Raw genomic sequence first — 57671 nt, 5'->3', positions numbered from 1 at the left:
TGGTGAAACGGGGCGAATATCTGGTGACCGCAGGCGATTGCGCCGCCTGTCACACCAAGCCCGGCGGCAAGTTCCTGGCCGGCAATTACACCCTCAACACGCCCATCGGTGCGATCAAGACGCCCAACTTGACCCCCGACGAGGAGACCGGCCTCGGCAAGTGGACCTACGAGACCTTCGAGCGGGCCTTCCGTCACGGCATCGGTGACGAGGGCGAGTATCTCTACCCGGCTTTCCCCTTCGGCTGGTACACCAAGGTCTCCGACGAGGACACCAAGGCGATCTTCGCCTTCCTCAAATCGGTGCCGGCGGTGAAGGAGAAGCGGGAAGAGAGCAACATCCCGTTCCCGTTCAACATCCGCACCGCCCTCATCACGTGGCGCACCGCCTTCTTCACCGAGGGCCGCTTCAAGCCCGATCCCAATGCCAGCGAGGAGGTGAATCGCGGCGGCTATCTGGTCGAGGGGCTCGGGCATTGCGGCATGTGCCACAACGAGCGCAAGCTCGTCGGTAATACGAGCCTCGCCGGCCGCTTCGGCGGCGGCGTGATCGACGGCTGGTACGCGCCCAACATCACCCCGGACGGTCACCAGGGCATCGGCGCCTGGAGCGACGAGGAGGTTGTGACCTACCTCAAGACCGGGACGGCACCGGGCAACCGGCCGGGCGTGGCCGCCGGGCCGATGCGCCAGACCATCGAGGAATCGCTGTCCAAGATGACCGATTCCGACCTGAAGGCGATGGTCGCCTATCTGCGCACGATTCCGGCGAAGCAGACCTACAAGGAGAAGGATCTCCAGGCCTTCAACCAGCCCGGCGCGCCGGGGGCCGACACCTATCTCACCTACTGCTCGTCCTGCCACCGGCCGGACGGGAAGGGCGCCGAGGGCGCGATCCCGGCTTTGGCCGGCAACACCTCGGTCCAATCCGCAGGGCCGGAGACCGTCATCAACGTCATCGTTGGCGGGCTGGCCGCCCAGAACGGCTACGCACCGATGCCGGCCATCGGCCAGGAGATGACCGACCAGCAGATCAAGGACGTCACGGATTACATCCGCAATTCCTGGGGCAACACGGCGCCGGTCGTCTCCGAGACCGGAGTGGTCGCGACTGCGCGGGATAAGATCAAGACGATGCTGGCGGGCAACGCGCCGTGCTCGACCACCGACGACGAGACCCTCAAGAAGAGCGTCGCCGAGGCGACCGGCGGCGATGTGCTCAAGGGGCTCAAGCCGACGGATTTCGTGCCGGTCCTCTCCCGCGTCGCGCCGCAGGTGAAGGCGGCCGCGCCGCAGGCGGGTGATGCCGCCGTCGTCAACGGGCTGCTCGCCGCCTTCTGCCAAGCCAATCGCGGGCAGGAGGAGACGGCTCCGCTCGGCTGGTCCGCCACCATCGGCTCGTTCGGCAACGTCGCCTACAGCCAGGTCAAGAATCCCGAAAAGCAGGCGGATGCCGGCTCGGATCAGCCGCCGGCCTCGGTCACGACGCCGCCCAAGCCTTGATTCCCGCGTTTGCAGCCTACCCTAGGCGAAGACGAGGGTGGTGACGGAGCGTTGCCGGGCGAGCCGCGAAGGGTCGCGCGGAGACCGTGATCACCCGCCGATGGGAGTTCGAGCGGATGCAACTCGGCATGATCGGCCTCGGCCGAATGGGCGGCAACATCGTGCGCCGCCTCCTGCGGGATGGCCACACCGCCGTGGTCTACGACCGGGATCCGAAGGCGATCGAGGCGCTGACGGCCGAGGGAGCGACGGCGGCGGAGAGCCTGGAGGATCTCGTCGCCAAGCTGGAGGCGCCGCGGACCGCCTGGGTGATGCTGCCCGCCGGCCAGATCACCGAGGAGACGGTGACGGCTCTGGGCGGGCTGATGGCGGCCGACGATTGCATCATCGACGGCGGCAATTCCTTCTACCAGGACGATGTGCGCCGGGCCCAGGATCTCGACCGGCGCGGCATCCACTACGTCGATGTCGGCACCTCGGGCGGCGTCTGGGGGCTGGAGCGCGGCTATTGCATGATGATCGGCGGTCATAAGGAGGCGGTCGACCGTCTCGACCCGATCTTCCGTACCCTGGCGCCGGGCCTCGGCGACATCCCGCGCACCCCCGGCCGAGAGGCGCGCGATCCCCGCGCCGAGCAGGGTTACATCCATGCCGGGCCGAGCGGCGCTGGCCACTTCGTGAAGATGGTCCATAACGGCATCGAGTACGGGCTGATGCAGGCCTATGCCGAGGGCTTCGACATCCTGCGTCACGCCAACGCCCCCGAGATCCCGGAGGCACGCCGGTTCGACCTCAATCTCGGCGACATCGCCGAGGTCTGGCGCCGGGGCAGCGTCGTCTCCTCCTGGCTCCTCGACCTCACCGCCGCGGCCCTGGCGGGCGACGAGCGGCTCGAAGGCTATTCCGGCTTCGTCGAGGATTCCGGCGAGGGTCGCTGGACCATCAATGCGGCGATCGAGGAGGCCGTGCCGGCGACCGTTCTCTCCAGCGCGCTCTACCGCCGCTTCCGCTCCCGTGAGGACGAGAGCTACGCCGACAAGCTGCTCTCCGCTATGCGCAAGGGCTTCGGCGGCCATCTGGAACCGCCGCGCCGGGGGCCCACGCCATGATCCCGCTTCCCCCCGGCACGGACGTGATGGCGGATGCGGAGGCGACGGCCCGCGCCGCCGCCGAGCATCTGATCGAGATGGCGGAGAGCGCGGAGGGCGACCGGGTCGCGATCTGCCTGTCCGGTGGCTCGACCCCCAAGCGGCTCTACGCGCTTCTCGCCTCGCCCGGCTTCGTCGAGCGGGTGCCGTGGTCGCGCATCCACTGGTTCTTCGGCGATGATCGGGTCGTGCCCTGGGACGATGCCCTGAGCAACGTGCGCATGGTCCGCGAGGCCTTCGGCCACGCCGCCCCCGTCCCGTCGACCCATCTCTCCTTCATCCCCTCCGATGCGGGGGCGGAGGCCGGGGCGCGGCGGTATGAGCGGATGCTGCGCGATTTCTACGGCGCCGAACGGCTCGATCCGAACCGGCCGCTCTTCGATCTCGTCCTGCTGGGGCTCGGCAGCGACGGGCATACCGCCTCGCTGTTTCCGGGCAAGCCGGCGGTGGCCGAACGGGACTCCTGGGTTGCGCCGGTGCCGGAGGCCGGGATGGAACCGTTCGTGCCGCGCATCACCCTGACCGTTCCGGCCCTGTCCTCCTCCCGCTCCACGCTGTTTCTCGTCAACGGCGCGGGCAAGCGGGAGCCGCTGCAACGGCTGGCGGACGGTGAGGATCTGCCGGTGCGGCATATCCGCAGCAACGGGCGGGTGAGGTGGTTCATCGACCGCGAGGCGGCCGGTCTCTGAGCATCGGCACGCATTTCGACGCCGGAGGGCTGAGCGATCCGGCGGTGTACCCGGAAACGGCATCGCCGCAATTTCGCTTCCAGCCTTACCGGTGTGTTAAGGATGGTCATGAACCGATCAGGAAACATACGTGGGCCGGTAGCTCACTACGGCGCCCTGCGGGACCTGTGGCCTCTCTCGCGCCGGCCCCGTTTCCGCTTGCGCCGCACCCGCATCCTGCCCGGCCCGCTGCAGCCGCTGCAGCGGCGGGCGCAGATTCCGGTTCGACGCATCGGGCTCGGCTTGGTCCTCCTGTCGGCTGCCGCATCCCTGATCCTCGCGCCGCAGATCCGGGCGAACGTGCCCCTCGAAGCGTCGTCGCTCCGACATGCGGAGCTGCGCCGGGACCCAGCTCAACCAGTCCAGTCCGCCGCGATTCCAACGGATCCTCTCCCGGCCGGGTCCGACGACGGGTCGGAGGCCGAGCGGTCGTTACGGTCGGCGCCCGCCGAGGCCATGGAAGCGTCTGAAACCGCGCATCCCGCAGCGGTCCGACCGGACGCTGCCCAAGAGACGCAGCGGCACGAGGGGCAGCGGGAGGAGGCGCGATCCGATGAAGATCGGCGATCGACCTCTCCGGCCCTGTTCGAACCGCTGCCGACCCTGGATGTCGACGAGGCCGCGTTCGATGCGGTGCCGGCGCTGACGGTCGAGCATCCGCCGCGACCGGGCCTGAGGCTCCGACCGCGACCCTGAAATCCGAAGTCTCGAGACGATTGCGGCCGGGCCGGAGATCCGACCCGGCCGCGACCGGATTGCTCTGGCTCGCCGGCTCACGCCGCCATCGGCATGTCCTCTTCTTCCTGCGCGGCCATGAACTGGGCCCGGGCGAGCGCCGCGAAGCGCTGGTTGAGGGCGACCAATTCGTCGAAGCTGCCGGCCTCGACGATCCGTCCGTCCTCGAACACGAGGATGCGGTCGGCGTTGCGGATCGTGGCGAGGCGGTGGGCGATCACGAAGGTGGTGCGCCCCTCCATCACCGTCTCCAGCGCCATCTGAAGCTTGCGCTCGGTGGCGGCATCGAGGGCGCTCGTCGCCTCGTCGAGGATCAGCACCGGCGGGTTCTTCAGGAGTGCCCGGGCGATGGACAGGCGCTGGCGCTCGCCGCCGGAGAGCGAGCGGCCGCGCTCGCCGATCAGCGTATCGAGGCCGTCGGATTGACGGGCCATGAACTCGCCGGCCTGGGCCCGTTCGAGGGCATCGAGCATCTCGGCATCGGTCGCGTCGGGGCGGCCGACCTGAAGGTTCTCCCGGATCGAGCGGTTGAACAGCATCGGCTCCTGGAACACGACGCCGATGTTGTGGCGCAGGGACGAGAGGCCGATATCGCGGATATCGGTGCCATCGATGCGGATCGTGCCGCTCTCGGGATCGAAGGTTCGGTGCAGCAGGCCGAGGGTGGTCGACTTGCCCGAGCCGGTGGTGCCGACGAGCGCCACCGTCTCGCCGGGAAGGGCGGTGAACGACACTCCGTCCAGCGCCTGACGGCGGCCGTCATAGGAGAAGGTGACGTCCTCGAACGCGACCGCGCCTTCGAAGCGGGCGACCTGCTTGGCCTGCGGCCGGTCGCGCACGGTCGGCACGGTGTCGAGCACCTCGAAGAACTCGCGCATCTTCGGCGCCTGCATGAACACGCCGTTGACGAAGGTGACCACGTGGTCGAGCCGGGTCACCAGCATGGTGGCGAGGCTCATGAAGGCGACGATCTCACCGACCGAGGCCGAGCCGTTCTGGTGCAGGAAGATGCCGGTGATGAAGATCGCGGTCATGGTCAGCGTGCCCGAGGCGCGGGTCGCGACATTGGCCATCGCCCACCACGACAGCACCGGAATCTGAACCCGGAGCAGGTCGCTGATGATGCTGCGCATCGCCTCCTTCTCGGCCCGGGCGCGGGTGAAGGACTGGATCACCGCGACATTGCCCAGGGCGTCGGAGGCATGGGCGGCCAGGCCGGACTGGAAGTGCTCGACCTCGCCCTGCAGCGTCTCGGTCCGGCGCAGCACGTAGCTCGCCAGCCCGGTGAAGACGAGGACCAGCACGCAGAGGATCGCCCCGAGACGCCAGTTCACGAACAGCGTCAGCGGCAGCAGGACGCCGACGGAGAGGAGCGCGGCGAAGTGTTCGCGGAAGAAGTTGAGCCAGACCCAGGCCATGCCGTTGGTGCCCTCCAGCATCGCCTTCAGCACGCGGCCCGAATGGTTGGAGGAATGGAAGGCGATCGGCAGCTCGAGCACGTGCTCGAAGAAATTCGCCATGGTGGCGAGCCGGTTGCGATGGGCCAGCCGGTCGGAATGCAGGGCGATGGCGACGCCCGCACCGATGGTGAACAGGCCGAAGACGACCCAGGCGACGATCCAGGGCATGAGCGCCGTGGCCGGCGAATCCTTCGAGAGATGGGTCAGGCCGTCGATGATGCGGCCCATGATCAGCGGTTCGGCGAAGGCCGCCACCGACAGCGCCACGTTGGCCACGATCAGGCCGATGGCCAGCCGCTTCTCCGCTCCGAGCAGGCCGAGCACCCGCGCATAGATGCGAATCATCGACATCGTGCTTTCGCTCCCCTCCCCTTCGGCCGCAGGCCGCGGGTACCCGTTGGTGAGCCGGTTCGATCCGGCACCGCTCGACGGGCTCCACGAAGGGGCGCTCGATCAATCGGTACGGGAACTTATGCCGCCCCTCCCCTGAACGGCACATGACGGCGCGGCGCGCCCGGCGCCAAGCCCTTTACCGTTCCTTCAGCCTGTTTTTTTAGATCTGGGGCAAGGCCCGAGGGATGGGCCGGGCTCGGGCGTCGCATCATGGATCTCGCAACCGGTGTGGGGCTGCTCGGCGGCATCGGCGTGGTGTTCACGCTGATCATGATCGATGGCGGCAATTTCGCCGCCTATTTCGACAAGCACGCCGTGATCGTCATCTTCGGCGGCTCCGTGATGGCGACGATCATCCGCTTCCCCTTCTCGACCATCGCCCACGGCGTGCCGATGGGCCTGCGCTACGCGTTCACCATGCGGGCGGTGAAGCCGCACGACTTGATCGAGGAAATCACCAAGATCGCCGACGTGGTGCGCAAGTCCGGTCCGATCGCCCTGGAAAACATGGAGATTTCGGACCCGTTCCTGGCTCAGGGCGCGCGCTACATCGCCGACGGCTACGACCGCGACTTCATCCGCGACACGATGGAGCGGGATCGCGACAACTTCCTGATGCATCTCGACGAGGGCTCGAAGATCTACCGCGCCTTCGGCGACTGCGCCCCGGCCTGGGGCATGATCGGCACCATCCTCGGCATGGTGACGATGTTCGCCAACATGTCCGATCCCTCCAAGCTCGGCCCCGCCATGGCGACCGCGCTGCTGGCGACCCTCTACGGGGCGCTGATCGCCAACCTCGTGACCCTGCCCATCGCCGACAAGCTGCATGTGAAGGTCGAGGAGGAGGACGTGTCCCGCTCCCTCATCATCGACGGCATCCTGCTGATCCGCGACCAGAAGAGCCCGTCGCTGGTGCGCGAGATGCTGATCGCCTACCTGCCGGCGAACCACCGCGAGGATCTCGCCGCGGAACCGGCGTGACGGGGGAGTGAGCGGTGGCCAAGAAGAAGCGCGGCGGCGCCCACGGCGGACACGGCTGGTTCGTGACCTTCGCCGACCTGATGGCGCTCCTGATGAGCTTCTTCGTCATGATCGCCGCCTACTCGACCCAGGATCAGAAAAAGCTCCAGGTGGTCGCCGGCTCGATGCGTGACGCCTTCGGTGTGAACAAGGAATCCCGCTTCGCCGGCATCCTCGAAAGCGAGGGGATTCCGACCGCCGACAAGCTCAAGCACCTGCGCGACGTGCCGCCGGAGCGCGCCACCGACCGCACGACCCCGCCGCAGATCGACAGCGGCCTCGACGACGGCATCCCCGATCGCGGCTATCCCGACGCCTTCGGGCAGGCCGCCGCCTCCCTCAGGCAGGCGATGCAGGACATGCCCGAGGTCGCGGAATTGTCGAAGAACATCGTCATCGCCCCGAGCCGCAAGGGCCTCGACATCTCCATCGTCGATCAGGACGGCCGGTCGATGTTCGCGGAAGGGTCGAGCCGCCCCAACGACCGGACCCGGCGCCTGTTGGAGCGCTTGGCCCCCACGCTCGTACGATTGCCGAACCGCATCGCCGTGACCGGCTTCACCGCGACCGCCCGCCCCGGCACCCGTGACACGGCTCCGCCCTGGGAACTCTCGGCCAACCGCGCGCTGAGCGTGCGCGACATCCTCGCCAATGCCGGGCTGCCGGACGACCGCTTCGCGTCCGTCGCCGGCAAGGCCGATACCGAGCCGATGTTTCCCGACAACCCCTATCTCGCGGCCAATCGCCGGGTGACGGTGACGCTCTTGTCGGAGGCGCCGCCGACGCCGAACGGCAAGCCTGTGCCTTGAGCTTGGAGTGCCTCACAAAACTGCAGATTCCGCACCGTGTCCTCTCTGGCCGCGACGGCGCAGCGGGAGTTTGTGAGAGACACTGAGGCCGTTCCTACTTCGCGACGAGCAGCGCCCAGTACACCTTGTACTTCGAGCCCGGCGCGTAGGCTGTGGCGATACCCATCCGGGTCGCCTCCGGCGACAGCATCACGGCGCGGTGCGGGGGACTGTCCCGCCAGCCGGAAAACGCTTCCGCCAGGGTGTGATAGCCCGCCGAGAGGTTGGCATCCGCGCCGGCATAGCCGAGCCGGGTCACGGCCGCGCGCACGGTCTGGCTCTTGCTCGGCCGGTCGGAGGCGGCCATGGCTGCGGCCTCGGTCTCTGCCAGCCTCTGCAACTCGGGATCGACGGCGAGCGGCGCGACGCCGTTGTTGCGGCGATAGGCCGAGATCATGTCCCGGGCAGCGACGGTATCGACGGAAGCGCTGCCGGTGGTGAGGGGCAGGTACATGCTCGGCAGCCCGGTCGCCTCGGGCGTCACCTGCCCGGCGCATCCCTGGAGCAGGGCGACGAGGGCGAGGGCCGCCGGGGCGGCGAGGAAGGTCTGACGTCCGAGCACGAAGGCGGGTTTCCCGTGGGCAGACGGCTCAGGTGGGGCCTGCCCGCGGTGAACTCAAGTGTACCGCCGGCATCGGCCCCGCTATCCTCAGGGTCGATGCCGGCTGTGGACGGAGTCATCCGTGACGGCGACGGGCGGCGTCCTGCGGCTGCTGGCTCGCCCGGCGGGCCGCGTCGCGCGGGGCCGGATCGGCATCCTCATCCTGCGAATCGGTGGCGGCCGGAGACGCGATCACCTGCGTCGCCGAGTTGCCGACCGCGCTGGCGATCTGGCCGAGGGCGTCGCGGACGGGCTCCAGGCCCTGGACGGTGATGAAGCTCGAGGCCGGCCCCATCGGCGGGATGAACTGTGCGTCGGCGAGGGTCTTGAAGACCGAGAAGTTCAGATCGCTCTGCACCTTCTGGCCGAGATTCACGTCGATCACCAGGGCGATCAGCTCGAACTCCAGGAAGGGATCGCCGATCTTCTTGAAGACCACCCGCGGCGGCGGCTCCTTGAGCACGTCGGGATGGGCCTTGGCGCACTCGACCATCATCTCGGCCGCCTTCACCGGATCCTGGTTGCGCAGGACGTTGACGGAGATGATGACCCGGCCTGTGCGGTCGCCGCGGACGCGGTTCTTGACGATGCCGGAGATCAGATTCGAGTTCGGCACGATCACCGCCGAGCGGTCGAAGGTCTGGATCTCGGTGGAACGCACGGAGATGCGCCTGACGATGCCCTCGCTGTCGCCGATCAACACCTGATCGCCGACGCGGATCGGACGCTCCCACAGCAGCAGCAGGCCGGAGACGAAGTTGTTGACGATCGATTGCAGGCCGAAACCGATACCGACCGAGAGCGCACCGGCGACGATGGTGAGCTTCTCCAGGCTCAAGCCCAGATAGGAGAACGACAGGGCCAGCGCGAGCAGGAAGCCGACATAGCCCGCGACCGTCGAGATCGAGTTGCGCAGGCCGGCATCGAGGTCGGTGGCCGGCAGGTAGGTGTTCTCCAGCCAGCGCTGCACGGCGCGGGTGATGAGCACACCGAGCACGAGAATGCCGACGCCGAACGCGATGGCCGAGAGCGAGATCGTGACGTCGCCGACCTTGAAGCCGAAGAAGGCGGTGCGGACCGAGGAAAAGACATCGGTCGAATCGAGGCCCCAGGGCGCCAGCGCCAGCAAAGCGGCGATGGCGATCAGCACCACGCGGGCAAAGCCGGTGGCGAGTACGGCGATCTGGTTGAGCGAGCGCTTGCGCAGGCCGGTATTGGCCTGGAGCGTCGTGGCGATGCGGGTCTCCTCGCACAGCGAGCCGCCGATCAGCACGTCGGCGCTGACGATCAGCAGCCAGAGCAGGACGAGGATGGCCGCCGTCCAGATCAGCTGATCGACGAGGAAGGCCGAGAGCGCGACGTAGCCGACGAGGGGGGCGACGGCGATCACCGCCACCGCCACCCAGCCCAGCAGCCGCAACGGGCCGCCGATGCCGGGTGAAGTCTCGGTGGCGACGTAGGGGCCGAAGCACTCCTCCTCCTTCTCCGCCGTATCGGCGAAGCGGTGGAGGCCGATGGCGAGCAGCAGCGCGGCGGCGACGGCGCCGATGCCGCGGGTGGCGATGGAGATCGGCAGCGCGGCGTAGATCGAGGAGTTGAGCGCCTCCAGCGACTTCGACACCGTGATGACGACGGCGATGCTGACCGCCAGGGTGGTGATGCGCCAAGCCGCGGCATCGGAGACGGGAGCCGGCCGCCAGGCCGGCTTGTTGACCGCCAGCAGCGCATCGGCGGTCGCCTCGACGAAGGCGATGAAGGCGATGCCGCCGAGGATGGCGCTCGCCACCGGAAGGAACCGGGCCGGCAGCAGCTCGGTGGCGTCGAGGGCGTAGTAGATCGCGTAGCTGCCGGCGATGGCGGGGAGCGTCCCGAGCAGCAGCACGCGCCATGCCCCGAGCAGCTTGGCGCGCTTGGAGGGATTGGTCACATTGGGGTCGCGGCGCCCCAGGGCCGGGGCGATGTTGCGGCGCCCGAAATACAGGGCGAAGGACAGGCCGAAGGCAAGGCCGAGAACGAGCAGGTTCCACAGGCTGCCGTTGCGGCCGAACAGGGCGATGGTGTCGTCCAACCCGTAGCGGAGGGAACTGAGATCCCTCGGGATATCGGCGGCGACCCGCACCCACAGATCGGGGCTGAACAGCGAGGAGCTGCGCTCCAGAAGGCCGCGGGTGAAGGCGGCCCGGCGGCGGTTGGCGATCTGGTCGACGATCTGATCGCTCTGCACCAGCAGCGACTTGGCGAGGCGCTGGGTGCCGTCGATGTCGTTGACCGCCTGTTCGCGCTCGGCGCGTTCGCGGGCGACGTCCTCGCCCTCCTCCCCTTCCTTCGGCTTCGGGCCGATCTGGGCGAGGCGCTCCCGCGCCGCTTCCAGACGGGGTGTGAGCAGGTCGATCACCGCGCGGAGCCGGTCCGCGAGCCCGTCGAGGCCGTCGCGGGCGCGCGTCAGGTCGCCGGCGCCGACATTCTGGCCGGTAATCGATTTCTCACGGGCTTCGAGATCCGCCTTGATGGTCTCGAGCCGGTCGCGGATGGTCTGCAGGGCCTCGGAAACCGGCGCCTTGGCGACCGCCGGCTTGGCGGCCGGAGCGGGTTGGCCGTTGGCGGGGGCCTGGGGGGCTGCGCCGGCCTTCGGCTGTGCGGCCGGCTGCTGGGCCGGGGCCTGAGGTTGGGCCTGTGCCGCAGGCGGGCTCCCCTGCCCCGTCGCCGTATTCGGCAGCAGGGCCGTCGCGGCGAGTGTCGCGATCAGGGCCGTGCCGCGCATCGTGTGGCGGAGCCGGGTGAGAAGGGAGCGTCGTAGCATCGTCATCCTTCGCGGGAGGGAAGCGGATCGCGTCGGGTGTGCGGCACCGGCCCATCGCGCCAGCCTGGCCGTTCGAGCCCCTGACCTAGGTCCGCGTGATGGATCGCCGAGGGGTGCCGGGTTTTGCCGCGTTGCACAAGAGCGGCGGATCGTCGGCGGTCTGCGCCGCCAATGGGGCGAAAGCGTGCGGGTGGCGGCGGTGGAACAGCGATTTCGCAGAAAAGTCGGCGGCCGCGACGTCTGGGCCGGCCGCTCCGCCTTCACAACCTTGTCACGCTGATATTACACTAAGCAACGATGGACTTGGCCATATCCTCACGCAGCGAGGAGGCGGCACGGATTGTCCGCCCCGCTCCGCTTCGGCTCGAACCGGCACGACTCGCCGGCCGGGGAAGCCGTCGCCGTCAGGATGCCTCCCTACAGATTGTCTTGCGCCGTCCGGCCGGAGCGCTTCGCGCTGCGGTGACCGGTTCGGCGCGGGAGAACGCGACGGGCCGGAGGCCCGATGCCGTTCCGGGATGCCGGACCGCCCGATGCGGCTCCGAAGCGCCTCCGGGATGCAGCCCGTCGCGGGCACGGCATGGACCTTCGGACCCCCCTCGTCCGAGGCCGAGGCGCCCGAGGGGCGCCGTCACGAGCAGTGAGTGGCGTCGATGATCGATCTGCAAACCCTTGTGCTCAACGCGGATTACAGGCCGCTCTCCTATAATCCGCTCTCGTTGTGGTCCTGGAAGGACGCTTTCACGGCCCTGTTCCTCGACCGGGTCACCCTGGTCGCCAATTACGACGTCGAGGCGCACAGCCCGAGCCGGTCCCTCAAGGTGCCGAGCGTGGTCGCCCTCAAGAGCTACGTGGCGCTGGCCCGCAGCCCTGCTTTCACCCGCTACAACATCTACCTGCGGGACACCTTCAGCTGCCAGTATTGCGGTCTTCGGCTGCCCTCGGGCGGTCTGACCTTCGACCACGTCGTCCCGCGTTCCCGCGGCGGCCTGTCGAGCTGGGAGAACGTGGTGGCGGCCTGTTCGCCCTGCAATCTGCGCAAGGCCAACCGCACGCCGGAGGAGGCCGAGATGCCTCTCCTCAACGAACCGCACCGGCCGACGCGCCACGAGCTGCACCGCCGGCAGCCGGAATTCGACCATCGCCAGTACCACCACACCTGGCTCGACTATCTCTACTGGGACAGCGAGCTCGACAGCTGACGGCCTTGCGCGTCACCGCAACGGCTGCGGCGGCTCGTTGAACATCGGCAGGTCGGTCGGGCGCGGTAGGTAAGCTCGGACGGGGAAGGAAGCGACCGGCGGCGCGCGAAAGCGCGGACGCGGATCGCGATAGGGAATGTCGGGCGGCAGGTCTTGAGCCAGCGGCTGACGCGCGAGCCGCCGGGGAGCGCCTTCGGCCGCCGCCGAGGCGGAGAGACCCGCCACCAGGGCGGCCAGGATCGGAAGCAGATGCCGCATGCTACGCCTCGCTTCGCTCCCCGCCACGATCAGAACTTGATGGCTGCGCCGCCGCGGACGGTGTTCAGCTCGGCCTTGTGGCCCTGGAAGTCGTTGAACAGAACGTATTGGTACTCGCCGCGCAGCAGGATGTTCGAGGTGAGCGCATATTCGACGCCTGCGCCGAGGGCGACGCCGGCAATCGTGACCTTCTTCGTAGCTCCGTAAACGGTGCCCGGGGCCGGGGTGCTGCCCGGAGGATTAGTTTGCGAGAAGGCCGAGTAGCCGTAATTGTTGATGAATGTCTTCGTGCCGGACTGGCTGGCGGTGTAGGCGGCATTGTCATAGCCGTAGTTCTGCACCTCGACCGTGTCGCTTACGACGGCGCGCCCGACCGCTACACCGCCGGTGACGTAGGGCAGGAAGTTCTCGAAAGCGTAGCCCAATCGTCCGCGAACCGAGCCGTAATCCTCGATTTTTGTGCTCGAAGCGCCTAACAGCGAAACCGTCGTGAGATAATTGTCTTTCGTGATCGAGAAGCGGCTGATCTGATCGAAGGTGCTGCCGGTTCTCCCCAAATAGGTGTAATCGGCCTCAATGCCGGCCACGACCTCATCGAATTGATAGTTGAGGCCGGCGTAGACGCCGTAGCTCGTGCCGCCGACATGGGTCGCGCGAGCCGCCAACAACTGCGAGGCATTCATCTCCGCCTCGGCGACGGTGTGCCTGAGGGCATTTGCGACGATCGGCTGGAAGGCATTGCCGAAACCGAGCGCGGCCGACGAATACCCCCCGTGCCCGCCGACATAGAACCCGCTCCAATCGATGAGCGGAGCCGGCGCGGAGTAATCGTTGTCGGAGCCGCGCAGAACGCCGTAATCGAGGTCGGCAGCGAGAGCGGGAGAGGCCAGAACGGCAGCAACAAGACCCAGGGTCGCGATACGCATCGTCATCGTCCTCAAGCACCAGGGTCGCAGACTGCTCTGGGCTGATGGGCCGACCGTACTTTGGTAACCTTAATTTTCCGTTCGAGAAGAAGATCTCGGTTGGTCTCACAAGTGTCTCTTCGCTCGAACGAAAACGGCGCCCGGACCGAGCCCGGACGCCGTGCCATCGCCGAATGACCTGCGGATCAGTTGCCGTAGGCCTGCGTCGCGCCGAACGGCAGCAGGCTGTCGGCGAAGCGGTAGCGCAGGCCGACCCGGAACTCGCTGGCTGCCAGATCCTTCAGGCGTGTGCTGCCGCCATAGAGATCGACGCCGCTCTTGGCGCGGCCGAGATCGATGTAGCGGTAGGCCGCGTCGAGGCTGAGCCCGGCGCCGATCTCGTAGGACAGACCGGCCGTCAAGGCCCAGGCGAAGGTCGCGACCGAGTGGTTGGCGCGGAAGGCCGGCTCGCGCGGGCCGGTACCGTCGAGGCCGTCGCAGCCGTCGGTCAGGCAGGTGGTCTGGGTGTAGTTGCGGCTCATGCGCTTGTCGGCGAAGCCGATACCGGCGCCGACATAGGGCGTGAAGCCGTACCACGTGCCGAGATCGGCATAGACGTTGACGAGGCCCGTCAGCACGCTGAGCTTGCCGGCCTCGAGATTGTAGCCGGTCTCGAACACCGAACGTGAGGAATAGCCCCGGAACGACGAGGCGGTACGCTGGTCGATGGTGGCATCGACGCGCAGCCACGGATTGATCTGATAGCCGATGCCGCCGCCATAGCCACCTTCCGGGCTCAGCCGCAGGCCCACCAGAGGCGGCATGCCGGGATCGTTCGGATCGGGGCGGGTGCCGTCGCGCGGATGGTCGGGCCAGCTCTGGGTGAAGTCGCCGCGCAGGTACCATCCGCTGCCGATGGCGACCGGGGTCGCCTGAACTGGGGCCGGCGGCAGCGGCGGCAGATCCGCCGCCGCGGCGGCGCCGGCCAGGACGCCGACAAGCGTCCCGGCCGCGAAGGTGGCCACGAGCCCGAGACGGAGCGGTACGATCATGGAAGGCCTCGTTGGAGGAAGCGCCAGGATGCGGCCGCGCCTCGATTGAACAACATTGTTGCAGGCAATGGTTATGATCGACTTAACCTTAACCGGCGGCGTTCCCGTCCCGTTGATCGGACCGCTCTTCTCCGGAATGCGCTTCCGACCGGTGGAGCCTGAAACGACCACGGCGCGAAGATTCTTCGCGCCGTGGTCGTTTCGATGAGGCTGGCCTTTTTCGCCGAAACGGCCTGCGCGTCGTCGGACCGCGCTCAGTATTTGCGCACCAGCGGAGCCATCGGCGGGGGCGGCGCATAGTCCACCGCCGCGACGGCGACCGGTCCACCGAGCAGGTAGCGCAGGCCGACCTTGACGTCGTGGGAGTCCAGATCCTTCACCCGGTAGACCGTCTTCGGGCATTCCAGGGAGCAGGTGACGACCCCGGTCGTGGCTTCGCCCATGTTGAGATAGCGATAGGCGACCTCGAACTTGAGGTTCTGCGTCACGTCGTAACCGAGACCCGCATGGAGGGCCCAGGCGAAGTTCGTCCGCTCGTTACGGGAGCCGATGCCGTAGCCGCCGTCATAATTGCCGTAGCCCTTGTCGGTCACGCCGCCGAAGCTGTGATGCGCCACGCCGACACCGGCGCCGAGGAAGGGCGTGACCCCGTACCATGTGCCGAGATCGACATAGCCGTTGACGAGGCCGACGATGGAATCGAACCGACCTTCGGTGGCGTTGTAACCGCCGGTATCGCCGCCGGTCCTGTCCTCGGCGAAGAGCTTCCACTTGGTACGGAAGCGGTATTCGCCGGTGGCGTCGATGCGCAGCCAGGGATTGACCTGATAGCCGACACCGCCGCCGACGAAGTACTGGTTCGAGACCTTGTCCTGCAAAGTGACGTAATCGTAGGGCTTCGGCGGATGCGACACGTCCTCGGCGATGGTCTTGCGCAGGTCGAGGGAGCCGTAGCCGCCATCGACGCGCAGATACCATCCGCCGGCAAACTCAACCGGCTCCGGGATCACGGCTTGCGGAGGGGGCGGCGGCAGCAGATCGGCGGCATGAGCGAGACAGGGCACTCCGACGCCCGCAAGGAGCGTGAGAGATCGCGCCAATGCGGGAAGTTTGGAGCGGCGGCTCATTAAGAATTCCTTCACCCGACGAGCATGCCGGAATGTCAGACCGGCCGGAGATGCGGGTGAAGAATGGCGCAGAAGCGTTAAGTCGCGTTTAACGTAAAAAATTAGCCTTGCGAATGCATGCCGGCATTCTAGAAAATCGCAGTAGAACCGGTGTGATCGTACCCCGCTTTCGGTCGGGACCACCCGTGCGAGGACGGAGCCGGTTTGCGCTCGATCGCTTTGGCGAGCGGCTCTTGCGACCTATGGGGGTGAGCCCGGCTGGAATGGGCCGGGCTCCCGCTCTCAGGCGGCCGCGCGGGTCACGGCATCGACCACCTCGTCCACCACCTCGGCCACGAGGTCGCGGTCGTCGCCCTCGGCCATCACCCGGATCACCGGCTCGGTGCCGGAGGGGCGGATCACGAGGCGGCCGCCTTGGCCGAGCCGGTCCTTGGCATGGGCGATGGCCGTTACCACCGAATCGGCCCGCAGGGGCTCGCCCGAGCGGAAGCGGACATTCTTGAGGATCTGCGGCAACGGCTCGAAGCAGTGGCAGACCTCGCTCACCGGGAGGTCGCGGCGCTTGACGACGCTGAGGAGCTGCAGCGCGGCCACCAGACCGTCCCCAGTCGTCGCGTAATCCGACATGATGATGTGGCCGGATTGCTCGCCGCCGAGATTGTAGCCGTGCTCGCGCATGTGCTCCAGAACGTAGCGGTCGCCCACGGCGGTGCGGGCGAGGGTGAGGCCGATGCCGTTGACGAAGCGCTCCAGGCCGAGATTCGACATGATCGTCGCCACGAGGCCCGGCTGGGTCAGGCGCTCGTCCTCCTTCCAGGATTGGGCGACCGCGGCCATCAGTTGGTCGCCATCGACCTTCTGGCCCTTCTCATCGACGATCAGCACCCGGTCGGCGTCGCCGTCGAGGGCGATGCCGACATCGGCCCGCAATTCCCGCACCTTCTGCACGAGGCTTTCCGGCGCGGTCGAGCCGACATCCTGGTTGATGTTGAACCCGTCGGGCTCGACGCCGATGGAGATCACCTCCGCGCCGAGTTCCCACAGGGTTTCCGGGGCGACGCGGTAGGCCGCGCCGTTGGCGCAATCGACCACCACCCGCAGGCCGTCCAGGGTGACGTGCCGGGGCAGCGTGCGCTTGGCGAACTCGATGTAGCGGGCATGGACGCTTTCGATCCGCTTGGCGCGGCCGAGATCCCTCGAGCCGGCGAGGCAACGGCGCATGTCGCCGTCGATCAGCCCCTCGATCTCCAGTTCGAGCTCGTCGTTGAGCTTGAACCCGTCGGGGCCGAACAGCTTGATGCCGTTATCCTCGAAGGGATTGTGCGAGGCCGAGATCATCACCCCGAGATCAGCGCGCATAGAGCGCGTCAGCATCGCGACGGCGGGGGTCGGCATCGGCCCGAGCAGCAGAACGTCCATCCCGACCGAGGTGAAGCCGGCGACCAGGGCGGTCTCGATCATGTAGCCGGAGAGGCGCGTATCCTTGCCGATCACCACGCGGTGGCGATGATCGCCCCGCTGGAACACGACGCCGGCCGCTTGGCCCACCTTGAGGGCGAGCTCCGGAGTGATGACGCCATTGGCCCGGCCGCGGACGCCGTCGGTTCCGAAATATTTGCGCAAGCTCGTCGATCCCGGTTGGCCCGGGTCCCTCATACCGTGGATCGGTAGAGGGCTGGTATCAAAGCGTGGCAAATCCATGGTGCGACAGCGACGGCGATTGAACTTCCCTGCCCGCTTTCAACCGCCCAAGCCGGTCCCTCAAACGAAACGGGCCCGCCTTGTGGCGGGCCCGTCTCCGTTCTCTGCTGTCGGCTCTGGCCTCAGCCTTGCGGCTGCGGGCTCGGCTCCAGGCCACCATCGCTACCCCGGGGCCGGCCGCGGCCGGTCGAGGGGACTGGCGAGCCGCGGGCCGGGGTCGGCGGCACGTCGCCGGAATCGCGCACCGGCGGCTCGCCCTGGAGCAGTTTGCGGATCTCGTCGCCCGAGAGCGTCTCGTATTCCAGCAGACCCTGGGCCAGCGCCTCGAGGTCATCCCTGTGCTCGCCGAGGATACGGCGGGCCTCTTCCAGGCCGGTCTCGACGAGGCGACGCACCTCGGCGTCGATCTTCTGCGCGGTCGCCTCCGACACCGTCTGCTGGCGGCCCATCGACATGCCGAGGAAGACCTCGTCGTTGTTGTCGCCATAGGCCACCGTGCCGAGTTCCGGCGAGAAGCCCCAGCGGGTCACCATCATCTTGGCGAGCCGCGTCGCCTGCTCGATGTCCGACTGCGCGCCCGAGGTCACCTTGTCGGGTCCGAAGATCATCTCCTCGGCGATACGGCCGCCCATCATGATGGCGAGGCGGGAGGTCATCTGCTCGAACGACATCGACAGCTTGTCGCGCTCGGGCAACTGCATGACCATGCCGAGCGCCCGGCCGCGGGGGATGATCGTGGCCTTGTGCACCGGATCGGTCGCCGGGACGTTCAGGGCAACGATGGCGTGGCCGCCCTCGTGATAGGCCGTCAGTCGCTTCTCGTCCTCGGTCATGACCAGGGTGCGCCGCTCGGCGCCCATCATCACCTTGTCCTTGGCGTCCTCGAACTCGTGCATCGTGACGATCCGCTTGCCGCGACGGGCGGCGAGCAGGGCCGATTCGTTGACGAGGTTCATCAGGTCGGCGCCAGAGAAGCCGGGGGTGCCGCGGGCGATGGTCTTCAGATCGACGTCGGGCGCCAGCGGCACCTTGCGGACATGGACGCGCAGGATGCGCTCGCGGCCGGTCACGTCCGGGTTCGGCACCATGATCTGGCGGTCGAAGCGGCCGGGACGCAGCAACGCCGGGTCGAGCACGTCGGGCCGGTTGGTCGCGGCGATGATGATGACGCCCTCGTTGGCCTCGAAGCCGTCCATCTCCACGAGCAGCTGGTTGAGGGTCTGCTCGCGCTCGTCGTTGCCGCCGCCGAGGCCGGCGCCGCGATGGCGGCCGACCGCGTCGATCTCATCGATGAAGATGATGCAGGGCGCGTTCTTCTTGGCCTGCTCGAACATGTCGCGGACGCGGCTGGCGCCGACGCCGACGAACATCTCGACGAAGTCCGAGCCGGAGATGGTGAAGAAGGGCACGTTGGCCTCGCCAGCGACCGCGCGGGCGATCAGGGTCTTACCCGTGCCGGGGGGGCCGACGAGGAGCACGCCACGGGGGATGCGCCCGCCGAGCCGCTGGAATTTCTGCGGGTCGCGCAGGAATTCGACGATCTCCTGCAGGTCTTCCTTGGCCTCCTCGACGCCGGCCACGTCCTCGAAGGAGACGCGTCCATGCGCTTCGTTGAGGAGCTTGGCCTTGGACTTGCCGAAGCCCATGGCGCGCCCGGCACCGGATTGCATCTGGCGCGACAGGAAGATCCAGGCGCCGATGAAGACGAGGATCGGCAGCCAGCTCACGAGCAGCTGGATGAACCAGGGCGTGTTGTCGGAGGGCGGGCGCGCGGTGATCTGCACGCCCTTGCTCTGGAGCTTCGAGACGAGGCTCGGATCGTTCGGCGCGTAGCTCGAGAAATTGCCGCCGCCCACATAGGTGCCGCTCACATCCTGGCCGGAAATCGTCACCGACTGGATCTTGCCGGCATCGGCATCGTTCAGGAGCTGGCTGTAGGCGATCTCGCTGCCGCCGCCGCGGTGACCCGGGTTCTGGAACAGGGTCACGAGGGCGAGCACCAGCAGGAAGATGACGACCCACAGGGCGAAATTGCGGAAATTCGGGTTCATCGATCGGTCCTGGGAGGCGTGCGGGCGTTTTCCCCGCAATGTTGCGGCATGCTCCACGCGCTCGTGGCCAATGTAGGCGGCGCCCCTCCCCTTGCCAAGTAAATCGGGCGCAGCTGCGGCGAGGGCGACCGCGGCGCCTAAGGAAAGGAGCGTTCCCGCCGCCGCGGCGGCGCCGCGCCGAGCCGTAGCTTGCGCGTCCGGTCGGCCTCCACGAGCACGCCGCGTAAGGTGCGGCGCAGCGCCCTCCCCTCCGCGAGGGCCGGCAGCAGCGCCTCGATCACGAGGTTTTCCAGGCGTTCCAGCCGCCTCGGCGCCACTTGTGGACAAGCCGGCGCGACGGCGTCGATCGCGGCATCAAGCACGCGCAGGACGATGGCCGGCGGTTCCTGGCGGAGCCGGTCGCCGTCCAGCAGCAGCCCGCCGTCCACGGTGTCGGCGACCTGGGCCAGCACAGCGGCGGAATGCTGCTCCAGCGCCGCCTCGTCCCGCCCAACGCGTTCGGCGAGACGGCCGAGGCGAGCGGCGCTCAGACCCTCCGCCGCCAGCAACGGCAACAGGCGCCGCAATCGGGCACGGGCGAAGCGCTCGTCGGTGTTGGATGGATCGCGTACGAAGGGGAGACGATGCGCCTCGCAATAGGCGACAAGGTCGGCCTTCGGAACCGCCAGGAAGGGCCGTGCCAGCCGGATGCCGGGCGCCAGAGGGCGTTCATGCCGCATCCCGGCGAGGCCGGCCGGACCGCTTCCGGCCATCAACCGCATCAGCACCGTCTCGGCCTGGTCGTCGAGGGTGTGGGCGGTGAGAACGAGATCTGCGCCGAGCGATGCGGCATGGTCAGTCAGCAGGCGGTAGCGGGCATCACGGGCCGTCTCTTGAATACGGCTGCCGCTGCGCGGCGATTCCCAGGCGAGGATGGCATGGGTGAGTCCCATCTCGCCGGCGAGATGTCCCACCGCCCGCGCCTCTCCGGCTGAGCCGGGGCGAAGGCCGTGATCGATGGTCGCTACCCGCAGGTGCGCACCGGTTCCTGCGCGGACTGCGACATGCATCAGCGCCGTGGAATCGGGTCCGCCGGACACGGCGAGCAGTGCGGTCGCGTCGGTATCGGCCAGAAAGGGAGCGAGGGCGCGGACGAGGCGGTCGTCGATGCGGGTCGGGGGCTCGGTCAAGCCGCGCAGCGGGCGCGCTTCTGCTCCCGCTCGACGCCCTGGCGCACGGTCGTGCCCGCGCTCGGGAATTTGCGCTCGACCTCGGCCAGGGTGGCGCAGGCCTGCGCCTTGGCGCCCAGCGCGTGCAGCGAGGCGCCGAGTTTCAACATGGCTTCGGGCGCGATCGGGGAATTCGCGTAATCGGTGGACACCTTCAGGAATTGCTCGGCGGCCTCGCGGGAGCGGTTGCGCTGGAGATAGCTCTCGCCGAGCCAGTAGGTGGCCTTCGGCACCAGCCGGTCGCGGGGATGCGACTGGATGAACTGCCGCAGGCTCATTTCCGCCTGCTCGTACTGGCGCTCACGCACCAGGGCGTAAGCGGCTTCGAAATCGGCCTGGGCATCGCCAGTCCCGGTGGCGGCGATGCTGGCCGGTGCCTCGACCGGGCCGATCGAGCCGGTTCGCGCCGGGGGCGGCGTCAGATCGACCGGGCCGCCGAAGCCGGGCGGAGGCAGATCCTGATCGTCGGCCCCTGCCGAATCCGCTTCGGCCACCGTCGGCGGAACCGAGCGGCGCAAAGCGGGCTCGGCCTCGGCGATGGCTCCGCTCGGCAGCGGGAGGGACGGCTGGACCGCGCCGATCGGCTTCGGCGCGCCCGGCGCGTTGGGGTTCTGCTCGGGGTCGAAGGCATCGCCGCGCTTGCCCGGTTTCCCCTCCCCCGGATTGGTGCCGTAGGGTGTCCCCGAGGATGGCGCCGCAGCGGGCGCCGGCGCGCGGCGGGCGGGCGGCGCGGCGGCGCTGCCCTTCCCTTCCTGGAAGCGGAACTCGACGTCTTCCTGGAATTTCCGCAGCTGCTCCTTCAGCTGGCGGTTCTCGTATTGGAGCGTCTCGATCTGCCCCGAGAGCTGCCGAGAGACGTTTTCCAGGCGATTGAGACGCACCACGAATTCCGACGCGTCCTGCGCCGATGCGGCCCCTGAAATCGCGAGGCCGAGTCCGAGGGTCAGGAGGAGGCGGCGGAGCATGGCGGCTGGCACCGATCGATCTTCGCGTTCGCGGCTGTGATGGCGGTAGCAGATGCGCCGGTCGGCCGCAAAGCCGGCCGGTCGTCCGGTCTCACGAGCCGGCACCGCCGTCCAGGACGCTGACGGAGCGGCGGTTCTGCGACCAGCAGGAGATGTCGTTGCACACCGCCACCGGCCGTTCCTTGCCATACGAGACCGTGCGCATCCGCGACGGCGCGATGCCGCGGCTGGTAAGGTAGTCCAGCACCGCCTGGGCACGGCGGGCGCCGAGGGAGTAATTGTATTCCCGCGTGCCGCGCTCGTCGGCATGGCCCTCGATCAGGAAGCTGTAGCGCGAGTAGCGCTGAAGCCAGGAAGCCTGCTTGTCGAGGGTCGCGGTGGCGGTCGGGGTGAGGTCCGAGGAATCCGATTCGAAGAAGACCCGGTCGCCGACATTCACGACGAAGTCCTGGGCGCTGCCGGGGCGCGCAACGCCCCCGGCCCCGCCCGCGCCGAAGCCCGAAGCGTCGGCGAGGTCGCTGTCCTTGCTGCAGGCACCGAGACCGAGCGCGGCGCACAGCGCCAGCGTCAGGGAAAGCCCACGAAAGCGCGCGGGTGTCGACATCGTCTCTCTCCTCGTCACGGCCATGCCGTGCCGGTTGTCGTTCCAGTCCCGGAAATTGTAGCCGCGGATGGTTAAGCGTCCCTCACGGAGCCCTTGTCGCCGGCTGTCTGTCGGCGAGACGGAGCGTTCCGCGCGGTTGCTCATCCGTTCGCGAACTGCAACGCTTCCGTTCTGCCGAGAATTGCGGCGGGCCGGCGGCGTCCGGCGGTTCCGCGGCAGGTTCGCGCTCGATGTTGCGTTGCGGCAACAGGCCAGGGTTCAGGCCGCGCGCAGGGTCGCGATCGCATCCCGTGCATGGCGCGCCGCGATCACCACCGTGTTGAGCGACGGTGCCACTTCCTCGCCCCTGACGCAGGCCTGTTCCAGCGCCGAGCAGGCATCGGAGAGGGTGCGGAACGCGAGGGCGCCGCTGGACGAGACGAGGACATGTGCATCCCGGGCCAGCTGCGAGGGCTCGCTGGCGGGCGTGTCGAGGCGCGCCGAAATCTCACGGTCGAGGACACCCAGCAACTCCATGAGGCGGGGCCGGCCGAACAGGATCTCGAGCTCCGCCAACAGCTCCGGATCGAAGGTCGGTGTCTGGGCGTGGCCGGCGGGTCGCCTGCAATCCTCATTCATCTCGGTGCTCAGCTTCGCAGAACTTCGCTCTGCAGGAAGTTTGTTAACGCTACGTTAACTCATTTTTCCTGTGATGATGTCGGCGTCAACTGGATAAGGGTCATGCGCGCTGCTCCGACCGCGCTCATCGTCGAAGACAATTACCTGCTGCTCGAAATGCTCACCAAACTCTGTGAGCACGAGGGCATGCGGGTGCTCGCTGCGTCCAGCGGCGAGGCGGCGCTGACGACGCTACGCGCCGGGGGCGAGGCCATCGACTGGTTGTTCACTGATATCCGCTTGCCGGGGCTGATCGACGGTTGGACGGTGGCGGACGCCTATCGCGAGCGCCATCCCCATCGGCCGATCATCTATGCCTCGACCTCCGCGCCGATCGAGGGTCGCACGGTTTCCGGCAGTATTTTCGTGCGCAAGCCGTTCCAGGCCCGGGACATCCTCGCCCTGGCGCGCATGATGGTTGCCTCGAACGGCGCCGAAAGCGGACTTCGCACAGCCGGCTGAGTTCACTGCATGACGAAGGGGCAGGCAGCGGCGCCGCGATCATGCGACCGGGCACCAGCGGATAGGACCGGCTGGGTCGGAACAGCACCGTGTCGCCGAAGCTGAACCGGAAGCGCGATTATATTGGGTTTTTGCAGGCTAGAAAGCCGCATTAACATCCCACTTCGACGCCTTAGTCGCATCGCTTGCTGGGAGTTTGAGATGATTTGGTGGGCGCACTAGGGTTCGAACCTAGGACCCGCTGATTAAGAGTCAGCTGCTCTACCAACTGAGCTATGCGCCCAAGGTCTCTCTTGGAGAGGCCTCGCCGCCGGGCCACCAGTCCCCTGCGGTGGAGGCGAATTAGCAATGGCCGGCCGGCCTGTCCAGCCCCTTCCAAAAACTTTTCCGACAAAATGCACCGCACCCGGTCCCGGCCGCCGCCGGCTCTGTCCGACCCTTTGCATCGGCCCGCGTGACGGGGGGCGCCGTCTCGGCTACAGCGCATGAATGACTCGCGCGCGACCTCTGAGAATCGGCACCCGCGGCAGCCCGATGGCGCTGGCCCAGACCGGCATGGTCCGGGACAGGATCGTCGCCGCCAATCCCGGGCTCGAGACGGAGATCGTCGTCGTCTCCACTGTGGCCGACCGGGTGCTCGACCGGCCGCTCTCCGAGATCGGCGGCAAGGGGCTGTTCACCAAGGAGCTGGAGCAGGCGCTGTTCGCCGACAGCATCGACGTCGCCGTCCATTCCATGAAGGACGTGGAGACGTGGCTGCCCGACGGGCTCGTCATCGCCTGCATCTTGGAGCGGGACGATCCCCGCGATGCCTTCCTCAGCGCCGGTGAGGCCAACGGCCTGGCCGATCTGCCTGCGGGCGCGCGGGTCGGGACCTCGTCCCTGCGGCGGGGCGCACAGGTTCTGATGCACCGGCCCGACCTCACCATCGTGCCCCTGCGCGGCAACGCCAACACGCGGATGCGCAAGCTCGAAGCGGGCGAGTGCGACGCGACGCTCCTGGCGCTCGCCGGCCTGCAGCGCCTCGGCATGGAGGATGTGGCCCGCAGCGTTCTCTCGGTGGAGGAGATGCTGCCGGCCGTGGCACAGGGCGCCCTCGGCATCGAGTGCCGGGCGCGGGACGATGCTATCCGGGCCCTGCTGGCACCGGTCGCCTGTGCCACCACGACGACGGCGCTCGATGCGGAGCGGGGCCTGCTGGCGGAACTCGACGGCTCCTGTCGCACGCCGATCGCGGCGCTCGCCCGGATTCAGGGCGACCGCCTCAGCCTCGACGGATTGTTGTTCCTGCCGGATGGCAGTCGCCATTGGGCGGTGCATCGGGAGGGAGCGACATCGGACGCCGCCGAAATCGGCCGCGACGCCGGGGCCGAGCTGAAGCGGGCGGCGGGCGATGTCTATTTCGCCCACCTGAAATAGCCGGGACTCATACCAAATCCGGTCGAGATCCCTTCGGGATGGCGGATTTGGGCTTCGCTCAAATGCCGCGCGGGCTTGCTGAGACGGAATCCGCTCCGATCAAGCGGATTCCGTCTCAGGCGAGGCTGCGCTCGATCGTCTCCTCGTCGCAGACGATGCCGGCGGTGCCGGCGAACTCCGCCTCGCTGGTATGAGCCGGCGGCGCGGCCGGGGCGCTGTCGGGGCCCGGTGAAAAGCTTCTCATGAAGGAGCGCATCACGTGGGCGACACCGGCCTCGGCGATGCTGCGCTGGTCCTCGCCGTAATAGCGGCCGCCATGGGTCTGGCTCGTGATGATCTCGTAGGACGGGAAATAGACGAGGCGCGGATCGCCGCGCTCGCAGATTTCCCCCGCGGCGGCGCGCAGCACCGCCTTCGACTGCGCGTTCGAGACGAGGACGTGCTGGTCGAGATAGGTCGCGATCAGCGGGACCGGCGAGACGGTGACGATCACCCGCGCGCGCCCGTTCACGCTCCAGAGCCGGTCGAGGAAGCCGGCGAGGTCGCCGATCACCTCCGAGGTCGTCGCGTTGACGAAGGCCACCTCGGCCGGATCGAATTGGCCGCCCGCGACGCCGGGCGCCAGGGAGAGCGCCGCTCCATCGGCGCGGCAGCGCCAGCCTTCGGTGAGGCCCAGCGTCACGACCAGGACGTCGAGGCTCTCGAACAGGTCCCGCACCCGGGCGAGATGGTGCTCGCGGGCCGCGAGGACCGCCGCCTCGTCGGCGAACCCGTCCGGCTCGATGGTCGGGCGAAACGGATCGACGAAGCGCCCATCCTGCCGCTGCCACGCCTTGAGCTGCGGATCGAAGGCGCCGAAGGCCCGGTCGAAAAGCTGCACGAACTGGCGCGGCCCATAGAGGTTGCCGTAGCGGGCCGAGAAGGTCCCGTATTGGCGGGAAGCGGCCTCCGCCTCCCCCATGCCCTCCGGTGCCTCCTCGGTTACATGATAGCGGAAGCCGCCCCGAGCGAGCGCCTGCGAGACGCGCTGCGCGAAACAGGATCCTGCGGTCGCGACCCGGTCCGTGCGGGCGATGCGGAAAGCGTCGCGTGGCCCCGGATCGAGGGCGAAGGGCGGGACGCCCGCCACCGCCTTGCGCCAGAATCGCTCGGCCGGTAGATCGCGGTAAGGGTTCATCGCTTAGTTCTATCCTGCGCGCCGATACCCGTCCGCCCTTGATGCGAGAGGCTGCGCGCCGCTTGCCCCTGCTTCCCGACCTTTTCAAGCCGCTCGCGCCGCCCGTCCAGGCCCTGGCGCGGCGCGGGCTCTCGCCGCGATTCCGGGCGAGACCGTGGCGGCGGCCTGCCGGAACCCCTCGCATCTCGGTCATCGGCAATTGCCAGGCGGAGGGCGTCGCGCAATCCCTGCGGCTGCTGCTGCCGGGCGCCGAGGTCGAGACCATCCTCGTCGCCGGGCTCGCCCGCCGGTTCGGGACTATCGACCGACTGGCCTCGCATCTCGGCTCGGCCGACCACGTCTTCTCGCACTTCTTCCCTGAAGGCTTCATCCCCGGCGGCAATGTCCACGCCCTGGCCGAGCGGGTGCCGCGTCTGCGGCTGTTCCCGACGATCCTGTTTTCGGGCTTCCATCCCGATCTCGTCCATGTTGGCGATGAGGCGAGCCTGCGCCTGTCGCGCCTCGTCGCCTCGCCGGTCGGTCCCTATCACTCGGCCATCGCGCTTCAGGCCTTCCGCCGGGGATTGAGCGTCGCGGCGGCTCTGCGCCTCTATGACGGCGCCGTCTTCGAGCGGCTCGGTTATTTCGGCCTGTGGGAGGCCGGCGCGGAATACCTCCTGCGCACCGCCCGCGACGTCGGCTTCGGTCTGGATCGGGAATTCGCCCTGTGGTGCCGCGGTGGCGTCTTCATGCACGTCGTCAACCATCCGCGGCTGCACGTGCTGGGCGATGTCGCCCGTCGCCTCGCCCGCGAGGCCGGGCTCGACCCGCTCGACATCGCCGTCGAGGCCTATGCGCCCGATGGCTTGGTGGCCGAGTCGGTCTGGCCGGTGCTGCCGGCCATCGCCGAACGCTACGGCGTGACCGGATCGACCTTGTTCAAGGGCGACGGTCGTCGCGCGCCGCCGCGCCTGCTCGACCTGCCCGATTTCGTCGCGGAAAGTTTCGCCCTCTACGCCCGGCACCGGCCGGAGGATCTGGCCTGTGCCCGTGTCGCCGCCTGGGAGGCGGATGAGGAGATCGGCGCGCTCTTCGACGCTGTGGCCTGAGCCGCCGTCCCGGTACGATCGCCTCCGGGGCTTCAGAAATCCATCGACGCCGAGAGCAGGAAGGTCCGTGGCGTCCCCTGGCTGAGGATGCCGCGGCCGGTGGTGGCCCAGTAATTGTTGCCGGTGACGTTGACGACGTTGGCCCGGAGTGTCAGCGGCCGGTCCTGGAACGTGGCGGTGTAGCGCAGGCCGAGATCGAGGGTCGCCCAATCCGGGATCTTCTGGCTGTTGGCAAGGTCGTAATACTGGGCCGCGGTGTAGATCACCCGGCCGGTCAGGGTCAGGCCGGGGAGGAAGTCGGGCGGCAGGTCGTACTCGCCGTAGAGGTTCACCTGCGCATCCGGCACGCCGATGGCGACCCGACCGACATTGCGCGGATCCTGGGATTGCACCTGCACCCCGTCGAGCAGGGTGACGCCGCCGAGCACGCGGATGCCGGGAACCGGCTCGCCGAACACGGTCAGTTCGACGCCGCTGTTGCGCTGGCGCCCATCGACCGAGAACAGCCGGGTGCTCGGATCAAGAAAGCCGAAGGGTTGCTCGATCTCGAATGCAGCGAAGCCGACGCCGACGCTGCCGAAATCGTATTTCGCGCCAACCTCGGTCTGCCGGGATACGAAGGCCGGGAAGGCCGCATTGCCGTTGAGGGCGTCGACTGGCGGAGCCGGTGAGGTCAGTCCCTCGATGTAGTTGGCATAGAGCGAGAGTCGCTCCACCGGCTTCACCACGAGACCGACGCCCGGCGAGAACGCGCCGCTCTCGCTCGATCCGGTACGGAAGCCGGTCACGGCGTTGTAGGAGTTCACGTCGAGGCTTTGCCAGCGGCCGCCGACCGTGAGCAGGATCCGGTCGTCGAGGATCGACAGGGTGTCGGCGATGGCGATGCTGCGGTTGATCCGGCTCGACGTGCGCGGCGTCGCGTTCGACAGGCCGATGGTCGAGCGCGGGGCGACGTAGACCGGGTTGTAGAGGTTCGACACGATGGTCGCGCCGACATTCTGCACGGTCGGCTGGGCGAGATCCTGCCAGAAGCCGACGGCGGCGAGGCCGAAGCTGTGCTTGATCGGGCCGGTCTCGACCGTGCCGCGCAGGCCCGCCTCCGCCGTCTGGTTGACGATGTGCATCGGCAGGTAGCTGATTGGTTCGCGGTAATCGCCGCGCGTGTTGAAGATCGTCAGGATGCCGCCGAAATATTCCTGGCGGAAGTTCGAGCGGCCATAGGCGCCGTAGAGCGTCAGGTCCGGCGTCAGGTCGTACTCGACCCGGGTGGCGAGTTGCTGGTTGGCGCTGTCGCGATATTCCCAGGGCTGTTGCTGGTTCAGGGTCAGATCGGGCGCGCGGGGGATGCGGACGCCGGCGGCCACGTTGCGGTTGCGCAGGGGCGAGGTGAAATCGAGCTCCTGATAGCCGAGGTCGAGGCTCGCCCGCAGGCGCTCACCGCGATAGTCGAGGGCGAGGGCGGCGACGCCGAAGTGAAGGCTCTGGTTGTCGATCGGCGTGTTGCCGTTGTTGAAGGCGCCGTTGAAGCGGATGCCCCATTCCTTGGCATCCCCGAACCGCCGGCTGAAATCCACCGCCTTGTAGATCGTCGCGTCGGACGCGTAGCCGAGGGTGACGCGGTTGAGCGGCTCGTCCCCGGCCCGCTTCGGGATCAGGTTGATGATGCCGCCGATATTGCCGAAGGGCGGCACGCCCGACAGCAGGGTCGAGGGGCCGCGCAGCACCTCGACGCGCTCGATCGGCTCGATGGCCGGATTGAAGGAATCGGCCACGCCGAACAGGCCGTTGAAGGCCATATCCTGCGCGAAGACCGGAAAGCCGCGGATGAAGAAGCCGAGGATGCCGGAGAAAGCCGGCACGTTGGTCCGGATCGAGGGATCGTTGTTGACCACGTCCTGGACGTTGCGGGCCTGCTGATCGCGGATCAGCTTCTCGGTGTAGCTGGTCGAGCTGAACGGCTGGTCGAAGACGTTGCGGTTGCCGAGGAATCCGAGCCGCGAGCCGGAGCCGACCACGCCGCCGGGATAGGCGGGCGGGGGCGGCCCGACCACGGCATTTCGGTTCGTGGGCTGACCGTTGCTGCGCGACTCCACGGAGATCTCTTCGAGCCTGACCCCGTCCTGCGCCCGCGCGCCGAGCACGAAGCCGGGAGCCATCAAGGCCGTGAGGCCGACGCCGGCGGCAAGACGACGAGCGATTTGCGAGGGTAAGGCGGGGAGTTGCGGCATGCGAATGCAGCTCCGGTAAAGGCACGGCGACCGGTCAGCCGCCGGAAGCGATGACCCTATGTTTGGCTTCTATTCGGTATCGCTGTCCCTGTCGCAATCCCGACTCGTGAGATCGCATGATTCATCCCCGTGTTTGTTGCCGCAATGTAACACGATAGAATGGAATACTTATAAAGAAGGCCGTCTTTTCCGGAATGCTCTCAGGCCGGTCGCCGCAGCGTTTCCGGTGGCTTTCGGCGAACCCCTCGGCAATCGCCCGGTCCGGGATGCGCCCCTCCCGCAGGCTCGGCCGGGCCACGCTATCAGGCCGCAAATCGTTGTAAATCAGACCAAACCTGAAGTATTTTGAATTGTTAAATTGAAAATAAATCGAAAATATTATGCATTCACCCTCGATAAATTTCCGATATGAGCCATTTGGATCGGTATTCTCTTGAACGATGCTGTTTTTCGCTTATGTCTATCGTCCATCGGACTGGTCGTGCTTCTGGCGAGCGGGCGCGTGTCACCCTTGCCCAGCACGCCGATACGCTCCGCAAATCTCTTAATTCTCCGGGGAGATGCTCATGATTCCGTCGGTCGAGCTCCGCGTCGGCAATACGCCGCTGATCGCTCTCGACAGAATGTTCCCGCCGGACATCGTTCCCGTCTTCGCGAAGCTGGAGATGCTCAACATCGGCGGCAGCGTGAAGGATCGCACCGCGCATTACATGGTCACGCAGGCCATCGCCGCTGGCCGGCTGACGCAGCGGAGCCATCTCGTCGAGAGTTCGTCGGGCAATCTCGCCATCGCGCTCGCGATGATCGCGCAGCGCTACAACATCCCGTTCACGGCGGTCGTCGATCCCAACATCGCCCCCACCAACCGGCGCCTGATCGAGGCTTTCGGTGCGACGGTCGACATGGTGCAGGAGCAGGATGAGGAGGGCGGCTACCTGCACACCCGGGTGAGGCGAGTGACGGAGCTGGCCCGCACCATCCCCGGCGCCGTCTGGCTCAACCAATATGCCAATCCCGACAATTGGCGGGCCCATTACAACGGCATTGGCGCCGAGATCGTACGGGACATGCCCGCGGCCCCGACCCATGTGGTGGCCGCCGTCTCGACCTGCGGAACGCTGATGGGGCTGGCGCGCCGTCTGCGCGAGCGCTGGCCGGGGATCGAGGTCATCGCCGTCGATCTCGACGGGTCGGTCATCTTCGGCGCGCCGGGTGGGCGGCGGGAGATTCCCGGCATCGGGGCGAGCCGGGTACCGGAGCAGCTCTCCCTCCCCGAGGTCGATGGAGTGATCTACGCCACCGATTGGGAATCCGCCCTCGGTTGCCGCAGGCTGGTCGAGACCCAGGGCATCCTGGCCGGCGGCTCCTCCGGCACCGTGGTCGCGGCCATCGCCAAGCTGATCCCGCATCTCGGCCGGGGCGCCCGCATCGTCACCCTGCTTCCCGACCGGGGTGAGCGCTACCTCGATACCGTCTACGATCCGGCCTGGCCGGCGCCGGAGCGGCGCCTGACCAAATCGTTCCAGGCCTCCTACCGGCGCATCGGCTCCCAGACCGCAGCCGCCTGAGCCGCGCAGGGATCGTCGCCGGCCTGTCTCCGGCATGCCCCTCGTCCCTCCCCCCAATCCCGCCACTGTCCGCTCGGGACCGTCCAACGTGACGGCACCCTTCTCGTCGCTCGACCATTCAGGAACCAACGCCATGGCCTCGACCAGCCTGCGCTACCTGTCGCGCTCCGACATCGTCGCTATCGGGGGCGATCGCTCCGATCTCTACATGGCGGCGATCGAGGATGGCTTTCGCCTTCACGCGGCGGGAGACTTCGTCCAGCCGCTGAAGCCGTATCTGCGCAGCCCGCGCACCACCCATATCGCCGACCGCATCATTGCCATGCCGGCTTGGATCGGTGGTGATCGGCCGGTCGCCGGCCTCAAATGGATCGGCTCGAAACACGACAATCCCGCCCGACGCGGGATCGAGCGCGCCAGCGCCGTGATCGTCCTCAACGATCCCGAGACCAACTATCCCATGGCGATCATGGAGGCGGGCCTCGTCAGCGCCATGCGCACCGCCGCCGTCACCGGCATTGCCGTTCGCCACCTCGCGCAAGCCGGCTTCGCGGAGGCCTCCCTCATCGGCTGCGGCCCCATCGCCGCTCGGCAGGCGCAGACCCTGGCCGAGCAGTTTCCCAGCCTGAAGACGATCCGGCTGTTCGACCTGCGCGAGGCGGCCGCCGAGGACCTCGCGGCACAGTTGCGCGACCGCTTCCCGCATCTGCAAACCGTCATCGTGCCGAGCGCGGAGGCGGCGGTGCGGGACTGCCCGGTCGTCGTCACCTGCACCGTCACCGACAAGCCCTACCTGCCCTTCCACTGGCTCAGCCGCGGCACTCTGCTGGCCAATGTCTCGATCATGGACGTGGAGCGAGAGGTCTTCCTCAAGGCGGACAAGGTGGTCGTGGACGATTGGGATCAGTGCAACCGCGAGAAGAAGATCATCAATCTCCTCGTCGAGTCCGGTGAGTTCTCGCGGGAGAGGCTGCACGCCGAACTCGGTGAGATCGTGGTCGGCCGCCGGCCGGGGCGCGAAACCGACGACGAGATCATCCTGCTCAACCCGATGGGCATGGCGATCGACGACATCGCCTGCGCCCGCGCCGTCCTGCGCCGCGCCGAACAGGCCGGTGCCGGCACCGTGCTGCCGCTGTTCTGAGAGCCGGCCCGATGTCCGGACCGATGCGGGCGGCGGCCCCGAGAGCCACGGATCTCGCCCGGGATCTGCTGGCCGAACTCTTCGACGCCCTCTGGATCGAGGATGTCGCCGGCTTCCAAAGCCGCGCCACCCTCGGGACGACGGCTGAGGACGGAACCCGCGACTACGCCCTCGCTGTGGGCGCCGGGCATCTGCGGGCGCGCGTGCGGCCGGATGGCTGGCGCGACGGTTTCCGCTTCGCCGGCTCCGCGCGCTACGAGACCGCCTCCTCCGGCGCGGATATCGACGCGTCGGCGCTGCTGAGCCTAGTGCTCGCGGGGATGCCCGATCTGCCCGGCACGATCCGGCAGCGCAGCCTCGACGAACTCACCGCGATCATCGACGCGCTTCCCGACAGGGCGGCTTGGGCCGAGGGCCTGGAGGCCGAAGCCCGCGCGGACGATGCCATCGTCTGGGAGCGGCTCGCGGCCTGGCGCGACCGGCCGTTCCACCCCCTGGCCCGTGCCCGCCACGGTTTCGACCGGGCGCAGACCCTGGCCTATGGCGCGGAAGCCGGGCGCTACTTCGCCCTCGCCTGGGTCGCGCTCGCCCGCGAGCGTCTGGCCGAGGCGCCGGGCGCCGGCCCGTCGGATCCTTTCGCCACCTTCCTCGACCAGCGCCAGCAGGCCCTGCTCGCGACCGAGATGCGGACTCGTGGGATCGACGGATCGCATATCGCCCTGCCCGTCCACCCCTGGCAGGCGGCGCACAGCCTGCCGGCGCATTTCGCGGCCGAGCGCGAGGATGGGCAACTTGTCCTCCTGGATTTCCAGGGCCCCCTCGTCGCGGCGACCTCCTCGCTGCGGACGGTGGCCTTTCCGGCGCGGCCCGGCCTGCATCTGAAGCTGCCCCTCGACGTCAGAACACTCGGGGTCCGCCGGCTGCTGCCGCCGCAATCGCTGCAGAACGGCCTGCACGGCGCCGCGCTGCTCGCCGCCGGGCGGGCGCACGATCCGTGGCTCGCCGAGCATGTCGCCCTCGCGGATGAGGACGCCTTCTGGCATTTCCGCGAAGCGGACGGTGACCTCTACGCCGAGCGCCCTGCCCTGCTCGGCTGCGCCCTGCGACGGCTGCCGGAGGGCGGTCCGATCGTTCCGCTCGCGACCCTGGCGGTCGCGCCGGGCGGGGGCCTGCCGCCGGCCGTTCGGGCGCTCGCCGGCGAGGCGCCGGATCTGACCCGGCTGTTCTCCGACATCGCCGGCCTGGTCCTCGGCCTCGTCCTGCGCGGCGTCTGCCTCGGCTTCGTGCCGGAACTGCATGGGCAGAACGCCCTCGTCGCCTTCGAGGGCGCGCGGCCATGCCGCCTGATCCTGCGCGACCACGACACCGTGCGCTGTGCCCCCGACTGGCTGGTTGAGGTCGGCCTGCCCGTTCCGGCCTATCTGATCACCGATCCGCAGCGGAACTCGCTGCTGCTGCGCCGCCCGGACGATCTCCTCGCCTACGCCCAGACGCTCGCCATCGACGTCGCCCTGCGCGCCATCGCCGAAACCTTCGCCGAGGCGGAGCGCGGCTTCACCCTCGCGGAGGCCCGCCGGATCCTCGTCGCCACCGTCAGGCGCGTCCTCGGCGAGGCCGAGGCTCCGCCGGAGCGCAAGCAATGGGTTGCCGCCTGCCTGCTGGAGCAGCCTCTGGCGCCGTTCAAGGAAGTGCTGACCCCGCTTCTCGCGGCCTCCGCCCTGACCACCTCGATGCCGAGCCGGCTCGGCTGCGCGGCCAATCCGCTCTTCCTGGAGGCGCGGTCTTGAAAGTCCGGGAAGAGGCGCCGCCGCTCGGGCTTGCCGGCTTCGCGGCCCTGGTCCTGCTGCAACTGCTGGTGACGGCGGCGCCGCTGGCGCTGCTGCCCTTCCTCGGCCTTCACCTCGCGCGGATGAGCGCGGCGCCGGCTTTCTGGACCGCCGCCGCGCTGGCGGCTCCCGCCGTGACGACTCTGGCGATGACGCCGGCCTGGGCCGGGCTCGCGCGGATTCTCTCCTTGCCGAGCCTGATCGTCTGGACCGGAATCTTCACGGCGGCGAGTTGCGCGATCATCGCCGTCGCGAGCGATCCCGTGACGCTGCTCGCCGGCCGCCTGGTTCAGGGCCTGGCCGGAGGCGGCGTCGTCCTGGCGCTCGCCTTCCGCGCCGGTGGCCGCAGCGCCGGACGGGGCTTCGCGGCGATGCAGCAGGCGGTCTCGGCGGGCTGTCTGCTCGGCCCGCTCGCCGGCGGCTTCGCCTTCGAGCGGGAGCAGCTCGGCCCGTTGATGCTCGGCTTCGGTGGCCTCATCCTCGTGGCGATGGTGGCTGCCGCCACGACCGGCCGCGACCTCTCCGCCGAACCGGACGCGGAGACACCCTCCGGCCGGGCCGATGCGAGCGATCTCTCCCTGCTCTGCGCCGGGCTCTGCGGCAGCGCCGGAGCCTTCGCCTTCGTTGCCTTCTTCCCCGCCTGGGCGAACGCGTATGACCCCGTCCTCTACACCCCCGGCCTGATCGGCCTGCTGCACAGCCTGAGCTGGCTCGTCGCCCTGCTGATCCTGCCGCTTTGGGCGCGGGTGATGGATGGCGTCTCGCCGATGGCCGCCCTCAACCTGTCGCTCATCGGCTGCGCCCTCGGCTTCGCCGCCGTGCCTCTGGGCGCGGGCCTCGCCGGCATCGTCGCGCTCCGCCTCTTGCAGGGAGCGCTGTTCGCAGGCCAAGCCCCCGCCCTCTTCGCCGCCGTCGAGGCGGTGGGCCCGAGCCGGACCGCCGCCATGGCCCGCGCCCGCGCCAGCCTGACCCTGGGCCAGCTCGTCGGCCCCTTCGTGGCGGGATTGGCCCTGGCGCCCCTCGGCCCGGCGGGTGCCCTCTTCGCCGCCGCCGGCCTGTCCTGCGCCGGAGCCGTCGCCCTCGCCACGGCCTCGCACCCCCTTCGCACCATCCGGAGCCGCGCCCGATGACGACATCGCTTCCCGCCCGACCCGCTGCGGAGACCGCCGCGACCCATGCGAGCCTTGCGATCGAACGCCTGCTCAACACCTGGTTGCGCGAAGTCGCGACCGACCTCGATCCGGTGGAGGGAGAAGACTGCACGATCCCGCTCGGAGCGCAGACGCTGACCGTGCCCTGCCTGCGCCATTCGCCGGGCGGATTCCATGTCTGGGGGGCGCCGGTCCGGTTGCGCGACGCCGATGGCCGCTGCCTGGAGCTGGATGATCCCGCCGAGTTGGCGCGCCGGATGATCGATGCCGTGACGCCCGAGGCGACGCCCCTGCGCGAGACGGCGAAACGGCGCTTTCTCGACGGACTTCGCCGCTCGCACGCCCATGCCGTCGCCGGTGCGGCCCGGCCGTTCGATCCGACGCCGACCGGGCGGGAGCAGAGCCTGTGGCACGGCCATCCCTTCCATCCCCTCGCCAAGAGCGTCGACGGCTTCACACAGGCCGACACCGAACGTTTCGCGCCCGAGCGCGGGGCGGCGTTCCGCCTGCGCTGGCTGATCGCCGCCCCCGATCTGGCCGCCTCGCTGTGGCGCGACCCGGAGGGCGAGCGGCGCGTCACCGCCGCCCTCGCCCGCCTCTCCGGTTTGCCGAGGGAGGCCATCGCGGGCCGTGTCCTGATCCCGAGCCATCCCTGGCAGGCTGCCCGCCTCGAGACCGATCCAGACATCGCCGCCCTCATCGCCGAGGGGCGGTTGACCCTCACCCCGCCCTCCGGCGAGATCGTCACGCCGACCTCCTCGGTGCGGACGGTGTTCGCGCCCGGCGAGAACCTGTTCCTCAAGCTGCCGATCGCGGCCCGCATCACCAACTTCGCCCGCACCAACAGCCGCGAGCATCTCGCCCGCAGCATGGCCGCGTCGCGGGCCCTCGCGGCCCTGCCGGACGCCGTGGCCGCCTGCGGCCTCGATATCCTGAGCGAGCCAGGCGCCCTGCTGCTCGATCACGACGGACTCGCGGCGGTGACGGGGGTTCTGGTCCGGGAGGGTCCGGCCCGGCCGGCCTTCGTGGTGGCGGGACTGCTCGAGCCGTCGCCGCAAGACGGTCGGCCGATCCTGTCGGCGATGGGATGCCCGCTCTCGGGCGCGCAGGAGGCCGAAGCCTGGATCAGCGCCTATGTCCATGCCGCCATCCTGCCGCCGCTGCGCCTGTTCGCGCGCACGGGAATCAGCCTCGAAGCGCATGCGCAGAACAGTCTCCTGGTTCTGGAGAACGGCCTTCCCGTGCGCCTCGTCGTGCGCGATCTCGAAGGGGCCAGCATCGACCGCGAACGGTTCGAACGGCTCGCACCGGGCTGCAGCCTCGACCCGGCGGTGTTCTACGAGGGGCAGGAAGCCTGGAAGCGCCTGCTCTATTACCTCGTCGTCAATCAGGTCTCGCACGCCGTCGCGACGGTCGCGCGGGCGGCCCATATCGCGGAGGCGCCGCTCTGGCGGATCGTGGCCGAGACCCTCGCCGCTTCGGTCGAGGACGATGCCACCGCCGCCTGGATCGCCCGGCTTCTCGATGCGCCGACGCTTCCGGCCAAGGCCAACCTCACGAGCTGCCTCGCCGGTCGCGGCGAGGCCCCGGATTACGTCGCGCTCCGCAATCCGCTGCGCAGGGCGGACGCCGCCGGGCGCTCGGCCTGGGAGGAGGCGGGCCTTCGGGTGGCCGCCCAGCTTCTCGGCGCGCTCCTGCACGAGGACCTCCTGCGCGCGGCCACGGTGAGCCTCGCCGGCCCCGACGAGCGGCTCGACATCACCCTCACACCCTCGCAAAGCCGGGTGACCTATCGCGCCCGGGCGCGGCGCATGGGGGCCTATGGGCGGATCCTGATCGATCCGGAAAGCCTCGCGGTCGATGACGGCGCGCCCATCACCGATGCGTCGCTCCTGCTCGCCGATCTGCTGCCCGATCTGCCGGGAGATGCGGCCGATCACCGGGTCTTCGCGGAGGAGTTGGCGCGGACGCAGGCGAACCACGCCGCCGCCCTCGCCCACCGCGCGGGAACGGCGCTGGCGGATCTGTCCTACGAAGCCCTGGAGGGCGCGCTGACGGATGGGCACCGTTATCACCCCTGCTTCAAGTCGCGCATCGGCTTCACCCCGGAGGACAACCGCGCCTACGGCCCCGAATTCGCGCAACCGCTCCGCCCGATCTGGATCGCGGCCCACCGCTCCATCGCCGCCGCCGGCTCCATGGCGCGGGAGGGAGAGCAGGATCGGGCGCTTCTCGCGCAAAGCCTCGACCCGCGCACCCAGGCGGCCTTCGCCGCGCGCCTGCCGGGCCCGCCGGAGGAATTCTTCCTGCTGCCGGTCCATCCCTGGCAATGGCGCCAAGTGGCAGAAGGCGCCGTGCAGGCCCAACAAGGGGCCGGGCGCCTCGTCCTGCTCGGGCCCGCGCCGCACGCCTACAGCGCGCAGCAATCCATCCGCACGCTGGCCGATCTCACCGCACCGGACGCGCCTTCGCTGAAGCTCGCGCTCTCCATCCGCAACACCTCGACGGCGCGCACCCTCGCCCCCCACACGGTGCTCAACGCCCCCATCGTCAGCGCTTGGCTCAAGGAGGTGACGGCGGACGATCCCTACTGGCAGGCGACCGGCGCGGTGCTCCTGGCGGAACGGATGGGCGTCGCGGTCACCGCCCTGCCACCGTGGGATCGGGACGGCACGACCCGAGGCGCCCTCTCGGCGATCTGGCGCGATCCGGTGACGCCGCACCTGCGCGAGGGCGAAGGTGCCGTGCCCTTCACCGCCCTGACCCACCGGGACGGGGGCGAGCCCTTCATCGCCGGCTGGATCGCTCGCCACGGAGTCGAGCCTTGGCTCGACCGGCTGCTCGCCGTCGCGATGCTGCCGGTGGTGCATCTCCTCATCGCCAAGGGCATCGCGGTCGAGAGTCACCAGCAGAACATGGTGCTGTTCCATCATGCCGGCTGGCCGAGCCGCGTGGCCTTGAAGGATTTCCACGACGGAGTGCGCTTCATCCCGGACCATGTGGCCCGCCGCCCGGCTCTGGTGCCGACGCCGCCCGAGCATGCCCGCGTCAACGCCAATTCCTATGTCGAGGCGCGGGACGTCGAGGATGTGCGCGACTTCATGGTCGATGCCCTGTTCGGCGTGAACCTGGCCGAGCTCGGCTACTGCCTCGACCTCTGGTTCGGCTATCCCGAGCGTCGTTTCTGGGACCGGATCGTGGCGGCTCTGGCCGGGCATTGCGCGGCGCATCCGGCCGCCCGGCAGGGGGCGTTGCGCTACCGCCTCGCGGCGGAAACGCTGGTGATCGAGGATCTCGCCCGGCGCCGCATCGACCCCGCGAATGCCCGCGGCCGACGCGTGCCGAATCCCCTGGCGCCGCTCGCGGAGGCGCTGGCATGACCGCCCGCCTGCGTCTCCGGGCGCGGCTCGATGGCGGGCGCGTGGCCGGGGGATTGTTCATGTCGATTCCCGCGCCGGAGATCGTCGAGATCGCCGCCGTGGCCGGCTTCGATTTCGTGCTGATCGATCTGGAGCATACCCTGATCGACGGGGCAGCCCTGGAGCACCTGCTCGCGGCGGCGGACCGGGCCGGCCTGAGCGCCCTCGTGCGGGTGCCGGACGCCGGTTCGGAGCGAATCCTGCAGAGCCTCGATGCCGGCGCCGCCGGCATCGTCGTGCCGCGTGTGTCCTCGCTCGCGGAGGCCGAGCAGGCGGTGCGGCGAGCCCGGTACGCGCCGCGCGGGATCCGCGGCCTCAATGCCGGTCGCCTCGGCCGCTACGGCGAGAGCGACCTGCCCGCCCTCGCCGCCCGCCTCGACCAGGAAACGCTCGTGGTCGCGATGATCGAGGATGAGGCCGGCCTCGGCGCGGCGACCGAGATCGCCGGCCTCGACGGCATCGGAGGGCTTCTGTTCGGGGCGGCGGACTATTCTCAATCCATCGGTCGGCCCTGGCAGACCTCGGCGCCGGAGGTGGTCGCCGCCGGCGCAGCTGTGGCGCGGACCTGCCGTGACGCCGGGATCCACTGCTTCGCGATCCCGCGCGCGGACGAGGATCTGCCCCGTCTGCTCGACGAGGGTGCGCGCGGCCTCATCGCCGCCAACGACCGTGGCCTCCTGCGCCGCGCCCTCACCGCGACCGATCGCACGTGGCGTCGCATCGCCGGAGCGCAAGCATGACCCTGTTTCACCCCTCGCCCGCGCAGGTCGCCGCAATCGCCAGGACAGAGAGCCCGGTCTGCGCCTTTCTGCACGACCTCGATGCCCTGCGGTGCCAGATCCGCAGCCTGACCGCGCCGCTGCCGGCGGGCACCGAGTTCTTCTACGCCGTCAAAGCCAACAACGATCCACGGGTGCTCCGCGCGCTGGCGCCCCATGTCGCCGGCTTCGAGGTCGCCTCCTCGGGGGAAATCCTGCGGGTCCGCGAAGCGGTCGGGCCGGGCGCGCGGATCGTCATGGGCGGGCCGGCGCGGACGGAGGGCGACATCCGCACCCTCCTCGCCCACGGCGTCGAGCGGCTGCATGTCGAGAGCCTGCACAGCCTGCGCCTCGCCAATGCGGTGGCGGAGAGAAGTGGGGCGATCCTGCCGGTCCTGCTGCGGGTGAACCTCGCCGGGCCGGTGCCGGGGGCAACCCTGACCATGGGCGGCGCCGCCACCCAGTTCGGCATCGAGCAGGCCTCGATCCCCGATGCGATCGCCACCCTACGCGATTGCCGCGCCCTGCGCTTCGAGGGCTTCCATTTCCACACCGTCTCGAACAACCGGGATGCCGCCGGCCACGCGGCGCTCTGCGCGGCGGAGATCGATCTTGCGCGAGCCTGGGCCGGCGAGCACGGCCTCGACCTGCGCGTGATCAATCTCGGCGGCGGCTGGGGGGTCGATTATGCCGATCCCGCATGGCGCTTCGACACGGAGCGTCTCGCGAGTGCGCTCAGGCCCCTGGCGGGGAGCGGCCCGCGCCTGCAATTCGAGTGCGGGCGCATCGTGGCCGCCTACCACGCCGCCTATCTTTGCGAGGTGCTCGACCTGAAGCGCAGCCACGGGCGGGCCTTCGCGCTCCTGCGCGGCGGCACCCATCATTTCCGCCTGCCGAGTTCGTGGGCGCACGACCATCCGTTCCACATCCTCCCACGGGAGGAGTGGGACCATCCCTGGCCACGTCCCGAGATCGCTCGGATGCCGGTCACCCTCGCCGGGGAGCTGTGCACGCCGAAGGACGTGCTGGCACGGGACGTGCCGGTGGCACGGCTGCGGGTCGGCGATCTCGTCTGCTTCGAGATGGCCGGGGCCTATGGCTGGGACATCTCCCACCACGACTTCCTCTGCCACGCACATCCGGAGCGGATCTTCCTCGACCAGGGCCGGATGGCGGCGGCAGAGGTGACGGTGTGAGCGGCATGATGGCTCTTGCGGAACTCCGGCTCCTCCCGCCTCACGCTCTGCGTCCGACCGAGGAGATCGTCCCGGCCCGGGTCGGCGAGGTGATCGCTCTCATCTTGGAGCAGCAGGCTTGGACGCAGCCGATCTGCGTGGAGCGGGACACCTTGGCTGTGCTGGACGGCCATCATCGGCTGATGGCGGCGATGCAGCTCGGCCTGACCCGCGTGCCGGTGCGGCTCTACGACTATGCCGCCGTTCAGCTCTCCTCCTGGCGCCCCGACGTGATGCCGACCCGCGAGGAGGTGCTGGGGCGCGGGCTCAGCGGAAGCCTCTTCCCGCCCAAGACGACGCGCCACATCTTCGCACGCGAAGAGCGGCTGGAGATCGCTCTGCGCAGCCTCGTCCCATGATCATAAGGCCCTTGCGAGGTGAACCGAGGGCAGCGTGTTCGGCCGCCCTCAATCCTCGCGAAGCTGGTGTGCGTCAGGGCGTGGAGCGCGCGCGTCCGAAGGCCCAGGCACCGACGGCAAGCGCACCGATGGGGGTCACGAGGAGAGCGAGCACCGGCAGCAGGCTTGCCATGGAATTTGCCCTTTTTCACCGCGTGCCTGGCTCGACCATTCGAGTCGCAGGCCTATCAAAAGGGCTACCATGAAATATGGTTCCATCCATAGGGCTGCCGATCACTATTTCGCAAGGAAGGCCTGGCCGTCGCTCGATGGTCACCGGGGGCGGCAGGCCCTCTCATGATGGAGCGAGGGAGATCGATCGTTCCTCCGGCTCGACCGGAGCAGGCACTTCACCGCTGCCTCCGGCGGGTCTTCGCCCAGGCGGCGAAGAGATAGCCCCCGCCGCTCAACACCAGAATTCCGGCGATGATGCCGAGCCAGATCAAACCGCCTTCCATCCCGTCCTCCGTTCGTCCCTGAACGGGTAACGCGGTCGGCGGCGGTGGTTCCGGTCGCGCCTTATGCCGGATCCGGGTGTGGCGACGGGACGGTGCCCCGCTCCACATCCCGGCCGAGGCGCAGGACCAGGCATCCCGCCAGGATCAGCACGGCGGCGACGGCGGCGAGGGCGTGATCGAACCGGCCGGTGGCGTCGCGGATCCAGCCCATCATGGCCGGGCCGGCGAAGCCGCCGATGCTGCCCAGCGCGTTGATCAGGGCGATGCCCCCCGCCGCGGCGCTGCCGCTGAGGAGGCTGGTCGGCAAGGTCCAGAAGGTCGGCAGGGCCGCGAAGATGCCGAGGGCGGCTAGGCTCAGCGCGACGATAGTGAGAAGCGGGGTTCCGGCCTGGCTCGCGGCGAGGAGGGCGAGGCCAGCGCCGATGGTGGGGATCGCCGTGTGCCGGCGCCGCTCGCCGGTTCGGTCGGAGCGGCGGGTCCAGGCGACCATGCCGAGGGCCGACACGATGTAGGGGATGGCGATGACGAAGCCCGTTGCCACCAGGCTGAAGCCGAAGGCGCTGACGATCTGCGGCAGCCACAGGCCGACCGCGTAGACGCCGGTGCTGAGCCCGAAATAGACGAGGCCGAGGCCGAGGATGCGCGGAGCGACGAGGGCACGCCCGAGATGCGCCGTCCGGCCCGGCCGGGAGCGATGATCCTCCGCCATCCGGGCCACGAGGGTCGCCCGCTCCGTCTCGCTCAGCCAGGAGGCGGCCTCCGGCCGGTCGGTGAGCGCGAATAGGGCTGCGACACCGAGGAGCAGGCTGGGGGCCGCCTCCAGCAGGTAGAGCCATTGCCAGCCCGCTAGGCCGAGGGCTCCGTCCGCCCCACTCATGACGAGGCCCGAGAGCGGTGCGCCGATCGCGGCCGAGAGCGGCACCGCCATCATGAAGGTGCCGACGATGCCGGCGCGCTGCCGGGCCGGAAACCAGTAGGTCAGGTAGAGGATGATGCCGGGGAAGAAGCCGGCCTCGGCCAGTCCGAGCAGGATGCGCACGGCATAGAACGACCATTCGCCGACGACGAAGGCGGTCGAGGCCGAGACCAGCGCCCAGGTCACCATGATCCGGGCGATCCAGAGCCGTGCGCCGACCCGCTCCAGGATCAGATTGCTCGGCACCTCGAAGGCGACGTAGCCGAGGAAGAACAGGCCCGCGCCGAAGCCGTAGGCCGAGGCCGAGAGGCCGATATCCCGGTTCATGGTGAGCGCGGCGAAGCCGACATTCACCCGGTCGAGATAGGCGAAGAAGTAGCACAGCATCAGGAAGGGCAGCAGGCGCCGCGCCACCTTGCCCGCGAGCGCATCAGCCATCCGTTCGCCTTCGTCCCTGGTTCGTCCGCGATGCCGCTTCAGGCGGGCCGCCCGCACGGACGACGCCCGGCTCGGGTGCCGGATCGGCGGATGGCGGCTTCCGTACCGAAGTCGCGGCGCCCTGGATAGCGGCCTGCGGCCGCGCCGCCCGGAGCCTGGGGCGGCTGGCGGCGCGAACCTGTCGCGGCACGCCGCAGAACCGGAACCGGCGCAGCGCCGCCGGGCTTCCTCTTACGCGGGGACAGATTCCATGCGGTCCCCGGCATCGTCGGAGGAGGCCGCCATGGGTCTGTTCACGAAGGATATCAAATCTCTCGACGACCTCTTCGTGCACACGTTGCAGGACGTCTATTACGCCGAGAACCAGATCGCCAAAGCCTTGCCGAAGATGATCGAGAAGGCCACGGCCGCCGAATTGCGCCAGGGATTCGAGACGCATCTGCGCGAGACCGAGGGGCAGATCGAGCGGCTGGAGCGAGTTTTCGCGATGCACGGGCACAAGCCGAAGGCGGTGGATTGCCCAGCCATCGACGGCATCGTCCGGGAAGCCGACGACACCGCCGGTGAGATCGCCGACCGGGAGGTGATGGATGCGGCCCTGCTCGCGGCGGCGCAGGCGGTGGAGCATTACGAGATCGCCCGCTACGGCACCCTGGTCGCCTGGGCGAAACGGCTCGGTCGCGACGATTGCGCCGCCGTGCTGCAGCAATCCCTCGACGAGGAGAAGGCCACCGACCGCAAGCTCACGGCGCTCGCCGAGAGCAAGGTGAACCAGAAGGCTGCCTGAGCATGACCGGGAGCGGAAGTTCGCCGGATGGGGAAGCGCCCGAACCGCCGTCCAAGCCCCCGCCTCAGGGACCCGTGCCGGGGACCGAACATCCCCGGCCGGACCCGCCGCCGGGCCCACATTCGCCGCCACCGCCCGAAAGACCCTGAGGCGATCCGGCCCCGCGCGACGTGACGCAATCCGGGTCGATCGTCTACGCCTGACACCGACATCTTTTCCGATCCGGTCCCCCCCATGCTTTTTCCCTTCGACAACAGCTATGCGCGCCTGCCCGACCGCTTCTTCGCGCGGGTGGCGCCGACGGCGGTCGAGGCGCCCCGGCTGGTGCGGCTCAACCGGCCGCTGGCTCTCGAACTCGGCCTCGATCCCGACCGGCTCGAAAGTGAAGGCGCGGAGATCCTGTCTGGGCGGCGGGTTCCGGAGGGAGCCGAGCCGCTGGCCGCGGCCTATGCCGGGCACCAGTTCGGCCAGTTCGTGCCGCAACTCGGCGACGGGCGTGCCATCCTCCTCGGGGAGGTTGTGGGCCGGGATGGGGGGCGGCGCGACATCCAGCTCAAGGGCTCGGGTCCGACCCCGTTCTCGCGCCGGGGCGACGGACGTGCCGCCCTCGGCCCGGTGCTGCGGGAATATTGCGTCAGCGAGGCCATGCACGCCCTCGGTATCCCGACCACGCGGGCGCTCGCCGTTGTAACCACCGGGGAGCGGGTGATCCGCGAGACGGTGCTGCCCGGCGCCGTCCTGACCCGGGTGGCGTCGAGCCATATCCGTGTCGGCTCGTTCCAGTTCTTCGCCGCCCGCGGTGACGTGGAGGGCCTGCGCGCTCTGGCCGACCACGCCATCGCCCGGCACGATCCGCAGGCGGCGGAGGCGGAGAACCCCTACCGCGCGCTGCTCGCAGGCGTGATCCGCCGACAGGCGGAACTGGTGGCCCGTTGGCTCACGGTCGGCTTCATCCACGGGGTGATGAACACTGACAACATGTCGATTTCCGGCGAGACCATCGATTACGGCCCCTGCGCCTTCCTCGACACCTACGACCCGGCCACCGCCTTCAGCTCGATCGACCGGCACGGGCGCTACGCCTACGGCAACCAGCCGCGGATGGCCCTGTGGAACCTCACCCGCCTCGCCGAGGCGCTGCTGCCCCTGCTCGCCGAGGAGGAGGACAAGGCCGTCTCCGAGGCCGAGGCGGCCCTCGGCGGCTTCGCAGGCCTGTTCGAGGCCGCCTATCACGGCGGCCTCAACCGCAAGCTCGGGCTGACGACGGCGCGCGAGGGCGACGCCGCCCTCGCCGGGGACCTCCTGAAGACCATGGCCGAGAACGAGGCCGACTTCACCCTCACCTTCCGCCGCCTCGGCGACGCCCTGCCGGAAGCCGGAGCGGGTCCGAGGGCGGCCGAGGGGGTGCGCAGCCTGTTCATCGATCCGACCGCCTTCGACCGCTGGGCCGAAGGCTGGCACCGGCGGCTCGCCGACGAACCGGGCGAGGTGGCCTCGTTCCGTCGGACGATGCGCGCCGCCAATCCGGCCTTCATCCCGCGCAACCACCGGGTGGAAGAGATGATCGAGGCCGCCGTCGAGCGGCAGGATTTCGGACCGTTCGAAACCCTGCTGGCGGTTCTGGCGCATCCCTACGACGACCAGCCGGACTTCGCCCGCTATGCCGAGCCGCCGGAGGGCGGCGGGCGCGGCTACCGCACCTTCTGCGGGACATGATCCCCGGTTCGCCCGAGCCGCCCGCGGCTTCGAGCGGTTGGAGCCGTCGGCCGGATGCGCTCGGTGCCGGAAACATAACGCAGACGGATTGACGGGAGGGCGCCCATCGCTTACTCCGCGCCCCTCACCTGCCGAATATCGGCGGGGAGCGGCGAATGGATCGACGATGCGCACGGTTCTTATCGTAGTGGAAGCGCCACGGACGGGGCGGGCTTGAGGACAAGCCCGGCAGGCCCGGTCGGTGGCGCATGCAGGGTCCCTCGGGGCCCTTTTTTATTGCGCAAAATCCAACGGGCCGACATGCGGATCGGAACACGAAGAACGGATTGATGGAGGAGTCGATGAGCGGCGAGGTCATGACCGGGGCCCAGATGGTCATCCGGGCGTTCCAGGATCAGGGGGTGGACACCCTGTTCGGTTATCCGGGCGGTGCCGTGCTTCCGATCTACGACGCGCTCTTCGACGAGACCACGATTCAGCACGTGCTGGTGCGCCACGAGCAGGGCGCCGTCCACGCGGCGGAGGGCTATGCCCGCTCCAGCGGCAAGGTCGGCGTCGTCCTCGTCACCTCCGGCCCCGGCGCCACCAACATCATCACCGGCCTGACCGACGCGATGCTGGATTCGATCCCGCTCGTCGCCGTCACGGGCCAAGTTCCGACGCACCTGATCGGCTCCGACGCGTTCCAGGAATGCGATACGGTCGGCATCACGCGCCACTGCACCAAGCACAACTACCTCGTGAAATCGATCGAGGACCTGCCGCGCATCCTGCACGAGGCGTTCTACGTCGCGAGCCACGGCCGTCCCGGCCCGGTCGTCATCGATCTGCCGAAGGACGTGCAGTTCGCCACCGGCGTCTACAGCCGGCCGACGCAGAACGGGCACAAGACCTACAACCCGCCGGTCAAGGGCGATTCCGAGAAGATCCGCGCGGCGATCGAGCTGATGGCGGGTGCGCGCCGGCCGGTCTTCTATACCGGCGGCGGCGTCATCAATTCGGGCCCGGAAGCTTCCCGCCTCCTGCGTGAGCTGGTCGCCGAGACCGGCTTCCCGGTCACCTCGACGCTGATGGGTCTGGGTGCCTTCCCAGCCTCCGACGACAAGTTCCTCGGGATGCTGGGCATGCACGGCACCTACGAGGCCAACCTCGCGATGCACGATTGCGACGTGATGATCTGCATCGGCGCGCGCTTCGACGACCGCATCACCGGCCGCCTCGATGCCTTCGCGCCCTACTCGAAGAAGATCCACGTCGATGTCGACGCCTCCTCGATCAACAAGGTCGTGAAGGTCGATGTCGGCATCCTCGGCGACTGCGCGGCGGTGCTGGAGGAGATGCTCGCCCAGTGGCGCGCGCTGCCGAAGCAGCCCGACAAGGGACGCATGGAGGATTGGTTCAACAAGATCAGCCGCTGGAAGTCGCGCGACTGCCTCGCCTACTGGCCGTCCGGCACGATCATCAAGCCGCAATACGCGGTGCAGCGCCTCTACGAGGCCTGCAAGGATCGCAAGACCTTCGTCACCACCGAGGTCGGCCAGCACCAGATGTGGGCGGCGCAGTACTTCAAGTTCGATGAGCCGAACCGCTGGATGACCTCCGGCGGCCTCGGCACCATGGGCTACGGCCTGCCCGCCGCCATCGGCACGCAGCTCGCCAACCCGGACGGGCTCGTCATCGACATCGCGGGTGAAGCCTCGATCCTGATGAACATGCAGGAATTGTCGACGGCGGTGCAGTACCGTCTGCCGGTCAAGATCTTCATCCTGAACAACGAGTACATGGGCATGGTGCGCCAGTGGCAGGAGCTGCTGCACGGCTCGCGCTACTCGCAGAGCTACTCGGAGAGCCTGCCGGACTTCGTGAAGCTGGCCGAGGCCTACGGCGCCAAGGGCATCCGCTGCGAGAAGCCCGGCGAACTCGACGCCGCGATCCAGGAGATGCTGGCCTATGACGGCCCGGTGATCTTCGATTGCGTGGTCGACAAGACCGAGAACTGCTTCCCGATGATTCCCTCGGGCAAGGCGCATAACGAGATGCTGCTGTCGGACTATCTCGGCGAGACCGGGGTGGAACTCGGCGACGTCATCTCGGCCGAAGGCAAGATGCTGGTCTGACGAGGCCGGTCATGCCCGGCTCGATCGAACCGGCGGTGCCGGCGCTTTCCTCAGGCAAGCGCCCGGCGCCACCGGCCGGCGAGCCGGGCGGCCCAGCCCGGACGCGGCAGCGCATGGTGACGGTCGGGGTCGAGGCGGGGCACCGAGGCCGCGCGTTGCGCCGCCGTCCCATCGGTGCGCTTGCGCAGGAGCACGAAGAACTCGTCTTCCCGCAGGCGCGTCGGTTCGAGGGCGGCGCATTCGAACGGCAGCAGGTCGAGGCCGATCAGTTCGGCGAGGACGGTGGCGAAGCTGTACGGGGTGAAGACCGTGCAGTGAACGTCGACGGAGGCGCCGGTCGCGGCGATGCCCGAGGCGATGCCGAGGGCTTCCGCCGGGCCGCCGCTCACCGGCTTCGTCCGCACCGGCCGGCCCTGCCAGATCGCACCGGCATCGACCAGGGTCGCGCGGGCGAAATGCTCGTAGACGATCGCCACCGGCGGCTTGCGCAGGCCGGCGAGCGAGGCGGCGACGAGTTCCCCGGTGCTGGTCGGCGTGCGGAAATGGTCGAAGGTGAAGCGCTTGTCCGGCACGATGAGGCAGAACACGCCGCCCTCGCGCAGGGCGTCGCCCGCCTCGCGCAGCCAGCGGACCGGGTCCGGAACGTGCTCGACGACGTGGGATGCCACGATGTAATCGACCGGGCCGCGCGCGCCCAGGGCCTCGGCCAAACCGCCCTCCCCCAGCACCACGTCGACGGGAACGATGCCGTCGATGCCGGCGGGGCCGAGGGTGGGATGGCCGCTGTACTGGCGCCGCAGCTCTTCCGTCGGCAGATGGTCGGCGTAGAGGACATCGCCCTCGCTCTTGAGGACGATGGGATGCGTGAGGGGACCGATCTCGACGCCGGTTCGGCCGTGCGGCACGACGAGATTCAAGACACGCTGACGCCGATCCATGGCGCGGCCGGTATCACGCCGCCGGGAGGCGGGTCCAGCGCCTCGGCGCGGGTCCGGGGCGGTGCAAGAGAGGTTGAGACGAGGAACGCTGCGACATGAACGCCATGAACACCCACTATCCCGAGCCCACCCGTGTCGAGACCGTGAACCGCCACACCCTGGCGGTGATCGTGGACAACGAGCCCGGCGCGCTCGCCCGCATCGCCGGCCTGTTCTCCGGCCGTGGCTACAACATCGAGAGCCTGACCGTCTCCGAGACAGAGGAGGCGCGGCACATCTCGCGCATCACCATCGTCACCACCGGCACCAACGCGGTGATCGACCAGATCAAGGCACAGCTCGACCGGCTGGTGCCGGTGCACCGCGTCGTCGACCTCACCCTCCAGGGGCAGGCTTTGGAGCGTGAGCTGTGCCTCGTGAAGGTCGCCGGCACCGGCGAGCACCGCAGCGAGGCCCTACGGCTCGCCGCCGCCTTCGGCGCCCGCACCCTCGACGCCACCCTGAATTCCTTCGTGTTCGAGCTGACCGGCGCGACCGAGGAGATCGACCGGTTCATCCGCCTGCTCACGGTGATCGGCCTAGTCGAGATCTCCCGCACCGGCATCGCCGCGATGGGACGCGGTGCCGAGCCGCTGTAACGGCGTTCTCTCCGCGATCGGCGCCTCGTCCGATGGGCGCCGATTGTGGCTGGCAAAGGGAGCTTCCATGACCGCCCGCACCCTCTACTACGCCCCCGGCGCCTGCTCGCTGGCCGCCCATATCGTGCTGGAGGAGATCGGGCTGCCGTTCGAGACGGTCCGGCTCGACCTTGCCAAGGGCGATCAGCGCGCGCCGGAATATCTGGCGGTCAACGAGCGCGGGCGCGTGCCGGCGCTCTACGAGGAGGGCTGGGTGCTGACCGAGAATCCAGCCATCCTGCGCCACCTCGCCCGCTCCCATCCGGAAGCGGGGCTCCTGCCGGAGGATCCGCGCCAACTGGCCATCGCCGACGAATGGCTGGCCTGGCTGTCGAGCTCCCACCACGTCGCCTACGCTCATGTCCGCCGCCCCGAGCGCTATAGCGCCGACGAGTCGGCCTTCCCCGACATACGCGCCAAAGGCGCCGAGACCTTCGGTGACCTCTGCACCATGACGGAGGTGAGGCTTTCGAACGGCGGTTGGGCCCTGGGTGAGCGATACAGCGTCGTCGACGCCGATCTGATGGTGTTCTGGCTCTGGGCACGTGGCCCGGTCGTCGGGTTCGACATGCCGGACCGCTTCCCGGCCTGGACTGCCCATGCCCGGCGGATGGCCGGTCGCCCCGCCGTTCGGGCAGCCTTCGCTCGCGAAGGGCTGACCCTGCCGGCCTGAGCGCCCTCCCCGCTCACGACGCCCGAATTTTCGTCTACCGGGACGACGCCTCCGCCTCGACGCGGGCGAGATGGTCTTCGTGCTGGCGCTGAAGCTGTTCGAAAGTCACGAGGAGCGCTTCGGCGTCTTCCGTCGGCAGAGAGTGCTGCTTCAGCCGCGCGATGAGCAGATGCTGATTGGCAATATGTCTGGCACCCTCCCGGACATGCCGTCTGAGCATCTCGATGACGGTTTCAGCACTGCTCATGCGGCCAATATAGCCGATGATTCGGTTCGGTGCTGTCCTTTTCTGTCCCATTACAGTTTGCGCCGGTAATCGGATCTCCTTCCAGGATATTCCGGTCTGCAAATCAGTGAAAATCCGGGGGCTCGAAGGGGTTTCGCGCCACCGGTCACAGCAGCCATGCGCGCGCTTTCGGGAACAGGCTGGCGGCTTTCCGGTTTTGCCGCTCAGGTTTGCGTGACCCGAGAAACGACGAGGACGGCCGGCGTCGATGTGCGGAATTTGTGGTGAGATCAATTTCGGCGGACCGGCCGATCCCGGCGCCGTCAGCGCCATGATGGCGGTTCTGCGCCCCCGTGGCCCCGATGCGGGCGGCCTTCACGGTCAGGGCGCGGTGGTGTTCGGCCATTGCCGCCTCAAGATCATCGACCTGTCGGAAGCCGGTCAGCAGCCGATGGTCGACGCCGAACTCGGCCTCTCGGTCGTCTTCAACGGCTGCATCTACAATTACCGGGAGCTGCGTGAAGAGCTCGTGGCCAAGGGCTATCGCTTCTTCTCCGGCAGCGACACCGAAGTCGTGCTCAAGGCATTCCATGCCTGGGGCCGTGACTGCGTGAAGCGCTTCCTCGGCATGTTCGCCTTCGCGGTCCATGAGCGTGAGACGGGCCGCGTCACGCTCGCCCGTGACCGCCTCGGCATCAAGCCGCTCTACTATGCCGAGAGCGGCCGGCGCTTCCGCTTCGCGTCTTCGCTGCCCGCCCTTCTTGCCGCCGGTGAGGTCGATACCAGCATCGATAAGGCTGCCCTGCACCATTACATGAGCTGGCACGCGGGCGTGCCGGCGCCGCTGACGATCCTCGCGGGCGTGCGGAAGCTCCACCCCGCCACCACCGTGACCTTCGAACCCGACGGGTCGCGCAAGGAGGAGACCTACTGGTCGCTCGTCGTCGGGCCGCGGGCGGAAGACCGCTTCATGACCGAGGGCGATTGGCGCGCGGCGGTGCTGGATTCCCTCGCCACCGCCGTCGCCCGCCGCCAGATCGCCGACGTCCCGACCGGAGTGCTCCTGTCCGGCGGGCTCGACTCGTCGGTCATCGTCGCCCTTCTCGCTCAGAACGGTCAGGCGGGGCTCAAAACCTTCTCCGTGGGCTTCGACGCGGTGAACGGGGTCGAAGGCGACGAGTTCAAATATTCCGACATCATCGCCGAGCGTTTCGCGACCGATCACACCAAGCTCGTCGTGGACGGCTCCCGCACCCTCGACGCCTTGCCGGCCGCGATCCACGCCATGGCCGAGCCGCAGATGAGCCACGACGCGGTGGCGTTCTTGCTGCTGTCGCAGGAGGTCGCCAAGCATGTGAAGGTGATCCAGAGCGGCCAGGGCGCCGACGAGGTGTTCGGCGGCTACCATTGGTATCCGAAGCTGATGGGCTCGACGGACCCGACCGCCGATTACGCCCGGGCCTATTTCGACCGCGACCATGCCGAGATGCGCGAGGCCCTGGCGCCGGATTTCGTCGATGCGGATTACAGCCGCGACTACATCGCCCGGTTCTTCGCCGAATCGAAGAGTGCCAGCGCCATCGACAAGACCCTCGACCTCGACCAGCGGATCATGCTGGTGGACGACCCGGTGAAGCGGGTCGACAACATGACCATGGCCTGCGGCCTGGAGGCGCGCGTCCCCTTCCTCGATCACGAACTCGTCGAACTCGCCGCCCGCATCCCGGCGGAACTCAAGGTGCGGGATGGCGGCAAGTCCATCCTCAAGGAGGCCGCCCGCGCCGTGGTGCCGGCGGAGGTGATCGACCGGCCGAAGGGCTATTTCCCGGTTCCTGCCCTCAAGCATATCCGCGGGCCGTTCATGGATTTCGTGCGCGACGTCCTCGACCGCCCCGCCGCCCGCCAGCGCGGGATCTTCAACCGCCACTACGTCGATCGCCTGCTCGCCGACCCGGATGGGACCCTGACGCCGAAGGGCAATTCGAAGCTCTGGCAGGTCGCCCTGCTGGAAGCGTGGCTGCAATCCCACGGCATCTGATCGGCGCCTCCTGCGTTGGAGGCGTGACGCGCGCTGCACGCGTGCCCGCAGCGCGGGCCGTTGCGCTTAAGGTGACGCGGATTCTCCACGATCGTCCCTGAAGGGCGGCGGACGAGAATGCGCGGTTGGGGAGAACCCGAGAGATGTGTCGCTGGATCGCCTACCGGGGCCGCACGATCCCGCTGGAGCACTACGTCACCGAACCGGCGCATTCGCTGGTCTCGCAGAGCATCAAGGCGCTCGAATCGACCGCGAGCACCAATGGCGACGGCTTCGGCCTAGGCTGGTACGGGGATCACCCGGAGCCCGGCCGCTTCCGCGAGGTACAGCCGGCCTGGTCCGACGAGAACCTGCGCTACATCTGCCGCCACCTGCATTCGCACCTGTTCTTCGCCCATGTGAGGGCGGCGACCGGCACGCCGATCACCCGGCCGAACTGCCACCCCTTCGCCTGCGGCCCCTGGCTGTTCATGCACAATGGCTATGTCGGCGACTGGTCGCGGCTGCGCCGGCCGATCGAAGCGCTGATCCCGGACGAACTCTATTCGTCGCGCAACGGGACGACGGATTCGGAGGCCCTGTTCCTGGCGATCCTGGGCCAAGGGCTGATGGCCTCCGAGACCAGGCGCGACCCGATCACGGCGACAGCCCGGGCGCTCGCCAGGGTGACGGATCTCGTCGGCGGCATCGAGGGCGGCCACCCGTTCCGCTTCACGGCGGCGCTCGCCGACGGGCGCGACCTCTACGCCTTCCGCTACGCCGCCAACGACGCGGCCAACAGCATGTATTACCGGCAATCCGCCGATGGCGTCGTCGTGGTCTCCGAGCCGCTCGACAAGGAACATGCCACCTGGACGCCGGTGCCCGACAACAGCGTCGTGATCGCTCGCAGGGATGAGCCGGTCGCGGTGCTGTCGCTCAAGGAGTTCGGGCTAGCCCGCCAATCCGGCCTTCCGCAGTTTCAGTTGCAGATGACCGCGTGACCCGGGACGGCGCCGGGCAGAGCCGGCGCCATTCCCGAGAGAGGGCTACGTCATCCAGGTCGAGCCGCCGACGGCCGAGAGCGTCATGCTGTCGGAGCCGACATCGGCGGCGTTGTAGCCGAGGATTTGGGCGAGCTGTTCCCGCGCCCGCCAGACCCGGCTCTTCACCGTGCCGATGCGGCAATTCATGACGGTGGCCGCCTCCTCGTAGCTGAGGTTCTCGATCGCCACGAGGATCAGCGCCTGCCGCATCGGCAGGGGCAGCTTGGCCAGAGCCGTCTGCGCATCCATCAGGTCGACATGGCCGGCCTGCTCCGGCGCGGCGGCCAGACGCTCCGCGTAATCGCCGTCGCTGTCGGCCACCTCGCGCACTTCCTTGCGGTGGCGCGAGTAGAAGGCGTTGCGCATGATCGTGAACAGCCACGCGCCGAGATTGGTGCCGACGGTGAAGCGCGAGCGGCTGCGCCACGCCCTCAGGAAGGTATCCTGCACGAGGTCGTCGGCGGCGGACGGATTCTTCGTCAGGGACATCGCGAAGTTGTAGAGCCGCGGCGTCATGTCGATGATCGCCGTTCGGAATGCTTCCTCGTCCTTGCCCTCCTGGGCGACGAGGACCGTCTCCAACCGGGCCAGCAGGGCGTCGAAGCGGCCAGCCTCGGAAACCGAATTGCCCGGCATTCGTGCATAGGCTTCGGCGAGGAGAGTCCCGAGACGCAGCTGAACGTCCATGGGAAGCGCAGGTGCCTCGCCATCCGGCGGGGCAGAGTCAAGGATAGCGGTGTCTGGCATCAGGTCCTGTGGTGGATCACGGACTCGAGCAGGGATCGATGCCCCCTCGGCGAACTTCTCCCGCGAATTGCTCCACCCTGCGCCAACATAGATTATCGGAGCCTGAAACAGGCTTTCAATGTCCCCTAAAATGGATCGCGGCCAGCAACCTTGAGGCGTTGCTGGGGCGTAAGGAACAAAAATCAACATAGCTTACGTTATTTTTCAGTCGCGTCGAACGATAACGCCGCAATTCGGTTGTCCCGCTGTACGTTTTCACCGCACCGCATCATGGACCGACCGTCGGAATGGGCTGGCCGCTACGTGTTTTCATTGCCTCCGCAGCCTTCGTCGGCGTCGCTGTCGCGGTCGGTTCATTGGCGCGCTTCAGCTATGCGCCGATGCCCGACGACGGCGGGCTGCTCAATCCCGGACGCTCGGCGATGGAGACCGCCTACGATGTCCTCGGTCGCCGTGTTCTGCGTGATGAGGCGGAGCGGCTGAATCAGACGCCGGAGGGCCGGGCCGCCCTTGCCCCGGACAGGGGGGCCGTCGCCATCGACGCGGCTCTGGTGAAGCGTGGCCGGGAGGCTTTCTATCGCGAGACCTTCGGCAACGAGGTGTTTCTCTCTGATGTGATGGGCATGCTCGATGGCGGCCTGACGCCCTACGAAGTCGCCCGCGCCCTCCTGCTGCTGAAGGGCGAAGGTACTCCGAATCTCCGGGTGCGGATGGCCCGGGACGTGACCGTGGGTGACCGGACCTGGAAGAAGGGGGAGCTGGTCCCCACCGGCCTCGATGTGCCCCGCGGTTCGCCCTTCATCCTCGGCATCCGCACCTTCTACGACCGTGGCCGCCTGCGGATGGGCATCACCTGCGCGCTTTGCCACGCCGCCGTCGATCCGGCTTCGGGCAAAGTGGTTGAGGGCGCTCCCAATACCGACCTCAATGCCGGCCTGCTGATGGCGCTCGCGAGCAATGCGAGCGCCTATTTCATGCATGGCAGCGCCGATCCCGCCGCCCATCCGGGAGATCCATCCCGCAGCGTGACGACGGAAGACGGGATGAAAACCGCGCTTCCGGATCGCGCGGCGTTCGAAGCTGCGGCCAAGGTGGAGGTGGCGAGCTGGCCCGCCGGCAGTTTCGATTCCTCGGCTGACCGCGAGACCAACCCGACCTCGATCCCGTCGAGCTTCTCCGCCTATGGCGAACCCTATAGCTGGAGCGGCCGGGCGGGGATCGGCCCGTTCAAGGGATTGTCGGCGCTCAACAACAACGTTCACGCCGCCAATTCCGACACCACCCAGCAGACGCGGGCCGCTAAGACCCTGTTCGGTCTCGATCCGCAGGTCTATCTCGGCACCGTGCTTCAGGGCGCCGCGGCCGAGGTGCTGCGCTACGATCCCGCCTCCGGCAGGAGGCCGACCGAGGTGCTGGAGGCCGCCGACCCGACGCCGGGCGCGCCCGGCCTCAACAGCTACGCGGTTCTCCCGAGCTTCCCCGCCACCAATTACATGACGGATAACGGCTTGCTCGCCTCGGTACCGGGCGAGCCGGTCAACTACGCCAACAACGCCATGTCGGCGTTCCAGAACCTCCTGCGGCCGCCGGAGGTCCCGACCGATGCGGGCCGCGCCGAGCAGGTGAAACGCGGCCGCGCCGCTTTCGAACGTGCCGGCTGCGCCGGCTGCCATGCGGGGCCGGCGCTCACCAACAATCGCGTCATTCCCATCGAGGAAATCGGGACGCAGCCGAGCCGGGCGCACGCGACGGTCAGAATGGAGGCTCGCCTCGCCCCGCCGGAGATCTTCGCCACCGACACCCCGTTCCCGCCCCCAGCGGACGCCAGGACCGTTCCGATTCCCCTCGATGGCGCGGCGCTGAAGCAGGTGCAGCTCGCCTGGGGCCATGCCGGGACGAAGGGCGGCTACAAGGTACCGAATCTGGTCGGGCTCGCCTGGAGCGCACCCTATCTCCACGATTCCGGCGTCGCGGTCGGGCTCGATGCGGACAAGCAGCTCGGGGTTCCGGGGACGCTGGATGCGGGCATTTCGCCCGATCCCGCCAACAGCCTGCGAGCCCTGATCGACCGCGACCTGCGGGGGAGGGTCGTCGCGGCCAATGCGGCGTCCGGGAAGGCGCGCATGGCCCGTGTGACCGGTGAGGGGCACCCTTACTGGGCGGATGCGCAGGCCGGGTTCTCCGAGGGGGATCAGGCGGCGCTGGTCGCCTACCTGCTCTCGGTCGACCGGTTGACCATGCCCGTGCCGGTGCCGTGACGAGGGTGAGCGACGCGAGGCACCGCCCACGATCCCTGCCCGTCCGATGTGATCCGATTTCCGTCGGCCGTGTTAACCCCGAAAGGGTTCGATGGCCCTTCCTCGAGGATCTCGCCGATACAGCCACCGGCGAAAGAGCGATACCATGAGCGTTCCGGACTGGCTTCCGCTTCTGGCCTTCCTGGCACCGATGCCGCCGATCCGGCCCGAGCCGCCGCCACGGGGCGCGCCGGCATGGTTTCCGACCTTCATCATGGGCATGACCGTCTTCATCATGGTGGCGCCGATGATCGCGATCTGGAGCTTTCACCGGCCCGAGAAATCGTTCCGATCGGTCTGTGAGGCTGCGGGCGGGCATGTCGTGACCGCTTCCCTCTCCGGCGACGGGCCGCCCCGCTGCCGCCGGTTCTGAGTGTCGGTGGAGGGCGCGGCGGCCTTCTCCGGCATGTCACGACGGACAGTCCGGGGCTCGTCCGTTCCCTCACAAAGGAAGCCCGCGCCGGCGGGGCCGGGCGGGGATGAGTCTCGGGAGAAACAGAGGGGTCTCGAAAACAGCGGGGATCGGCGCCTGCTTCATGGGCAACCGGCCTCGGCCCGAGCGGTTCATCGCGTGAGGGAAATTCATGATTTCATTTGACGGCTTCGGTCTCATACCAAATCCGGTCGATCCCTTCGGGATGGCGGATTCGGGCTTCGCTCAGGCGCCGCGCGGGCTGGCCGATACGGGGCCGCTCCGATCGAGCGGATCCCATATCGGCTTACGTCATGGCGAGGCGAAGCCGTGGCCATCCAAGCCGTTGCGCTGTCCGGAAAGGGCGCGCCGCCGGATCGCTTCGGCTTCGCCTCACGATGACGGAATGTAGCAGACCCCGAGGCGATCAACCGGATCCGGTACGGTCCCCTCAGGTCTGGAACGACAGGACGGCGCGGGTCCCGGCCGGGCCGGGGATGTAGGTCAGCACGGAGCGCAGGTTCGACGCCATCGCTCGGATGATGCGCGAGCCGAGGCCGGTGCCCTTCGTTTCCCCCTTCCCGGTCCAGCCGATACCGTCGTCCTCGACGGTAAGGGAGAGCGTATCCGGGCCGTCGCGCATGACCTGAACCCGGATTTCACCCTGGATCTCCGCCGGGTAGGCGTATTTGTAGGCGTTGGTGACGAGTTCGGTGACGACGACGCCGAGGGAAACCGCTTTGTCGGTCGCGAGCCGGATCGGCTCCGCCTGAAGGCGGATCGCGTGGTCGCGGCCCGACGCTCTCATCGACAGCTGCAGCTCCTCGACCAGACCCGCCAGATAGGCGTCGAGTTCGACCGCTTCCACGTCCTGTGAGGTGTAGAGCCGTCGGTGGATACCGGCGATGGCGGAGATGCGCGCCTGCATCTCTTCGAGCGCCAGCTTGGCCGCCGGATCCACCACCGCATTGGTCTGCATGCGGGCCAGGGCCGCGACCAGGGTCAGTGAGTTGGCGACCCGATGATTGACCTCGCGCAGCAGCAGTTCCGCTCGGTCGCGCGCCTCCCGCACGGCGGCCTCGGCGCGCTCCTTGTCGCGCCGCAGGGTTTCCTGGCGAAGCGCGGTGTCGACAGCCTCGCCCAGAAGCTCGCGGAACTGGCCCTGCAGATCCTTCCAGACGTAATCGACCGCGCCGGCCTTGAGAGCGGCCACCGCGACCCGGCTGTCCTCGGAGCCCGTCACGTAGATGACCGGTGGCGCGTCGGGCAGAGCGCGCAGGGCGGGCAGCAGATCGAGGCCTGTCCGGTCCGGCATGTGATGGTCGAGGGCGATGAGATCGATCCCGCCCGCCCTGCGCGCTCTGC

General features: G+C 68.6%; 47 protein-coding genes and 1 tRNA gene (1 of these 48 running past the window's edge). 27 read left to right on the top strand and 21 right to left on the bottom strand.

Going from position 1 to position 57671, the window contains the following annotated elements:
- The 4 genes from MZTS_RS07840 to MZTS_RS07825 all read left to right on the top strand — a co-directional run.
- Positions 1-1502 carry the 3' portion of a c-type cytochrome gene (locus MZTS_RS07840; protein ID WP_009865772.1) on the top strand. 94 nt of this gene lie to the left of the window's left edge, so only the last 1502 of its 1596 coding nucleotides appear in the window; its start codon lies off the left edge, out of view; the stop codon is at positions 1500-1502.
- 116 nt (positions 1503-1618) lie between these two features.
- Positions 1619-2611: a phosphogluconate dehydrogenase (NAD(+)-dependent, decarboxylating) gene (gene gnd, locus MZTS_RS07835; RefSeq protein WP_192283072.1), complete on the top strand. Its 993-nt coding sequence runs from the start codon at positions 1619-1621 to the stop codon at positions 2609-2611.
- Positions 2608-3339, top strand: a complete 732-nt coding sequence (pgl, locus tag MZTS_RS07830; RefSeq protein WP_192283058.1) for a 6-phosphogluconolactonase — start codon at positions 2608-2610, stop codon at positions 3337-3339. The genes gnd and pgl overlap by 4 nt, the downstream gene beginning before the upstream one ends.
- Before the next feature lie 198 nt (positions 3340-3537).
- Positions 3538-4074: a hypothetical protein gene (locus MZTS_RS07825; RefSeq protein WP_192283057.1), complete on the top strand. Its 537-nt coding sequence runs from the start codon at positions 3538-3540 to the stop codon at positions 4072-4074.
- 77 nt (positions 4075-4151) lie between these two features.
- Here MZTS_RS07825 and MZTS_RS07820 read toward each other — a convergent pair whose 3' ends face one another.
- Positions 4152-5924, bottom strand: coding sequence for a glucan ABC transporter ATP-binding protein/ permease (locus MZTS_RS07820; protein ID WP_192283055.1), 1773 nt, complete (start codon positions 5922-5924; stop codon positions 4152-4154).
- Between the two features lie 252 nt (positions 5925-6176).
- Between MZTS_RS07820 and MZTS_RS07815 the strand changes: the two genes are divergently transcribed.
- Complete coding sequence (locus MZTS_RS07815) at positions 6177-6950, top strand: motility protein A (RefSeq protein ID WP_192283053.1); 774 nt, start codon at positions 6177-6179, stop codon at positions 6948-6950.
- A gap of 14 nt (positions 6951-6964) precedes the next feature.
- Complete coding sequence (locus tag MZTS_RS07810; protein ID WP_192283051.1) at positions 6965-7798, top strand: flagellar motor protein MotB; 834 nt, start codon at positions 6965-6967, stop codon at positions 7796-7798.
- Between the two features lie 94 nt (positions 7799-7892).
- Here the strand turns inward: MZTS_RS07810 and MZTS_RS07805 are convergent, their stop codons facing one another.
- On the bottom strand, positions 7893-8399 hold the full coding sequence (locus MZTS_RS07805) for a CAP domain-containing protein (protein ID WP_192283049.1): 507 nt from the start codon (positions 8397-8399) through the stop codon (positions 7893-7895).
- Between the two features lie 115 nt (positions 8400-8514).
- The gene (locus MZTS_RS07800) at positions 8515-11238 is read right to left on the bottom strand and encodes a DUF3772 domain-containing protein (protein ID WP_192283047.1); all 2724 of its coding nucleotides are present in this window, start codon (positions 11236-11238) and stop codon (positions 8515-8517) included.
- A 653-nt stretch (positions 11239-11891) separates the two neighbouring features.
- Between MZTS_RS07800 and MZTS_RS07795 the strand changes: the two genes are divergently transcribed.
- Complete coding sequence (locus tag MZTS_RS07795) at positions 11892-12440, top strand: HNH endonuclease (protein ID WP_192283045.1); 549 nt, start codon at positions 11892-11894, stop codon at positions 12438-12440.
- A 12-nt stretch (positions 12441-12452) separates the two neighbouring features.
- Here the strand turns inward: MZTS_RS07795 and MZTS_RS07790 are convergent, their stop codons facing one another.
- The 10 genes from MZTS_RS07790 to MZTS_RS07745 all read right to left on the bottom strand — a co-directional run bounded on the left by MZTS_RS07790 (position 12453) and on the right by MZTS_RS07745 (position 22929).
- Positions 12453-12698, bottom strand: a complete 246-nt coding sequence (locus MZTS_RS07790) for a hypothetical protein (RefSeq protein WP_192283043.1) — start codon at positions 12696-12698, stop codon at positions 12453-12455.
- A gap of 29 nt (positions 12699-12727) precedes the next feature.
- Positions 12728-13624, bottom strand: coding sequence for an outer membrane protein (locus MZTS_RS07785; protein WP_192283041.1), 897 nt, complete (start codon positions 13622-13624; stop codon positions 12728-12730).
- 185 nt (positions 13625-13809) lie between these two features.
- Complete coding sequence (locus MZTS_RS07780; protein WP_009861206.1) at positions 13810-14655, bottom strand: outer membrane protein; 846 nt, start codon at positions 14653-14655, stop codon at positions 13810-13812.
- A gap of 254 nt (positions 14656-14909) precedes the next feature.
- Entirely contained in the window at positions 14910-15782 is an 873-nt protein-coding gene (locus tag MZTS_RS07775; RefSeq protein WP_192283039.1) for an outer membrane protein, read from the bottom strand.
- Between the two features lie 282 nt (positions 15783-16064).
- Positions 16065-17405, bottom strand: coding sequence for a phosphoglucosamine mutase (gene glmM, locus MZTS_RS07770; RefSeq protein WP_192283037.1), 1341 nt, complete (start codon positions 17403-17405; stop codon positions 16065-16067).
- A gap of 200 nt (positions 17406-17605) precedes the next feature.
- Positions 17606-19534: an ATP-dependent zinc metalloprotease FtsH gene (gene ftsH, locus MZTS_RS07765; protein ID WP_192283035.1), complete on the bottom strand. Its 1929-nt coding sequence runs from the start codon at positions 19532-19534 to the stop codon at positions 17606-17608.
- 137 nt (positions 19535-19671) lie between these two features.
- The gene (gene tilS, locus MZTS_RS07760; RefSeq protein WP_009866221.1) at positions 19672-20703 is read right to left on the bottom strand and encodes a tRNA lysidine(34) synthetase TilS; all 1032 of its coding nucleotides are present in this window, start codon (positions 20701-20703) and stop codon (positions 19672-19674) included.
- The gene (gene ybgF / locus MZTS_RS07755; RefSeq protein WP_009866222.1) at positions 20700-21707 is read right to left on the bottom strand and encodes a tol-pal system protein YbgF; all 1008 of its coding nucleotides are present in this window, start codon (positions 21705-21707) and stop codon (positions 20700-20702) included. The genes tilS and ybgF overlap by 4 nt, the downstream gene beginning before the upstream one ends.
- A gap of 91 nt (positions 21708-21798) precedes the next feature.
- Positions 21799-22311, bottom strand: coding sequence for a peptidoglycan-associated lipoprotein Pal (gene pal / locus MZTS_RS07750; protein ID WP_009866223.1), 513 nt, complete (start codon positions 22309-22311; stop codon positions 21799-21801).
- 258 nt (positions 22312-22569) lie between these two features.
- Positions 22570-22929 (bottom strand): Hpt domain-containing protein, encoded by a 360-nt coding sequence (locus MZTS_RS07745; RefSeq protein ID WP_192283033.1) that lies wholly within the window; start codon positions 22927-22929, stop codon positions 22570-22572.
- A 102-nt stretch (positions 22930-23031) separates the two neighbouring features.
- On the opposite strand from MZTS_RS07745, the gene MZTS_RS07740 reads away from it, so the two are divergent.
- A complete protein-coding gene (locus MZTS_RS07740; RefSeq protein WP_009865748.1) occupies positions 23032-23430 on the top strand; it encodes a response regulator in 399 nt (132 codons plus the stop codon).
- A gap of 207 nt (positions 23431-23637) precedes the next feature.
- On the opposite strand, the gene MZTS_RS07735 is transcribed toward MZTS_RS07740, so the two are convergent.
- Positions 23638-23713, bottom strand: a tRNA-Lys gene (locus tag MZTS_RS07735).
- Positions 23714-23919: 206 nt separating this feature from the next.
- Between MZTS_RS07735 and hemC the strand changes: the two genes are divergently transcribed.
- Positions 23920-24849 (top strand): hydroxymethylbilane synthase, encoded by a 930-nt coding sequence (gene hemC, locus MZTS_RS07730; protein WP_192283031.1) that lies wholly within the window; start codon positions 23920-23922, stop codon positions 24847-24849.
- 115 nt (positions 24850-24964) lie between these two features.
- Here the strand turns inward: hemC and MZTS_RS07725 are convergent, their stop codons facing one another.
- Complete coding sequence (locus tag MZTS_RS07725; RefSeq protein ID WP_192283029.1) at positions 24965-26026, bottom strand: GSCFA domain-containing protein; 1062 nt, start codon at positions 26024-26026, stop codon at positions 24965-24967.
- Between the two features lie 62 nt (positions 26027-26088).
- Here MZTS_RS07725 and MZTS_RS07720 point away from each other — a divergent pair, with 62 nt between their 5' ends.
- On the top strand, positions 26089-27114 hold the full coding sequence (locus MZTS_RS07720) for a WcbI family polysaccharide biosynthesis putative acetyltransferase (protein ID WP_192283027.1): 1026 nt from the start codon (positions 26089-26091) through the stop codon (positions 27112-27114).
- A gap of 32 nt (positions 27115-27146) precedes the next feature.
- On the opposite strand, the gene MZTS_RS07715 is transcribed toward MZTS_RS07720, so the two are convergent.
- Positions 27147-29342, bottom strand: a complete 2196-nt coding sequence (locus tag MZTS_RS07715; protein ID WP_192283025.1) for a TonB-dependent receptor — start codon at positions 29340-29342, stop codon at positions 27147-27149.
- Between the two features lie 566 nt (positions 29343-29908).
- Here MZTS_RS07715 and sbnA point away from each other — a divergent pair.
- The 8 genes from sbnA (at position 29909) to MZTS_RS07675 (ending at position 40802) form a co-directional block, all read left to right on the top strand.
- Complete coding sequence (sbnA, locus tag MZTS_RS07710) at positions 29909-30910, top strand: 2,3-diaminopropionate biosynthesis protein SbnA (protein ID WP_192283022.1); 1002 nt, start codon at positions 29909-29911, stop codon at positions 30908-30910.
- A gap of 88 nt (positions 30911-30998) precedes the next feature.
- The gene (gene sbnB / locus MZTS_RS07705; protein ID WP_343068719.1) at positions 30999-32054 is read left to right on the top strand and encodes a 2,3-diaminopropionate biosynthesis protein SbnB; all 1056 of its coding nucleotides are present in this window, start codon (positions 30999-31001) and stop codon (positions 32052-32054) included.
- A gap of 11 nt (positions 32055-32065) precedes the next feature.
- Entirely contained in the window at positions 32066-33841 is a 1776-nt protein-coding gene (locus MZTS_RS07700) for an IucA/IucC family protein (protein ID WP_192283020.1), read from the top strand.
- Positions 33838-35010, top strand: a complete 1173-nt coding sequence (locus tag MZTS_RS07695) for an MFS transporter (protein WP_192283018.1) — start codon at positions 33838-33840, stop codon at positions 35008-35010. Before MZTS_RS07700 ends, MZTS_RS07695 begins: the two co-directional genes overlap by 4 nt.
- Complete coding sequence (locus MZTS_RS07690; protein ID WP_192283016.1) at positions 35007-38411, top strand: IucA/IucC family protein; 3405 nt, start codon at positions 35007-35009, stop codon at positions 38409-38411. The genes MZTS_RS07695 and MZTS_RS07690 overlap by 4 nt, the downstream gene beginning before the upstream one ends.
- Complete coding sequence (locus MZTS_RS07685; protein WP_009862528.1) at positions 38408-39190, top strand: 2-keto-3-deoxy-L-rhamnonate aldolase RhmA; 783 nt, start codon at positions 38408-38410, stop codon at positions 39188-39190. Before MZTS_RS07690 ends, MZTS_RS07685 begins: the two co-directional genes overlap by 4 nt.
- Positions 39187-40404, top strand: coding sequence for a type III PLP-dependent enzyme (locus MZTS_RS07680; RefSeq protein WP_192283014.1), 1218 nt, complete (start codon positions 39187-39189; stop codon positions 40402-40404). Before MZTS_RS07685 ends, MZTS_RS07680 begins: the two co-directional genes overlap by 4 nt.
- 5 nt (positions 40405-40409) lie before the next feature.
- Positions 40410-40802, top strand: a complete 393-nt coding sequence (locus MZTS_RS07675) for a ParB N-terminal domain-containing protein (RefSeq protein ID WP_192283012.1) — start codon at positions 40410-40412, stop codon at positions 40800-40802.
- 558 nt (positions 40803-41360) lie between these two features.
- On the opposite strand, the gene MZTS_RS07670 is transcribed toward MZTS_RS07675, so the two are convergent.
- Complete coding sequence (locus tag MZTS_RS07670; RefSeq protein WP_192283010.1) at positions 41361-42653, bottom strand: MFS transporter; 1293 nt, start codon at positions 42651-42653, stop codon at positions 41361-41363.
- Positions 42654-42936: 283 nt separating this feature from the next.
- On the opposite strand from MZTS_RS07670, the gene MZTS_RS07665 reads away from it, so the two are divergent.
- From MZTS_RS07665 to MZTS_RS07655, 3 genes are all read left to right on the top strand, one after another.
- Positions 42937-43440: a YciE/YciF ferroxidase family protein gene (locus MZTS_RS07665; RefSeq protein ID WP_009867088.1), complete on the top strand. Its 504-nt coding sequence runs from the start codon at positions 42937-42939 to the stop codon at positions 43438-43440.
- 234 nt (positions 43441-43674) lie between these two features.
- Positions 43675-45156 carry a protein adenylyltransferase SelO gene (locus MZTS_RS07660; protein WP_192283008.1) on the top strand — a complete coding sequence of 494 codons (1482 nt, stop codon included), beginning with the start codon at positions 43675-43677 and terminating at the stop codon, positions 45154-45156.
- A gap of 341 nt (positions 45157-45497) precedes the next feature.
- Complete coding sequence (locus tag MZTS_RS07655) at positions 45498-47273, top strand: acetolactate synthase 3 large subunit (protein WP_192283006.1); 1776 nt, start codon at positions 45498-45500, stop codon at positions 47271-47273.
- Between the two features lie 50 nt (positions 47274-47323).
- On the opposite strand, the gene MZTS_RS07650 is transcribed toward MZTS_RS07655, so the two are convergent.
- Entirely contained in the window at positions 47324-48211 is an 888-nt protein-coding gene (locus MZTS_RS07650; RefSeq protein ID WP_192283004.1) for a class I SAM-dependent methyltransferase, read from the bottom strand.
- A gap of 95 nt (positions 48212-48306) precedes the next feature.
- Here MZTS_RS07650 and ilvN point away from each other — a divergent pair, with 95 nt between their 5' ends.
- Together ilvN and MZTS_RS07640 are read left to right on the top strand one after the other, a co-directional pair.
- The gene (gene ilvN / locus MZTS_RS07645) at positions 48307-48849 is read left to right on the top strand and encodes an acetolactate synthase small subunit (RefSeq protein ID WP_192283002.1); all 543 of its coding nucleotides are present in this window, start codon (positions 48307-48309) and stop codon (positions 48847-48849) included.
- Positions 48850-48916: 67 nt separating this feature from the next.
- Complete coding sequence (locus MZTS_RS07640) at positions 48917-49561, top strand: glutathione S-transferase family protein (protein WP_192283000.1); 645 nt, start codon at positions 48917-48919, stop codon at positions 49559-49561.
- A 34-nt stretch (positions 49562-49595) separates the two neighbouring features.
- Here the strand turns inward: MZTS_RS07640 and MZTS_RS25155 are convergent, their stop codons facing one another.
- Positions 49596-50120, bottom strand: coding sequence for a hypothetical protein (locus tag MZTS_RS25155; RefSeq protein WP_246482041.1), 525 nt, complete (start codon positions 50118-50120; stop codon positions 49596-49598).
- Between MZTS_RS25155 and MZTS_RS07630 the strand changes: the two genes are divergently transcribed.
- Positions 50056-51825, top strand: a complete 1770-nt coding sequence (locus tag MZTS_RS07630) for an N-acetylglutaminylglutamine amidotransferase (RefSeq protein WP_192282996.1) — start codon at positions 50056-50058, stop codon at positions 51823-51825. The two genes, MZTS_RS25155 and MZTS_RS07630, sit on opposite strands and share 65 nt — an antisense overlap.
- Before the next feature lie 143 nt (positions 51826-51968).
- Positions 51969-52808, top strand: a complete 840-nt coding sequence (locus tag MZTS_RS07625; protein WP_192282994.1) for a class II glutamine amidotransferase — start codon at positions 51969-51971, stop codon at positions 52806-52808.
- 45 nt (positions 52809-52853) lie between these two features.
- On the opposite strand, the gene MZTS_RS07620 is transcribed toward MZTS_RS07625, so the two are convergent.
- Positions 52854-53597 carry a sigma-70 family RNA polymerase sigma factor gene (locus tag MZTS_RS07620; protein ID WP_192282992.1) on the bottom strand — a complete coding sequence of 248 codons (744 nt, stop codon included), beginning with the start codon at positions 53595-53597 and terminating at the stop codon, positions 52854-52856.
- A gap of 287 nt (positions 53598-53884) precedes the next feature.
- Here MZTS_RS07620 and MZTS_RS07615 point away from each other — a divergent pair, with 287 nt between their 5' ends.
- A complete protein-coding gene (locus MZTS_RS07615) occupies positions 53885-55855 on the top strand; it encodes a cytochrome C oxidase Cbb3 (RefSeq protein WP_192282990.1) in 1971 nt (656 codons plus the stop codon).
- 145 nt (positions 55856-56000) lie between these two features.
- Positions 56001-56267 carry a hypothetical protein gene (locus MZTS_RS07610; RefSeq protein WP_192282988.1) on the top strand — a complete coding sequence of 89 codons (267 nt, stop codon included), beginning with the start codon at positions 56001-56003 and terminating at the stop codon, positions 56265-56267.
- Positions 56268-56757: 490 nt separating this feature from the next.
- Here MZTS_RS07610 and MZTS_RS07605 read toward each other — a convergent pair.
- Positions 56758-57671, bottom strand: a 914-nt coding sequence (locus tag MZTS_RS07605) for a histidine kinase dimerization/phosphoacceptor domain -containing protein (protein ID WP_192282986.1), incomplete at its 5' end; no start/stop codon positions are given.

Origin of the sequence: Methylorubrum zatmanii, from assembly GCF_014845115.1 — a bacterium.
Classification (GTDB): Bacteria; Pseudomonadota; Alphaproteobacteria; order Rhizobiales; family Beijerinckiaceae; genus Methylobacterium; species Methylobacterium zatmanii.
Note: the sequence above shows the minus strand (reverse complement) of the source record. Positions and strands in the feature narration are given on the sequence as shown.

Excerpts from the sequence above, each read along its gene's own strand:
- MZTS_RS07715 (WP_192283025.1), bottom strand. The coding sequence starts at position 29,342 with ATGCCGCAACTCCCCGCCTTACCCTCGCAAATCGCTCGTCGTCTTGCC.
- MZTS_RS07660 (WP_192283008.1), top strand. The coding sequence starts at position 43,675 with ATGCTTTTTCCCTTCGACAACAGCTATGCGCGCCTGCCCGACCGCTTC.
- ftsH (WP_192283035.1), bottom strand. The coding sequence starts at position 19,534 with ATGAACCCGAATTTCCGCAATTTCGCCCTGTGGGTCGTCATCTTCCTG.
- MZTS_RS07630 (WP_192282996.1), top strand. The coding sequence starts at position 50,056 with ATGTGCGGAATTTGTGGTGAGATCAATTTCGGCGGACCGGCCGATCCC.
- pal (WP_009866223.1), bottom strand. The coding sequence starts at position 22,311 with ATGTCGACACCCGCGCGCTTTCGTGGGCTTTCCCTGACGCTGGCGCTG.
- MZTS_RS07785 (WP_192283041.1), bottom strand. The coding sequence starts at position 13,624 with ATGCGTATCGCGACCCTGGGTCTTGTTGCTGCCGTTCTGGCCTCTCCC.
- MZTS_RS07650 (WP_192283004.1), bottom strand. The coding sequence starts at position 48,211 with ATGGATCGGCGTCAGCGTGTCTTGAATCTCGTCGTGCCGCACGGCCGA.
- sbnA (WP_192283022.1), top strand. The coding sequence starts at position 29,909 with ATGATTCCGTCGGTCGAGCTCCGCGTCGGCAATACGCCGCTGATCGCT.
- ybgF (WP_009866222.1), bottom strand. The coding sequence starts at position 21,707 with ATGCTCCGCCGCCTCCTCCTGACCCTCGGACTCGGCCTCGCGATTTCA.
- MZTS_RS07745 (WP_192283033.1), bottom strand. The coding sequence starts at position 22,929 with ATGAATGAGGATTGCAGGCGACCCGCCGGCCACGCCCAGACACCGACC.
- MZTS_RS25155 (WP_246482041.1), bottom strand. The coding sequence starts at position 50,120 with ATGGCGCTGACGGCGCCGGGATCGGCCGGTCCGCCGAAATTGATCTCA.
- hemC (WP_192283031.1), top strand. The coding sequence starts at position 23,920 with ATGACTCGCGCGCGACCTCTGAGAATCGGCACCCGCGGCAGCCCGATG.
- MZTS_RS07655 (WP_192283006.1), top strand. The coding sequence starts at position 45,498 with ATGAGCGGCGAGGTCATGACCGGGGCCCAGATGGTCATCCGGGCGTTC.
- pgl (WP_192283058.1), top strand. The coding sequence starts at position 2,608 with ATGATCCCGCTTCCCCCCGGCACGGACGTGATGGCGGATGCGGAGGCG.
- MZTS_RS07665 (WP_009867088.1), top strand. The coding sequence starts at position 42,937 with ATGGGTCTGTTCACGAAGGATATCAAATCTCTCGACGACCTCTTCGTG.
- MZTS_RS07690 (WP_192283016.1), top strand. The coding sequence starts at position 35,007 with ATGACGACATCGCTTCCCGCCCGACCCGCTGCGGAGACCGCCGCGACC.
- MZTS_RS07740 (WP_009865748.1), top strand. The coding sequence starts at position 23,032 with ATGCGCGCTGCTCCGACCGCGCTCATCGTCGAAGACAATTACCTGCTG.
- MZTS_RS07680 (WP_192283014.1), top strand. The coding sequence starts at position 39,187 with ATGACCCTGTTTCACCCCTCGCCCGCGCAGGTCGCCGCAATCGCCAGG.
- gnd (WP_192283072.1), top strand. The coding sequence starts at position 1,619 with ATGCAACTCGGCATGATCGGCCTCGGCCGAATGGGCGGCAACATCGTG.
- MZTS_RS07795 (WP_192283045.1), top strand. The coding sequence starts at position 11,892 with ATGATCGATCTGCAAACCCTTGTGCTCAACGCGGATTACAGGCCGCTC.
- ilvN (WP_192283002.1), top strand. The coding sequence starts at position 48,307 with ATGAACGCCATGAACACCCACTATCCCGAGCCCACCCGTGTCGAGACC.
- MZTS_RS07725 (WP_192283029.1), bottom strand. The coding sequence starts at position 26,026 with ATGAACCCTTACCGCGATCTACCGGCCGAGCGATTCTGGCGCAAGGCG.
- MZTS_RS07780 (WP_009861206.1), bottom strand. The coding sequence starts at position 14,655 with ATGATCGTACCGCTCCGTCTCGGGCTCGTGGCCACCTTCGCGGCCGGG.
- MZTS_RS07670 (WP_192283010.1), bottom strand. The coding sequence starts at position 42,653 with ATGGCTGATGCGCTCGCGGGCAAGGTGGCGCGGCGCCTGCTGCCCTTC.
- MZTS_RS07610 (WP_192282988.1), top strand. The coding sequence starts at position 56,001 with ATGAGCGTTCCGGACTGGCTTCCGCTTCTGGCCTTCCTGGCACCGATG.
- MZTS_RS07675 (WP_192283012.1), top strand. The coding sequence starts at position 40,410 with ATGATGGCTCTTGCGGAACTCCGGCTCCTCCCGCCTCACGCTCTGCGT.
- MZTS_RS07615 (WP_192282990.1), top strand. The coding sequence starts at position 53,885 with ATGGGCTGGCCGCTACGTGTTTTCATTGCCTCCGCAGCCTTCGTCGGC.
- MZTS_RS07820 (WP_192283055.1), bottom strand. The coding sequence starts at position 5,924 with ATGTCGATGATTCGCATCTATGCGCGGGTGCTCGGCCTGCTCGGAGCG.
- MZTS_RS07685 (WP_009862528.1), top strand. The coding sequence starts at position 38,408 with ATGACCGCCCGCCTGCGTCTCCGGGCGCGGCTCGATGGCGGGCGCGTG.
- MZTS_RS07700 (WP_192283020.1), top strand. The coding sequence starts at position 32,066 with ATGTCCGGACCGATGCGGGCGGCGGCCCCGAGAGCCACGGATCTCGCC.
- MZTS_RS07775 (WP_192283039.1), bottom strand. The coding sequence starts at position 15,782 with ATGAGCCGCCGCTCCAAACTTCCCGCATTGGCGCGATCTCTCACGCTC.
- MZTS_RS07640 (WP_192283000.1), top strand. The coding sequence starts at position 48,917 with ATGACCGCCCGCACCCTCTACTACGCCCCCGGCGCCTGCTCGCTGGCC.
- MZTS_RS07625 (WP_192282994.1), top strand. The coding sequence starts at position 51,969 with ATGTGTCGCTGGATCGCCTACCGGGGCCGCACGATCCCGCTGGAGCAC.
- MZTS_RS07790 (WP_192283043.1), bottom strand. The coding sequence starts at position 12,698 with ATGCGGCATCTGCTTCCGATCCTGGCCGCCCTGGTGGCGGGTCTCTCC.
- MZTS_RS07800 (WP_192283047.1), bottom strand. The coding sequence starts at position 11,238 with ATGCTACGACGCTCCCTTCTCACCCGGCTCCGCCACACGATGCGCGGC.
- MZTS_RS07815 (WP_192283053.1), top strand. The coding sequence starts at position 6,177 with ATGGATCTCGCAACCGGTGTGGGGCTGCTCGGCGGCATCGGCGTGGTG.
- MZTS_RS07620 (WP_192282992.1), bottom strand. The coding sequence starts at position 53,597 with ATGCCAGACACCGCTATCCTTGACTCTGCCCCGCCGGATGGCGAGGCA.